This is a genomic window from Pseudovibrio exalbescens (assembly GCF_028737195.1).
Classification (GTDB): domain Bacteria; phylum Pseudomonadota; class Alphaproteobacteria; order Rhizobiales; family Stappiaceae; genus Pseudovibrio; species Pseudovibrio zosterae.
In genome coordinates this window covers 1-56,886 of sequence record NZ_JAQZAJ010000007.1, presented here as the reverse complement: position 1 = coordinate 56,886, position 56,886 = coordinate 1, and the positions used below count along the sequence as shown (strand labels likewise).

Annotated in this window: 54 protein-coding genes and 1 tRNA gene (1 of these 55 only partly in view); 17 read left to right on the top strand and 38 right to left on the bottom strand. The window is 57.2% G+C overall.

The features are described from left to right. The 3 genes from nagE to PUV47_RS17610 all read right to left on the bottom strand — a co-directional run. A protein-coding gene (gene nagE, locus PUV47_RS17620) for an N-acetylglucosamine-specific PTS transporter subunit IIBC (RefSeq protein WP_274219911.1) crosses the window boundary here: on the bottom strand, positions 1 to 440 show its 5' portion. 1,003 nt of this gene lie to the left of the window's left edge; the window shows 440 of its 1,443 coding nt (coding positions 1–440); it begins with the start codon at positions 438 to 440; its stop codon lies beyond the left edge, outside the window. Between the two features lie 67 nt (positions 441 to 507). Beyond that, complete coding sequence (gene ptsP, locus PUV47_RS17615) at positions 508 to 3,063, bottom strand: phosphoenolpyruvate--protein phosphotransferase (protein WP_274219910.1); 2,556 nt, start codon at positions 3,061 to 3,063, stop codon at positions 508 to 510. After that, positions 3,060 to 3,956, bottom strand: a complete 897-nt coding sequence (locus tag PUV47_RS17610) for an N-acetylmuramic acid 6-phosphate etherase (RefSeq protein ID WP_274219909.1) — start codon at positions 3,954 to 3,956, stop codon at positions 3,060 to 3,062. Before PUV47_RS17610 ends, ptsP begins: the two co-directional genes overlap by 4 nt. A 301-nt stretch (positions 3,957 to 4,257) precedes the next feature. On the opposite strand from PUV47_RS17610, the gene PUV47_RS17605 reads away from it, so the two are divergent. Genes PUV47_RS17605 through nagA form a run of 3 tightly spaced genes read left to right on the top strand, consistent with a single transcriptional unit; the run spans position 4,258 to position 7,249 of the window. Further along, the gene (locus PUV47_RS17605; RefSeq protein ID WP_274219908.1) at positions 4,258 to 5,019 is read left to right on the top strand and encodes a GntR family transcriptional regulator; all 762 of its coding nucleotides are present in this window, start codon (positions 4,258 to 4,260) and stop codon (positions 5,017 to 5,019) included. Between the two features lie 23 nt (positions 5,020 to 5,042). After that, positions 5,043 to 6,080 (top strand): SIS domain-containing protein, encoded by a 1,038-nt coding sequence (locus tag PUV47_RS17600; RefSeq protein ID WP_274219907.1) that lies wholly within the window; start codon positions 5,043 to 5,045, stop codon positions 6,078 to 6,080. Beyond that, positions 6,080 to 7,249 carry an N-acetylglucosamine-6-phosphate deacetylase gene (nagA, locus tag PUV47_RS17595; protein WP_274219906.1) on the top strand — a complete coding sequence of 390 codons (1,170 nt, stop codon included), beginning with the start codon at positions 6,080 to 6,082 and terminating at the stop codon, positions 7,247 to 7,249. Before PUV47_RS17600 ends, nagA begins: the two co-directional genes overlap by 1 nt. A gap of 119 nt (positions 7,250 to 7,368) precedes the next feature. Here nagA and PUV47_RS17590 read toward each other — a convergent pair whose 3' ends face one another. The 7 genes from PUV47_RS17590 to hemC all read right to left on the bottom strand — a co-directional run bounded on the left by PUV47_RS17590 (position 7,369) and on the right by hemC (position 14,500). Next, positions 7,369 to 7,602 carry a hypothetical protein gene (locus tag PUV47_RS17590; RefSeq protein WP_274219905.1) on the bottom strand — a complete coding sequence of 78 codons (234 nt, stop codon included), beginning with the start codon at positions 7,600 to 7,602 and terminating at the stop codon, positions 7,369 to 7,371. Between the two features lie 70 nt (positions 7,603 to 7,672). Next, on the bottom strand, positions 7,673 to 8,506 hold the full coding sequence (locus PUV47_RS17585; RefSeq protein ID WP_274219904.1) for a hypothetical protein: 834 nt from the start codon (positions 8,504 to 8,506) through the stop codon (positions 7,673 to 7,675). A 226-nt stretch (positions 8,507 to 8,732) separates the two neighbouring features. After that, positions 8,733 to 8,808, bottom strand: a tRNA-Thr gene (locus tag PUV47_RS17580). Between the two features lie 158 nt (positions 8,809 to 8,966). Beyond that, positions 8,967 to 10,814 carry a heme biosynthesis protein HemY gene (locus PUV47_RS17575; protein ID WP_274219903.1) on the bottom strand — a complete coding sequence of 616 codons (1,848 nt, stop codon included), beginning with the start codon at positions 10,812 to 10,814 and terminating at the stop codon, positions 8,967 to 8,969. Positions 10,815 to 10,832: 18 nt separating this feature from the next. Next, entirely contained in the window at positions 10,833 to 12,716 is a 1,884-nt protein-coding gene (locus PUV47_RS17570; protein ID WP_274219902.1) for a COG4223 family protein, read from the bottom strand. A gap of 123 nt (positions 12,717 to 12,839) precedes the next feature. Next, the gene (locus PUV47_RS17565) at positions 12,840 to 13,562 is read right to left on the bottom strand and encodes a uroporphyrinogen-III synthase (RefSeq protein ID WP_274219901.1); all 723 of its coding nucleotides are present in this window, start codon (positions 13,560 to 13,562) and stop codon (positions 12,840 to 12,842) included. Further along, positions 13,562 to 14,500 (bottom strand): hydroxymethylbilane synthase, encoded by a 939-nt coding sequence (hemC, locus tag PUV47_RS17560; protein WP_274219900.1) that lies wholly within the window; start codon positions 14,498 to 14,500, stop codon positions 13,562 to 13,564. The genes PUV47_RS17565 and hemC overlap by 1 nt, the downstream gene beginning before the upstream one ends. A 104-nt stretch (positions 14,501 to 14,604) precedes the next feature. Here hemC and tsaD point away from each other — a divergent pair, with 104 nt between their 5' ends. From tsaD to PUV47_RS17535, 5 genes are all read left to right on the top strand, one after another. Next, positions 14,605 to 15,708: a tRNA (adenosine(37)-N6)-threonylcarbamoyltransferase complex transferase subunit TsaD gene (tsaD, locus tag PUV47_RS17555; RefSeq protein ID WP_274220115.1), complete on the top strand. Its 1,104-nt coding sequence runs from the start codon at positions 14,605 to 14,607 to the stop codon at positions 15,706 to 15,708. A gap of 39 nt (positions 15,709 to 15,747) precedes the next feature. Next, positions 15,748 to 16,221, top strand: coding sequence for an NUDIX domain-containing protein (locus tag PUV47_RS17550; RefSeq protein ID WP_274219899.1), 474 nt, complete (start codon positions 15,748 to 15,750; stop codon positions 16,219 to 16,221). Positions 16,222 to 16,239: 18 nt separating this feature from the next. Next, a complete protein-coding gene (locus PUV47_RS17545; RefSeq protein WP_274219898.1) occupies positions 16,240 to 17,253 on the top strand; it encodes an NAD(P)H-dependent glycerol-3-phosphate dehydrogenase in 1,014 nt (337 codons plus the stop codon). Positions 17,254 to 17,339: 86 nt separating this feature from the next. Then, positions 17,340 to 17,630: a YciI family protein gene (locus PUV47_RS17540; protein WP_274219897.1), complete on the top strand. Its 291-nt coding sequence runs from the start codon at positions 17,340 to 17,342 to the stop codon at positions 17,628 to 17,630. Position 17,631: 1 nt separating this feature from the next. Beyond that, entirely contained in the window at positions 17,632 to 18,060 is a 429-nt protein-coding gene (locus PUV47_RS17535; protein WP_274219896.1) for an EVE domain-containing protein, read from the top strand. A 67-nt stretch (positions 18,061 to 18,127) separates the two neighbouring features. On the opposite strand, the gene PUV47_RS17530 is transcribed toward PUV47_RS17535, so the two are convergent. After that, a complete protein-coding gene (locus PUV47_RS17530) occupies positions 18,128 to 19,189 on the bottom strand; it encodes a MaoC family dehydratase (RefSeq protein WP_274219895.1) in 1,062 nt (353 codons plus the stop codon). 201 nt (positions 19,190 to 19,390) lie between these two features. Here PUV47_RS17530 and PUV47_RS17525 point away from each other — a divergent pair, with 201 nt between their 5' ends. The 5 genes from PUV47_RS17525 (at position 19,391) to PUV47_RS17505 (ending at position 22,972) form a co-directional block, all read left to right on the top strand. Further along, a complete protein-coding gene (locus PUV47_RS17525; protein WP_274219894.1) occupies positions 19,391 to 19,774 on the top strand; it encodes a RidA family protein in 384 nt (127 codons plus the stop codon). Between the two features lie 137 nt (positions 19,775 to 19,911). Beyond that, positions 19,912 to 20,577, top strand: coding sequence for a carbonic anhydrase (locus tag PUV47_RS17520; protein WP_274219893.1), 666 nt, complete (start codon positions 19,912 to 19,914; stop codon positions 20,575 to 20,577). A 106-nt stretch (positions 20,578 to 20,683) separates the two neighbouring features. Further along, the gene (locus PUV47_RS17515) at positions 20,684 to 21,079 is read left to right on the top strand and encodes a VOC family protein (RefSeq protein ID WP_274219892.1); all 396 of its coding nucleotides are present in this window, start codon (positions 20,684 to 20,686) and stop codon (positions 21,077 to 21,079) included. Positions 21,080 to 21,175: 96 nt separating this feature from the next. After that, the gene (gene leuB / locus PUV47_RS17510; RefSeq protein WP_274219891.1) at positions 21,176 to 22,294 is read left to right on the top strand and encodes a 3-isopropylmalate dehydrogenase; all 1,119 of its coding nucleotides are present in this window, start codon (positions 21,176 to 21,178) and stop codon (positions 22,292 to 22,294) included. Positions 22,295 to 22,432: 138 nt separating this feature from the next. Next, positions 22,433 to 22,972, top strand: coding sequence for a GNAT family N-acetyltransferase (locus PUV47_RS17505; RefSeq protein WP_274219890.1), 540 nt, complete (start codon positions 22,433 to 22,435; stop codon positions 22,970 to 22,972). Between the two features lie 64 nt (positions 22,973 to 23,036). Here PUV47_RS17505 and PUV47_RS17500 read toward each other — a convergent pair whose 3' ends face one another. Next, complete coding sequence (locus PUV47_RS17500; protein WP_274219889.1) at positions 23,037 to 24,164, bottom strand: choloylglycine hydrolase family protein; 1,128 nt, start codon at positions 24,162 to 24,164, stop codon at positions 23,037 to 23,039. 307 nt (positions 24,165 to 24,471) lie between these two features. Here PUV47_RS17500 and PUV47_RS17495 point away from each other — a divergent pair, with 307 nt between their 5' ends. Beyond that, the gene (locus tag PUV47_RS17495) at positions 24,472 to 24,888 is read left to right on the top strand and encodes a hypothetical protein (protein ID WP_274219888.1); all 417 of its coding nucleotides are present in this window, start codon (positions 24,472 to 24,474) and stop codon (positions 24,886 to 24,888) included. 47 nt (positions 24,889 to 24,935) lie between these two features. On the opposite strand, the gene PUV47_RS17490 is transcribed toward PUV47_RS17495, so the two are convergent. After that, positions 24,936 to 25,520: a DUF2726 domain-containing protein gene (locus PUV47_RS17490; protein WP_274219887.1), complete on the bottom strand. Its 585-nt coding sequence runs from the start codon at positions 25,518 to 25,520 to the stop codon at positions 24,936 to 24,938. Between the two features lie 173 nt (positions 25,521 to 25,693). Beyond that, positions 25,694 to 26,197, bottom strand: a complete 504-nt coding sequence (locus tag PUV47_RS17485) for a hypothetical protein (RefSeq protein WP_274219886.1) — start codon at positions 26,195 to 26,197, stop codon at positions 25,694 to 25,696. 1,326 nt (positions 26,198 to 27,523) lie between these two features. Here PUV47_RS17485 and PUV47_RS17480 point away from each other — a divergent pair. Next, positions 27,524 to 28,558 carry an aspartate-semialdehyde dehydrogenase gene (locus tag PUV47_RS17480; RefSeq protein ID WP_274220114.1) on the top strand — a complete coding sequence of 345 codons (1,035 nt, stop codon included), beginning with the start codon at positions 27,524 to 27,526 and terminating at the stop codon, positions 28,556 to 28,558. A 276-nt stretch (positions 28,559 to 28,834) separates the two neighbouring features. Beyond that, positions 28,835 to 29,533, top strand: a complete 699-nt coding sequence (locus PUV47_RS17475; RefSeq protein ID WP_274219885.1) for a TenA family protein — start codon at positions 28,835 to 28,837, stop codon at positions 29,531 to 29,533. A gap of 48 nt (positions 29,534 to 29,581) precedes the next feature. On the opposite strand, the gene PUV47_RS17470 is transcribed toward PUV47_RS17475, so the two are convergent. From PUV47_RS17470 to PUV47_RS17400, 15 genes are all read right to left on the bottom strand, one after another. Then, a complete protein-coding gene (locus tag PUV47_RS17470) occupies positions 29,582 to 30,520 on the bottom strand; it encodes a threonine/serine dehydratase (RefSeq protein WP_274219884.1) in 939 nt (312 codons plus the stop codon). Positions 30,521 to 30,598: 78 nt separating this feature from the next. Continuing rightward, positions 30,599 to 31,774, bottom strand: coding sequence for a M20 aminoacylase family protein (locus PUV47_RS17465; protein WP_274219883.1), 1,176 nt, complete (start codon positions 31,772 to 31,774; stop codon positions 30,599 to 30,601). Between the two features lie 243 nt (positions 31,775 to 32,017). Then, a complete protein-coding gene (locus tag PUV47_RS17460; RefSeq protein ID WP_274219882.1) occupies positions 32,018 to 33,664 on the bottom strand; it encodes a U32 family peptidase in 1,647 nt (548 codons plus the stop codon). A 194-nt stretch (positions 33,665 to 33,858) separates the two neighbouring features. Further along, on the bottom strand, positions 33,859 to 34,821 hold the full coding sequence (locus PUV47_RS17455) for a LysR substrate-binding domain-containing protein (protein ID WP_274219881.1): 963 nt from the start codon (positions 34,819 to 34,821) through the stop codon (positions 33,859 to 33,861). A 427-nt stretch (positions 34,822 to 35,248) separates the two neighbouring features. Beyond that, positions 35,249 to 36,649 carry a TRAP transporter large permease gene (locus PUV47_RS17450; protein ID WP_274219880.1) on the bottom strand — a complete coding sequence of 467 codons (1,401 nt, stop codon included), beginning with the start codon at positions 36,647 to 36,649 and terminating at the stop codon, positions 35,249 to 35,251. Positions 36,650 to 36,654: 5 nt separating this feature from the next. Continuing rightward, complete coding sequence (locus PUV47_RS17445; RefSeq protein WP_274220113.1) at positions 36,655 to 37,278, bottom strand: TRAP transporter small permease; 624 nt, start codon at positions 37,276 to 37,278, stop codon at positions 36,655 to 36,657. Between the two features lie 114 nt (positions 37,279 to 37,392). Continuing rightward, entirely contained in the window at positions 37,393 to 38,397 is a 1,005-nt protein-coding gene (locus PUV47_RS17440; RefSeq protein ID WP_274219879.1) for a DctP family TRAP transporter solute-binding subunit, read from the bottom strand. Positions 38,398 to 38,595: 198 nt separating this feature from the next. After that, a complete protein-coding gene (locus tag PUV47_RS17435) occupies positions 38,596 to 39,939 on the bottom strand; it encodes a sigma-54-dependent transcriptional regulator (RefSeq protein WP_274219878.1) in 1,344 nt (447 codons plus the stop codon). A gap of 3 nt (positions 39,940 to 39,942) precedes the next feature. Then, on the bottom strand, positions 39,943 to 41,742 hold the full coding sequence (locus PUV47_RS17430) for a sensor histidine kinase (protein ID WP_274219877.1): 1,800 nt from the start codon (positions 41,740 to 41,742) through the stop codon (positions 39,943 to 39,945). Between the two features lie 57 nt (positions 41,743 to 41,799). Continuing rightward, entirely contained in the window at positions 41,800 to 42,888 is a 1,089-nt protein-coding gene (modC, locus tag PUV47_RS17425) for a molybdenum ABC transporter ATP-binding protein (RefSeq protein ID WP_274219876.1), read from the bottom strand. Beyond that, complete coding sequence (gene modB / locus PUV47_RS17420; protein ID WP_274219875.1) at positions 42,885 to 43,586, bottom strand: molybdate ABC transporter permease subunit; 702 nt, start codon at positions 43,584 to 43,586, stop codon at positions 42,885 to 42,887. Before modB ends, modC begins: the two co-directional genes overlap by 4 nt. After that, a complete protein-coding gene (gene modA, locus PUV47_RS17415) occupies positions 43,579 to 44,343 on the bottom strand; it encodes a molybdate ABC transporter substrate-binding protein (protein ID WP_274219874.1) in 765 nt (254 codons plus the stop codon). Before modA ends, modB begins: the two co-directional genes overlap by 8 nt. A gap of 159 nt (positions 44,344 to 44,502) precedes the next feature. Then, on the bottom strand, positions 44,503 to 44,970 hold the full coding sequence (locus tag PUV47_RS17410; RefSeq protein ID WP_274219873.1) for a DUF1203 domain-containing protein: 468 nt from the start codon (positions 44,968 to 44,970) through the stop codon (positions 44,503 to 44,505). Between the two features lie 76 nt (positions 44,971 to 45,046). Further along, positions 45,047 to 45,814 carry a tellurite resistance TerB family protein gene (locus PUV47_RS17405; protein ID WP_274219872.1) on the bottom strand — a complete coding sequence of 256 codons (768 nt, stop codon included), beginning with the start codon at positions 45,812 to 45,814 and terminating at the stop codon, positions 45,047 to 45,049. A gap of 72 nt (positions 45,815 to 45,886) precedes the next feature. Then, entirely contained in the window at positions 45,887 to 46,366 is a 480-nt protein-coding gene (locus PUV47_RS17400; RefSeq protein ID WP_274219871.1) for an Lrp/AsnC family transcriptional regulator, read from the bottom strand. 120 nt (positions 46,367 to 46,486) lie between these two features. Between PUV47_RS17400 and hppD the strand changes: the two genes are divergently transcribed. After that, complete coding sequence (gene hppD / locus PUV47_RS17395) at positions 46,487 to 47,599, top strand: 4-hydroxyphenylpyruvate dioxygenase (protein WP_274219870.1); 1,113 nt, start codon at positions 46,487 to 46,489, stop codon at positions 47,597 to 47,599. Positions 47,600 to 47,653: 54 nt separating this feature from the next. Here the strand turns inward: hppD and otsA are convergent, their stop codons facing one another. From otsA to PUV47_RS17350, 9 genes are all read right to left on the bottom strand, one after another. Next, positions 47,654 to 49,051, bottom strand: a complete 1,398-nt coding sequence (gene otsA, locus PUV47_RS17390; protein WP_274219869.1) for an alpha,alpha-trehalose-phosphate synthase (UDP-forming) — start codon at positions 49,049 to 49,051, stop codon at positions 47,654 to 47,656. A gap of 38 nt (positions 49,052 to 49,089) precedes the next feature. After that, positions 49,090 to 50,916, bottom strand: coding sequence for a glycoside hydrolase family 15 protein (locus PUV47_RS17385; RefSeq protein WP_274219868.1), 1,827 nt, complete (start codon positions 50,914 to 50,916; stop codon positions 49,090 to 49,092). Between the two features lie 47 nt (positions 50,917 to 50,963). Next, the gene (gene otsB / locus PUV47_RS17380; RefSeq protein WP_274219867.1) at positions 50,964 to 51,671 is read right to left on the bottom strand and encodes a trehalose-phosphatase; all 708 of its coding nucleotides are present in this window, start codon (positions 51,669 to 51,671) and stop codon (positions 50,964 to 50,966) included. Positions 51,672 to 52,052: 381 nt separating this feature from the next. Then, entirely contained in the window at positions 52,053 to 53,189 is a 1,137-nt protein-coding gene (locus PUV47_RS17375) for a thiolase family protein (protein WP_274219866.1), read from the bottom strand. Between the two features lie 10 nt (positions 53,190 to 53,199). Continuing rightward, positions 53,200 to 54,651: a class I adenylate-forming enzyme family protein gene (locus PUV47_RS17370; RefSeq protein WP_274219865.1), complete on the bottom strand. Its 1,452-nt coding sequence runs from the start codon at positions 54,649 to 54,651 to the stop codon at positions 53,200 to 53,202. Further along, on the bottom strand, positions 54,648 to 55,205 hold the full coding sequence (locus PUV47_RS17365; protein ID WP_274219864.1) for a biotin transporter BioY: 558 nt from the start codon (positions 55,203 to 55,205) through the stop codon (positions 54,648 to 54,650). Before PUV47_RS17365 ends, PUV47_RS17370 begins: the two co-directional genes overlap by 4 nt. A gap of 104 nt (positions 55,206 to 55,309) precedes the next feature. Beyond that, a complete protein-coding gene (locus PUV47_RS17360) occupies positions 55,310 to 55,930 on the bottom strand; it encodes an energy-coupling factor transporter transmembrane component T family protein (protein ID WP_274219863.1) in 621 nt (206 codons plus the stop codon). A gap of 2 nt (positions 55,931 to 55,932) precedes the next feature. Continuing rightward, positions 55,933 to 56,673, bottom strand: a complete 741-nt coding sequence (locus PUV47_RS17355) for an energy-coupling factor ABC transporter ATP-binding protein (RefSeq protein WP_274219862.1) — start codon at positions 56,671 to 56,673, stop codon at positions 55,933 to 55,935. Positions 56,674 to 56,677: 4 nt separating this feature from the next. Then, a partial coding sequence (locus PUV47_RS17350; RefSeq protein WP_274219861.1) for a hypothetical protein occupies positions 56,678 to 56,886 on the bottom strand: 209 nt, incomplete at its 5' end.

Sequence of the window (56,886 nt, the reverse complement as noted above, 5' to 3'; positions counted from 1 at the left end):
ACGATTGGCACGAAACGGCGACCGCCGAAGAAGGCCAGATAGTCAGGCAACTTGATGTTGTTGTACTTGTTGTAAAGAATACCGGCCACGATACCCATGATGATACCAACCGGAATTGCAATACGGCCTTCCATGGTGCTTGCCAGGTCTGGCTCAAGACCTGCCAGATTTACAGCACCCTGCTGTGCAATAAGGAAGCCCACCAGGCCTGCAAGACCGGCCGCGCCGTGGTTTTCCTTCGCAAAGCCAACTGCGATACCAACCGCGAACAGCATGCCGAGGTTGGAGAAGATTGCTCCACCAGCCGCTGCCACGAATGGAATGTTCAACAGATCAGGCTGACCTACACGCAGCAGGATAGCTGCGACAGGCAGCACCGCGATCGGTAGCATCAATGAACGACCAAGATGCTGGACGCCCGCAAATGCGTTGTTTGACATTTAATTGTCCTCCCGCTCAATAAAAATCGAAAACAGTGGTTTCTGACCTTTGGCAACTCGCATCAGATCACGCTCCAGTATCTGCCACGAGTGCCCGCACATCCTTGGATGTTTCGGCCGTTACAGCGGACTGAGCCAAAGCTCGGCAATCCGCCATGTTCAGGGTGCGAATGAGCGCCTTGACATCAGCGATCACCGCAGGCGTGGCCGAAAGCTCGGTCACCCCCAATCCGATGAGGAACGGAACCGCTGCCACGTCTGATGCGGCCCCACCGCATACGGCAACTGTCCGTTCGTTCTTTGCGGCCCCAATGGCTACCTGCTCTATCAGGCGCAGCACACCGGGATGCAGAGCATCAATGCTCGGCGCAAGAGCTGGGTTGCCGCGATCCATGGCCAGCCCGTATTGCGTCAAATCGTTTGTGCCGATCGAGAAGAACGCCGCTTCTTCTGCCAGCTGAGCGGAAGTCAGCGCCGCTGCAGGCACTTCAATCATGGCGCCCACTTCAATCGGCTCGTCCCGTCCAAGCGCAACGCGCTCTTCTTCGATCATCGCCTTCACGGCCCGCAGTTCGGTAACCGATGTCACCATTGGAACCATGATCTTGGCGATGCCGTATGGGCGAACCCGCAGAATTGCGCGCAGTTGGGTGCGAAGCAGTTCCGGCTCTTTCAGTGTTGCGCGAACACCGCGCACACCCAGCGCCGGGTTTTCTTCCTCAGGGATCGGGAAATAGGCCAGAGGCTTGTCCCCGCCCGCATCAAGAGTGCGGATGATCACCGGACGGCCCTGCATGGCATCCGCAATCGCCTGATACTCCTGGAACTGCTCATCCTCAGTCGGCGCAGACGCCCGGCCGAGATAAAGAAACTCTGAGCGCAGCAGACCGCAGCCTTCAGCACCTTCCGCCATGGCAACCGTGGCATCATCCACTTTGCCTAGATTGGCGAAAACCTCTATGCGGACGCCGTCTGCCGTATAGCAAATCTCATGGGCGGTTTTACGGTTCAACTCACGCTGTTTCACGCGCTTTGCCGCTGCATCGCGTGTCTTCTGCTGCGTCTCCTCGGAGGAGAACACACGCATCGCACCCGTTGGGCCATCAATAATGACAGGCGCACCCTCCGGCACCCGCACCACATGAGGCCCGGCCGCAACGATGGTTGGAATGCCCATGGATTCAGCAAGGATCACGGCGTGAGACGTCTTGCCACCGGCTGCCATGCAGATGCCTGCAAGGCGACCGCGAGGAACCGCCGTTAGTTCGGATGGCAACACTTCGTCGGCCACCAGAATTCCGCCCTCTGGGAAATCAGCAAGGGTTGCGCGAGGATCATGACCGGTCAAAATGCCCAGAACCTGAGCTTCAAGATCGCGCAGATCCGCGGCCCGTTCAGACATTCGGCTGTCAGCAAGGCCTTCAAGCACCGCAACCATCTTGCCAACCACGTTGGTCCAGGCCCACTCAGCACTCTTGCCATTTGAGATCAAGTCGAGCGTGCCGCTTGCCAGCTCAGGCTCGCTCAGCAGCGTACGATGGGCCTCAAAAATCTCGGAGGCATGGCCTTCCCCCTTCGCCGCAGCTGCAAGACGGTCATTCATCACCGCCATGGCTTGCTCAAAGCGCTGCTTTTCGCTGCCTGCATCCTCGGCATACTCGGAAAACTGATGAGCTGCATGGAACAAGCGAACTGCCGCACCAACGGCAACGCCCTGTACCGCCGTTGTGCCATCGGCCAGCACTTCTTCTTGGCCCGGCTCGAACGGAGGCAGATCATCGGCAAGCTGAATGGGTGTCGAAGACAGTGTTGCCTTCTTGGCGGCGGCAGCCGGAACAGCCTGCTCATCTTCAAAAACGGGATCGCCAAGACCCGCCGCGATGGCAGCTGTCAGCTTCTCAAGCGTTTCACCTGCGCCAGGTCCGCGCACGGTCACAGCCAGCGTGTCGCCATATGCGGTGCCAAGAGCCATCAGGGACACGACGCTCTTTGCGTCGGCGCTCTTGCCATTGAGCTCAATGGTTACCGACCCAAAGAACTCACGCGCTGCATTTGCAAGGGCTGCGGCTGGTCTGGCATGCAGGCCGCTTGCAATCATCAGCCGCACATCTTTAGTGGCGACTTCATCTGCATCGGAGGAGACAGAAGAGGACGCTTCTACTGCTTCGCCCTCAACAGCCATGATGAAGTCGCCACTTTTGACCTCACAGTTCAAGACACGGTCTTCAATGGGATACCCATCACCATTAGCCACAACCATGATTACCTGAAGACTGCGAGCTGCTGTCGCTACCTTGTCCATATCAAAGGAGATCAGCTTGTCGCCCGCGCGAACAGCCTGACCGTCACTTACAAAAGTCTCAAACCCGTCGCCACCAAGCTCAACCGTATCAACGCCAATATGCATCAGAATTTCAGCACCGTTGGCAGCGCGGATCGTGCAGGCATGCTTCGCACGGTGAATGGTTACAACTGTGCCATCGCAAGGAGCACAAAGGTCCATCTCGAACGGGTCTACCGCCAGACCATCACCAATCAGGCCTTGTGCGAAGGCCTCATCCGGCACGTCTGTGAGAGGTGTCGCCCAGCCAGTGATCGGGGACTGCAAACGAACAGCGGTCATTGGTTTTTATCCTCAGCTTCAAGTGACCGACGCAGAACGCCTCCGGCGGCTTGCAACCGCGCTTCAATGGCGTCCTCAGCAACTCCGGCAAGACCAAGCACGGCGCGTTTCACAGAGCCAAAGCGCGCAATCGCGTCGGCGGCCTCCTCCTCGCTTGTGTTGGCAATCTGCGCCACCATGGCCGCACAGCGTTTGCGAAGTTTTGCGTTGGACGGGCGCACGTTCACCATCAGGTTGTCGTGAATTCCGCCCAGTCGGGTCATCAGCGTTGTAGAAAAGAGATTGAACAGAACCTTCTGCGAGGTTCCCGCACCGAGGCGCGTAGAGCCAGCCACCACTTCTGCACCGGTGAGCGCAACAATCATGTGGTGAGCAACAGCTTCAAGTGGAGATCCGGTGTTGTTTGCAAAACCGATGGTCAGGGCACCGCGTTCCCCTGCACGCTTGAGCGCCTGCACGGTAAATGCGCTGCGACCGCTGGCAGAAACACCCACCACCACATCGTCTGCTGTTACATCCAGATCATCAATGCGGGCGGCACCCACATCGCCTTCATCTTCAACAGAGTCCGCCATGCCGTTCGACAGATCCAGCCCACTGGGGAGGATCACCACCGCACGTTCGTCGGACCAATCGAAGGTGGAACCGAGTTCCAAACTGTCTAACAGGGAAATGACGCCGGAAGAGCCCGCGCCTACATAAATCAATCGACCTGAAGAAGAGCCAAGCCGAACCGCAGCTTCATCCACCGCCGGAGCCATCTTCTCCAGCGCTGGCAGAACCGCTGAGATCGCGCGCATCTGGCCATCCCACAACGCAGAAAGAATCTCCGTGGTGTTCCAGGTGTCTAAGCCGCGAAACCGTTCTGCTGCTTTTTCTGTGCTGTCCGACATGTGTCCTCCCAGCGCACGAAACTCCAATTGGAGCTATATTGGACTGCATATGAACATACCGATGACACAATCCGGACGCAACCAATTTTTAATACCAATTTAATACCAGAGAGCCGATCTTGGATATCACCATGCATACCAATTTTTGTAACTACTTGTTTTTGCTATTTATATATTACACCAATTCGCAGTAATCCTTACCTCAAAATTAACATGTTGAGAGACCAATCAAAAACATCCCTTGCAAATTGGTACGGTATTGGTATGCTTTAGTCGTTCTCATGGAACTTGGGAGTTCACCATGTCTATTAATGCGCCAGAGGCTTCAGGCATCGAGCCAATCGAGCTGTCGCCAAGTCTGCCTTTGCCGTTGTACCTGCAGCTTGCAAAGCATCTGCGGAATCAGATCACCAGCGGAAAGCTGGCTGAGTACAACGCGCTTCCGGGCGAACGTGAATTGGCCGAGACCTTTGGTGTTTCCCGCGTCACAGTGCGCAAGGCTCTGTCTTCGCTGACAGCCGAGGGATTGCTGAACAAACGCCAGGGCTCCGGCTGGTTCATCAATAACAGCCCGCATGTGGAGCAGCGCCTGTCAGCCCTGACCAGTTTCACCGAAGACATGTCCTCACGGGGACTGCAGTCTGGAACGGTTTGGCTTGGCCGGTCGATTTCCCATGCAACCCCTGAAGAAGCTCTTGCCCTCAACTTGCGACCGAGAGAAGAGGTTGTACGCCTCAACCGCCTGCGTTTGGCAGACACCACTCCACTGGCCATAGAGCTCAGCGTGGTGCCAACAAAGTTTCTCCCGGATCCTTTTGCCTTTGACGGATCACTGTACCAGCACCTGCGGAATTTGGGTCACGCACCCCATCGCGCCCTTCAACGCTTGAGCGCCGTTCGGTTGATACCAGACCTTGCTCGCCAACTGGAACTGCCAGAAGGCGCGCCAGCACTTTACATCGAGCGCCGTACTTTCCTTGAAAACGGCACACCGCTCGAGTTCGTCGCCTCTCATTACAGAGGCGATGCCTATGACTTCGTTGTTGAATTAACACTGACGTAGCACCAGTCAGGAAAGGCTTTGTTATGACCTTGACCCAAGCAGAACGGACCGCACTGGGCCGGGAGGCGTTGGAGACGCCTGCACGCGTCCGCGTTCAGTTCGAAAAGAACGCTGAAGTTCTGAATGACCTTGCCGCGCGCCTGCGCACCAAGCCACCGCGTTTCGTTGTCACCTGTGCCCGAGGCAGCTCTGACCACGCCTCCATGTATGGCAAGACGCTGATTGAGAACTTTGCAGGCCGCGCCGTTGCCTCCGTTGGCATGAGCATCGCATCTGTTTACGATCGGAAGCTGGATCTCACCGATTCCCTTTTCATCGCCGTCTCCCAATCCGGCCGCAGCCCAGACCTCCTGCGCCTCACTGAAATGGCGAAGGATCAGGGCGCGACCATTGTTGGCCTCGTCAACGATGAAACCGCGCCGTTGAACGAGCTGGCAGATGTCGCCTTGCCGCTGTGCGCGGGTCCAGAAAAAAGCGTTGCCGCAACAAAGTCTTACCTTCTGTCTTGCTCTGCCTTCTTGAACCTTGTTGCCAAGTGGACAGACGACAAAGACCTCAACGAAGCCGTCGCCCAGCTGCCGGACGCATTTGAAGCCGCAACCAAGCTGGATTGGTGGCCGTACCTGCAGCAATTGCAGGACACCCGCAACATGTTCGTGCTCGGCCGCGGCCTCAGCTTCGGCGCGGCACTTGAAACAGCGCTGAAACTGAAGGAAACTTCTCGCATTCATGCGGAGGCATTCAGCGCAGCAGAAGTCATTCACGGCCCGCTGGGTCTGGCAGGCACCGGTCTACCGGTTCTCGCATTGGGTCAGGAAGACGAAGCGGCCCAGACCATTCGCGATACCATTGCTCGGATCACCGAGCTGGAAGGCACAGTGCTTTCCGCGATCGATGCTCCGAACACAACACGGCTGCCAACGGTTCCGGGTCTTCAGCCTGTCATCCAGCCGCTCACTCAGCTGCTCAGCTTTTATGTTGCCGTCCAGCATCTTGCAGTAAGCCGCGGCATCGACCCTGACAACCCACCGAACCTGCGCAAAGTCACGGAGACACGCTGATGAGACGCTTCCTTACAGAAGCCCGCGTTTTCAATGGCGACCGCTTCTTGAACGACACGGGTATTTTACTGGCAGATGGCAAGGTCGAAGCCTTGCTGCCAGCCACCGCCACACCAGAAGGAGCGGAGATTATCCGCTTCTCACCGGACGCCATCATCGTGCCGGGCTTTCTCGATCTTCAGGTCAATGGCGCGGGCGGCGTTCTCTTTAACGAAACGCCAACCGCAGACGCCGCGCGGCGCATCGCCGAAGCCGTGCGCCCCCATGGTGTCACAGGCGTTCTGCCAACCCTGATCACCGACAGCAAGGAAGCACTGGAAGCCGCATGCTCTGCCACGGGTGAAGCGATCGCGGCAGAAAACAGCGGTGTTCTGGGCGTCCATATTGAAGGCCCGTTCATCAGCGTGGAGCGCAAGGGCGTTCACAATCCTGATTACATCCGCCAGCCAGATCAGGACGATCTCGATTTGATCAGCAATCTGGCCAAGGATCTGGACAAGAATGACGCACGCATCCTTCTGACCGTTGCGCCAGAAAATGTGGCAGACGAGGCATTGGCGCAACTGGCGTCAAACGGCGTCGTGCTTTCTGCGGGCCACACTGCCGCCAGCTATGAACGTACGGTAGAGGCAACCCGCAACGGCGTGACAGGCTTTACCCATTTGGGCAATGCCATGCCGCCGATCCAGAACCGCGCACCGGGCCCCGTTGCAGCGGCGCTGTCCACCCGCGACACCTATTGCGGCCTCATCGCCGATGGCATCCACGTTCATGCCGGACTAATGAAGGTGATGCTTGCAGCCAAACCACAAGGCCGCATCTTCCTTGTGACGGACGCCATGCCGCCCGTTGGCACCGACGCAAAGACCTTCATTCTTTACGGACAGACGATCTACCGCCGCGACGGACGCCTCACAACGGCCGATGGCACCCTTGCCGGGGCGGACATCGATATGGCGAGCGCCCTGCGCAATTGCGTCACCATGCTGGATGTGCCGCTGGACGAAGCCTTGCGCATGGCCTCGCTTTATCCAGCAAGCTTTATTGGTCTGGAAAAGAAGTATGGCCGCATCGCACCTGGTTACGCGGCAGACTTTGCCATCATCAACGACGATGTCGAGCCACTAGAGACCTACGTGGCAGGCAATTCCGTTTGGTCCAAGGACTGAAAAAAGTATTTCAAGCTCCCACCCCGGAACGTCCCCCAGAGCGCTCCGGGTTGCCCGAAAGGGCACAAGAACACATACCTCCCTTGCGACTCAGTTCGCACCTTCACCGGCAGTTCGCATCAAGCGGCTGCCGGTTTTTCTTTCAAACAAACCGCCCGCAAACCGGAACCGTGACTGGCCTCTGCCTTCACGCGCACATGCATATGCAGATGCACCGACACATGCAGATGTAAATGCACATGCACATGAGCTAGCGCTGCGCCCGCACCTGTGGAGCCGCACGCAATCCAACCACAAGGGCAGCACAGCACCTGTCGAAACGTGGTGCCACAGCAGCCCATAACAGCGCTCATCTGCACCGCGCCTTTCACCCTGCCTACTCGTCCCTCAGAGCCTCCCTGTTCTCCCCTGCTTGACGTTACGCTAGAAAGTGAAGCGCAGTCCCGCCAAAGGCCCATGACTTGTCAAATCCACGGCGTCGTTGCCGCTGGACCAATCCTGATAGAGCGCTCGGTAACCGCCAAACACCTCCAGATCGAACCGGTCAAACTGCCACTGCTTTCCGAGCACCGCCAGGCCTTGCGCACTGATGTCCGCGCCGCCCGTGCCGATATCTGCGTAAAGGCGATAGTTCCAGCCATCCACATGCGCGCCGGACAGACGCGCACCCACAATGCCGTCCACCCAGGTCAGTGTTTCGTCGAAATCGCGTTCAAGTGGGCCGATGGAAACATTCAGAGCGGCACGGTAGTACGTGTAGCGCAGCCCCAAATGCCCTTCAAAAACAGTGTGCCAATTGGCACTGGTCCTCTCAAAGAAGTCGTAATTCAGATTTGCGTGAGAAAGCACATAGTCATAGTCCAATCCAGCCGCCAACGACACAGGCCCGGAGCGCAGGTTGAAATCATCGCGGGCAAACTCGAGCCCCAAAATGGTCGTGTCCAGCATCACGCCCCACGGCCCATGGCTCCACTCCCCAGCCAACACGAAGGGTGGAAAGCTCAGTTCCCCGTCGGAAATCAGCTCAAGCACATTAATGCCGTTGAACTCCACGCGCTGGTTGTTGACCGTCATGGACCCATTGAAAAACGGTGCCCAAAAGTACGGAACCACAGCAAATCTCTTCTTTTCAGGGAACGTGTCGAGTTCGTACCCATCGGCCAGATCCGCGGCCTGAACAGGACCAGCGAGGCACAGCAGCACGAGCGCCACAGCGACGCCCTTCAACACCTGAAGCACCTGACCACACCGAACCATTGACTGGAATCCCCCGAAGATTCACTACATGATTACGGAACCGGCCTCCCCCCTCAAACCCCGAGAACACATCCCTGAAAACAACCTCAGCGAAAAGCGCAGGCCCCTCAGCTCAGGGAAAGGCCCCAAGAGAACCGCGCTGCAATTGCGGTGCAAAAGGATGTCGGGGTATACGTCACTTCCTGAAGGGCAATCTTGCGAAGCTTATGCAAGTTTTTGAAGTGACTGGTGCCGCTGATAGGACTCGAACCTACGACCCCATCATTACGAATGACGTGCTCTACCAACTGAGCTACAGCGGCTTTCCATGTCCGGATCAAATCAACGGACGCGGGTAAGTTCGAGCTTGATACCCAAGCCCCCTTAAAGATGCAAGAGGGGATTTTCGCTAAACCCTGCAGTCATCCACCAGCAATAAACAACGCCGCGCGAGGAGACCTCAACGCGGCGTCTTTTTCTGTCATGCGTCGTAGACCTTCACGCCCTTTGGTTTAGGCGCCTCAAGATCTTCTTCGCCGTCTGGGCCCGGGTCATCCGGCAGATGAGAAAGCGGAAACTCCACCAGCTTGCCGTCCTTCATCTGCGGAGCCTTTTGCTTTGCCTCTTCGCCTTCAACTGGGGGCTGATGAGCATCAGGAATGATCACCAGATCGGCCTCAGCGGTTGCAGGCTCATCCGGGATCGGCGCATCTGCCTTCACCGCGGGCTTGGAACTCACATCGGGCTTTGACGTGGCCTGTGCGGCCTTGGCCGCAGTCTCGGGCTCGGCAGGCTTCACCGGTTCGGGCTTGGCTGCCTCAGCCTTTGCTGGCTCCGGCTCACTCACCAGCTCGGCCTCATCCGCCTCGCGGGAAACGGGAGCCGCCTCTACCACAGTCTCAGCCTCGGCAGTCATCGGCTCGGCAGTCATCGGCTCGGCAGCTGTCGCGGCAGCAGCGCCCCCGGCGGCGGCGGCTGGGGCCGCCAGCACTGGCGGCTCAAACAGCGCATCCTCCAAAGGCTCAAGGGTCGGCCGGTCTTCCTCATTGGTTTCAGGCTGCTTCCACTCATAGGCATCCAGACGCCCGGTCTTGGGCGATACCGGTGCCCAATGCGCGGAAATCATGCCATCGGCAATCCAGACCTTGTCTTGAGGCGCACGCACCGCGCGGCCCATCCATTCACGCACCCGGCCTTGATCGCCATATTCCATCTCTTCCAGATCGGCCATCAGCAAGAATGCACGCTGCGTTGGCTCTGAGCGCAGAACCTTCTTCAGCTGGGCACGCGCTTCATCAAAGTCGCGCGCGTCCATCGCCGCAATGGCAACCGCCAGCGCGCCTTCACCAGAGTGCGCACGCAAATTGGCAAGGTGCTTGACCCGGTTCAAGCGGTCGAGAATGGAATCGCCCGGCCGCACATGGGCATATGCATCGGCAAGGTCAGGATGCGGTGCCAGCTTCCAGGTCGCTTCAATGGTCTTGGACGCCTTGCGGATGTCCCCACGACGGGATTGCAGCCGAGACGCCACGAGCGCGGCAGGCACCAGATCAGGTGCCAGACCATGCGCCTCCACGGCCAGTGTACGGGCGCGATCCGGATCCTGGCTTTCCAGCTCAAGCGCGCGCGCCGTGAGCAGAACAGCCTTGTGGCGGCGATAGGTCTTCTTGTCGATCAGCTTGCCGGTGTAGTTCCGGTTCAGGCTGGAAATTGCCGCTTCCCAGTCTCCAGAAACCGCTTGATAGCCCAGCACCGCCTTGCCGGCCCACTTCAGGCCCGGAACCAGAGCAGAGGCCTCCTGCGCAAAGTGGCGGGCGGCCACAGGCTCTTGCTGACGCTCTGCTTCAATGAACAACCCATGCAGGCCAACGGCTTTGGCGCGAGGGTCTTCCAGCATGGCCTCAAACCGCTTGCGGCTGTCCGCATGGTCACCAAACATCTGCGCAGCTTGGGCCAAAAGCAGCTTGGCAGCGGGCTCATCGCCCTTCAACAGCTTGTCTGCCTGCAAGCCGTGCTTGCGCGCCGCCATGGCATCGCCCGCGCCTAACGCCAGCAACCCTTTGGACAAGGCATCAAATCCACGATCCTTGCGCCGCCGCTGCATGAAACGGCCAGTCAGGCTTGGGAACTTCCAGATCAGGCGCATCAGGCCCCAGACGACCACGGTCACCGCCAGCAACACGCCCAGCGCCACCAACGTGGTCAACAGGCTGGCCTGAATGCGGTAGCCTTCCCAGTCCAGTGTCACGATGCCCGGGCGGTCAGCAATCCACGCGCCGCCCAACGCGAGCAGGAAGACAACAGCGAAAAAGAACAGTACGCGGATCATGCCGTTGGATCCTTCCGGTTATTGTTGGCTTGCCGCAGCAAGGGATTTCAGAACTTCGTCGGTAACCTTCGCCACCAGAGCATCGGCCTGCAACCGGGCGCGAACCTGACCGGCCCATGTAGCGCCCGCCGCTTTGACCGGTTCTGGCAGTTGGTCATAAGCGGCCAGTGCCCCTTCCAGGTCACCGGAAGCCACACGAGCTTCCATCGACCCCAACCGATCCCGCGGTGTGGTGCCCTCATTGTCCCCCGGCGTGCGAATGGAAACGAGAGACTGGGCACTGTTCATCAGCCGGTCTACCACGCCTTCACTCTGGCTGGTCACGTCCGCAGCACTCATGGCGCGGGCTGCACCGCCGAAGCGGGCAATCAACTGGCTGCGTGTCGGAATGCCAGAAGACGCATATTCCTTGAGCGGGGCAAGCTGGCTTTTATCGCCGGTCATCACCGCTTCCACCGCGCTTAGCTCTGTCGCATAAGGACGCCCGCCCTCGACGGCCGCCTGCAGTGAAGCAATCGCAATGGCACGGGCGGCCCGCTCCTGCGCACTCGCATCCCCCACGCGCTGCTCCAAACGGTCCAGCTGAGCCGTCACCGTGTCTGAAAGGCTCTGCAGCTGGCTCACCAGCGCATCCATTTGCACTCTTGTTTCAGCCTGTGTCTGAACCTGCGCTTGCAGGTTGGCCGCAGTCTGGGCAATGCGCGTTTCCAAAGAGGTCACCAGTTGCTGCTGAGAGCGCACTGTCTCCGGCAACTGGGCCAATGACCCGGCTTCTTCCTGAAGCTGCGCAGCCTGTTCCTGCAAGGTCGCAACCTGTGCCTTCACGGCCTCCAACGCTTCTTCAGAGGCCCCCTGCCCAGCCTCGCTCAACGCGGCGATCTGCGCCTGAACCTCTTCCAGTGTGGCCCGCAAGCTGGAAACTGCAGCACCATCTCCGGCTGCACCCTCATTCACAAAGCCACGCAGTTCCTCAACACCCTTGGCCAGTTCCTGAACCTGCGTGTCATAGGTCGCCCCCAAGATGTCGCGCATCTGGTCAAAGCTGGCGCTGGCACTTTCCTCCGCGCTGGCAACACGTTCGCGCAACTCGTCAAACAGATCTTGCGCAGGCGCTGCCGTCACCGATGCTCTCAGGTCGGAAATCTGCTGTTCAAGCGTTTCAACACGGTCCTGCGAGGCAGCAACGAGCTGCTGAAGCGCTGTCTGCTGCTCTTCCTGCTGCTGCGAGGCCAACGAGAGCACGCCCATCTGCTGCAGGCCATATCCGCCGCCCAGCACCACAAGACCGCCAATCACACCGGCCGCGATAAGCGAGCCCAATCCGGCTCCGCTCTGCTTTTGGCTGGCGCTTGCGTTTGCCACAGCACCCGCCGGGGCGGCCTGCTTTGGCTTGTCTGCGGTCTTGCTGTCCTCTGGCTTCTTGTCGTTCGCCTTTGGCGCAGCAGCTTCTTTTGGCTTGTCCGCGCCCGTTTTGGCACCAGCAGTGGAGGCGCTGGCATCGGGCTTGGTCGGTTCCGCCGCTTTCTCGGCTGCCCCCTTCAAGGGGCCATCACCGCTCTTCTTCTCCGGCTCTGCCGCCTTGGCAGCGGCGGCAGGCTTGGTAGCTTCCTCAGGCTTTTTTGTAGGGTCCGCCTTTGCGGCTTCCGGCTTCGGCGCTTCTGGCTTTGCCTCAGCAGCCTTGTCCTTGGCAGGGTTTGCGGCTTCCTTCGCTGCCTCAGCGGCCTTGGCAGCTTCCGCCTTTGCCTCCTGCTCTTCTGCAAGAGAGGCCTTCACCTCTTTAGCTTCCAGATCAATGGTCACATTCTTCCGCGCTGGCCGCCGCCCTGATGGACGTGCGCCCGCAGATCGATTTGTGGAGCTGCCGCTACCGGTGTCTCCGGTCTTTGGTTTGTCAGCTGCCATCAAACATCCTCCATCTGTAAGCCTTGGGGGCAGTGTCGCAATTTGCTCTGGCAATTACCAGTGAACACCACCGTTCATGTTACGCCACATATTTCAGCGCAGCGCAATCAAGAGAAATCCGATCTAATCCGCCAGCGGTTTCTGTCCTATTAAATCGAGCAGAGCCGCTTCGGTCGGTTCGCGGGCGATTTCCACCTCCGCAAATCCGTCCAGCGCTGCCGCGATTTTCTCAGAAACACATAGAGCTTTCATAGAGTTAACGAACACTGAGATTTTTTCAAGGCGCATCAACTGCGTAAACGTGTGCGCTGTACGCTGCGAATAGAACAACACCCGTTCAAACTCCCCTGCCGCAAGCCGGTGTGCCGTATCGGCAGAAAAGCGCGCCTTCGGCTCCATGGCATAGACCACAACACCGCGACACTTTATCCCATGAATACTAAGAGCTTTTGGCAGATCTCCGCTCAGGTCCTGCCCACAGGGGTAAAAAACCGTTCCCCGGGCACCCACCCGCGCCATCAACGCCGTTAAATCTTCTAGCGTGCCTGACGCGCTGTAAACGCGCTCGAATCCAACCGCACGCGCTTCTTCAGCGCTGCGATCTCCGACTGTAAAGATTGGAAAACTCAACAGCTGCTGCAGAACACCCAGCTCTTCAAGCGACCTCAAGGCACGGGCGCTTGTCAGCGCCACCGCCCCCACGTCGTCCAGCGTCAGGGCGCCCGGCTTGGGGCGCACCACCTGAAACTGCAGCAATGGCTCAATGCTTACCTCGTGCCCCATAGCCTGCAGTTGCGCCGCTGTCCGCGATGCTTCGGGCTCTGGTCGGGTCACAAGAATACGCATCAACTCTCCAAAAAGTCTGGCCCCGCCTTGGCGTAGAGCTCCTTACCGGCCGCCTCGCCAATGCTCCTTGCTTCGCTGATCGGGCCTTCCCGCTCCACCCGGTGGGTTTGGCTGCCATCGGGCTTGATCACTTCACCCCTGAAGAGTATCCGCTCTCCCTCTACAACAGCAAGTCCCCCAATCGGCGTGCGGCACGAACCGTCCATTTCCGCCAGAAACGCCCGCTCCACCGTCACGCGCGTTTCGGTCTCCGCATCGTGGATGGGTGCCAGCATCTTGGCAATCTCGGCGTCGTTTTCGCGCACCTCAATGCAGATTGCCCCTTGCCCCACCGCTGGCAAGAACTGCTCGGTATCAGCGCGCGAGGTAATCAGATGCTCAAGACCGAGGCGATGCAAACCCGCACACGCCAGAAAGGTGCCATCCACCACGCCTTCTTCCAGTTTGCGCAGCCGCGTTTGCAGGTTGCCACGGTACATGACTACCTCAATGTCCGGACGCAGACGCTTGATCTGAGCCTGACGGCGCAAGGAAGAAGAACCCACAACCGCGCCCTGTGGCAAATCTTCCACCCGCGCCGCTTTTGGGGATAAAAATGCATCACGCACATCTTCCCGCGGCAGATAGGTGGTCAGCGCCAGCCCTTCCGGCAATACCGTTGGCATGTCCTTGGTAGAATGCACCGCAAGATCAATGGTGCCATCCAGCAGCGCCTCTTCGATTTCCTTTGTAAACAGGCCTTTTCCGCCCGCTTCGGAAAGAGGGCGATCCTGAATCTTGTCGCCGGTCGTCTTGATGACGACAACCTCAAATGCTTCCTCTGGCAGCCCGTGGGCATCCATCATTCGCTGCCGGGTTTCATGCGCCTGTGCAAGCGCGAGGGCACTTCCACGCGTGCCGATCTTGATCAGTTTTTTTTGCAAGGAACTCATTTCCAACGCTAGGGCCTCGTGCTAATGGAGCGGGTTAAAGCGTTCGACCTATAAAATCAATCGGCCATTCGGGCATTAACAAAGAACAGGTCATAAGGAGACACCGGGTGCTGACCGTCCTCGGCATAGAAACCAGTTGTGACGAAACCGCCGCAGCCGTGGTGCGCGTAAATGAGAACGGAGAGCACGAAATCCTCTCCAACGCCATCTATTCGCAAATCCATGAGCATGAGACCTACGGCGGCGTTGTGCCGGAGATCGCGGCCCGCTCTCACATTCAGGTTCTGGATGGAATCGCCCAAAAAGCCATGGATGAGGCGGGCACCAGCTGGGATGATCTCAGCGCCGTTGCCGCCACTGCTGGCCCAGGCCTGATCGGCGGCGTCATTGTCGGCCTCATGACAGCCAAAGCCATCGCCATGGCAGCCAACAAGCCCCTGCTGGCAATCAACCATCTGGAAGGCCATGCGCTGACCGCGCGCCTCACAGACAAGGTGGCGTTTCCCTATCTTCTTCTGCTCGTGTCAGGTGGGCACACCCAGTTTCTTCTGGTGAAAGGCATCGGTGAGTACGAACGCCTCGGCACCACCATTGACGACGCCATTGGCGAAGCCTTCGACAAGACCGCCAAGCTGCTTGGCCTGCCCTATCCCGGCGGCCCTGCAGTGGAACAGGCAGCCGCCAAAGGCGATCCGAAGGCCTACAAGTTGCCGCGCCCGTTGTTGGACCGTCCCGGCCTCGACATGTCTTTTGCGGGCCTCAAGACGGCCGTGCGCACCGCAGCGCTCAAGGAAGAGCCGGTCAGCGACGAAACAATCAACAACCTTTGCGCCGCGTTTCAGGAAGCGGTGGCAGATGTCATCGGCCATCGTTCCCAGCGGGCCTTCGAGCTGTTCAAAGAACGCTTCCCGGAAATTGCTCCGGTCATGGTCATTGCAGGCGGTGTAGCTGCCAACAACGCCATCCGCACCCGGCTGACCGAGGTTGCCAGCCAGAATGAAGCCAGCCTGATTGCGCCGCCGCACAAACTGTGCACCGACAACGCTGCCATGATTGCATGGGCGGGCATTGAACGCCTGCGCACCAAGGGGCTGGATCAGGCTGCCACAAACGGGGATGGCGACGACATGGAAGAAGTGCCGCGCCCACGCTGGCCCTTGGACCAACTCTCTGAAAGTGTGTTTGGCTCCGGCCGAAAAGGCGCTAAGGTCTGAGCGCGTCTCCTCCAGAGCATTCTTTCACGCAGGAAATCCATGCACACTTCTCCTAGAGAGCTGGCCTTCAAGGCCTACATCTACCTGACCTGTGGCCCGGAGCTGTTGGTCATGCATGAACCGGAAGTGCCGGAAGATGAGGGCTTTCAGGTTGCAGGCGGCACCGTTGACCCCGGCGAGAGCTTCCTTCAGGCTGCACTGCGAGAGTTTGAGGAAGAAACTGGCTTGAGGCTGTCTTGCGCGCTCGACCTTCTCGACGAGGAAACCTACCTCAAACAGGAGGTTCGCAATCCCGGCTGGCAGCGCCGTGTGTTTTATCACGCTCGCTTGCGGGAGAAGCCCGCAGAAACCTGGGATCACTACGAGATGCATCCAAGCGACGGCAGCGATCCGATCCTGTTGCGCTATCAGTGGCTGGACCTGCGAGAGACCGCCAATCTGGATCCAGGTCTTTACTACGCGGGTTTTGATCGCCCGCTCGCAGCACTTCGCAAACGCCTCGGTTTGGTTTGAGTTAAGAAAGGCCTGTTCATGTCCGACCCAACAACCTATCAGACCATCGCTGTGCTGGGTGGCGGCTCTTGGGGCACCGCGCTGGCGCTGGCCGCGTGCCGCGCCGGACGAACCGTGCGCCAATGGGCCCGTGATGCAGAAACCGTTGCGGCCATCAACGAGCACAACACCAACCCGAAGTATCTTCCCGGCATTACGTGGGCTGAGCACATCACCGCCACGACAGATCTGGAAGAGGCGGTTAACGGCGCTGATGCGATCCTGCTTGTCACCCCGGCGCAAACCACCGCTGTTGTCCTTGAACAAATCAAGCCATGGGTTACCAAAGGCACGCCCCTTGTGCTCTGCGCCAAGGGAATTGAGGCCAGCACCGGCCGACTTCTCTCAGAAGTTGTGGATGAATCCTTGCCGGATGCCATCGCCTGCGCGCTCTCTGGACCCAGTTTTGCCGTTGATGTGGCCAAGGGCCTGCCCACCGCCGTGACCATCGCCAGCGAAAACGCCTTGGTTGCCGACCATCTTTCAGAAGCACTCGCCTCCGCGAGCTTTCGGCCCTACGCCACGGACGATCTCATCGGCGTGGAAGTCGGCGGCGCGCTTAAGAACGTGCTCGCCATCGCCTGCGGCGCGGCAGTGGGCTACGGCCTCGGCGCCAGCGCGCAAGCCGCCCTTACGGCACGCGGATTCGCAGAACTCTCCCGCTTAGGGGCCGCTCTGGGTGCCCGTAAGGAAACTCTTACCGGCTTGTCTGGCCTTGGCGACCTTGTGCTGACATGCTCCTCGGAGCAATCCCGCAACTTCGCTTTCGGCCTTTCCATTGGGCGCGGCACGGACCCACAGAGCCTTGTAGCCCCCGGTCAAAAGCTTGCCGAAGGTGCGCACTCAGCGCGCATTGCCGTCTCTCTGGCCGCAAAACACGGTGTCGACATGCCCATAGCAGCAGCCGTGGCAGAGGTCGTAACCGGCAAACTGAGCATCGAAAAAGCGCTCAGCGACCTAATGACGCGTCCGCTAAAGCGCGAAGCGCACTGATCGCCGTTTCCCTTTAAAGTTTACGTGTTGGATAGTAATGAGATACGCGTAATCTGCGATTCTGCATGAACTCGGGAGGCGAACCCATGCTGTATGCGATCATTTGCACTGATAAGGCCCATGCCACCAACCTGCGGCAGGAAACCCGCACGGCTCACTTGGAATTCATCAAGAACCTGGGACCACGCGTCAAGGCGGCAGGCCCCTTTCTGGCCGACGACATGACAACTTCAACCGGCACCTTGCTCATTGTTGAATGTGCAAATCGCGATGAAGCACTGGCAATCTCTCAAGAAGACCCATATTCAAGCGCTGGCCTCTTTGAATCCGTAGAAATCCGTCCATGGAACTGGCTCATCAACAATCCGGAGACCTGATTTGAACTACTGGCTTTTCAAGTCTGAACCGAACAAGTGGTCATGGGACCAGCAGAAAGCTAAAGGCGATCAAGGTGAAGAGTGGGATGGCGTGCGCAATTATCAGGCACGCAATTTCATGCGCACCATGCAGATCGGCGACCGGGGCTTTTTCTACCATTCCAACATCGGCAAAGAGATTGTTGGCATCGTGGAAGTATGTGCTCTGGCCCACCCTGACAGCACCACCGACGATCCACGCTGGGAATGCGTGGACATCAAGGCGGTCTGCGATGTGCCCAAGCCGATCACCCTTGCAGATGTGAAAGCCGACGAGCGTCTTTCAGACATGTCTCTGGTCACGTCCATGCGACTTTCCGTTCAACCGGTAAAGCCAGAGGAATGGGATCTGATCTGCCGCTTGGGCGGTCTGGATCCCGACAAGATCTGAAACCAGCACAAATGATGGTTAGGAAGGCCTGATCCAATTGCGGTTCAGGCCTTTTTCATTGACCCGCTTAATGGGGCAGCACCACCCAATAATCCAGGTCGAGCAGCACACCCGCCTCATAGTCTCCGGCGTCGGACTTCCAGGGAAAATCATGGCAGGGCCGGTCCTTCGTTGCCACCGTCCGAAGGCGCAAGGCACCAACATCGTCCCGCTCCAACAGCTCCCGCTTGTCCAGCACCTCAGACCATGCGTAGACCGTGTCCCCGGCAAACAGCGGCGCCACATGACGCCCGCCGTTGATGGCCGCCACATGAAACGCGTTGCTCAGGCCGTTGAATGACAGGGATCGGGCGAGCGACATCACATGCCCGCCATAGATCAGCCGGCGGCCGTGCGGCGTGTTTTGCGCCAAATGCTGATTGAAGTGAACCTTGGCGGTGTTCTGGAAGAGCCGCGTTGCCAGCTGGTGCTCCGCTTCTTCCACCGTCATGCCGTCCACGTGGTCAATCTTCTCGCCAATTTCATAGTGGTCGTAGCGAAATCTGGAGCCCGACTGCGCCTCATCCCAGCCCGACTGATGAATGTGCGGCACCGCATCGCCCAGCTCTTCGACCGCCACCACCGTATCCAGCGGCGGCACATGGTCGGGCCCACATGTGGCTTGGGGATCGCGCTTCGGCACCATCACCCAGCGCACATATTCCAGCGCCTTCTCACCATCCTGCCGATACCCCACCGTGCGCACATAAACGATGCCGGTCTTGCCGTTGGAGTTCTGCTTGACGCCAATCACTTCAGAGACCGCCACCACCGTATCCCCGGGGTACAGCGGCAGGAGGAACCGGCCCTCGGCATAGCCAAGGTTCGCCACGGCATTGAGGGAAACATCCGGAACCGTCTTCCCGAACACCATGTGAAAGACCAGCAGATCATCAATTGGCGCTTGCGGATAGCCCACCGCGTTGGCGAAGGAATCCGCAGACTGCACCGCAAAACGAGAACCATAAAGCGCCGTGTAAAGAGCCGTGTCTCCATCCGTGATGGTGCGCGGCGTGCCGTGGCGCAGCACCTGTCCCACATAAAAATCTTCGAAGAAGTGGCCCTTACTGGTCTTTCCCGAGATGCTCATCGATGGTCCTCAGCTTGCCTTCCCGAACACGCGCTTAAGTGGCACCATTCAACAGGATGGCCCACGCTCAGGCAACCCGAACCTTTGTCCCTCCGCCAGATTAACGTAGAGGCTTCAGCGGCAAACTCTGTTAGAATGAACGATCCGAGCCCAGCGCTCAGACCACCGTTCAAACTCGAAAGACAACAGGAGGGTTGTATCATGGCAGACCGTAAGCTCATCTCATCGGGGTCACCCTTCGAAAAAGTTGCAGGCTATTCCCGCGCCGTTGTTGAAGGGGATTTTGTCTATGTGTCCGGCACCACCGGCTATGACTACAGCACCATGACCATGCCAGATGACGCTGCAGCTCAAACCGCCAACGCCTTGGAGACCATCAAGGACGCCCTTTCAACAGCCGGAGCCACCCTGAATGACGTGGTTCGGGCGCGGTATTACGTCACTGACCGTGCTTATGTGGATGCGGTCTTCGCCGTTCTGGGCGAGTACTTCGCCGACATCAGGCCCGCTGCAACCATGGTAATCTGTGACCTCATCAAAGAGGAAATGAAGGTTGAAATTGAAGTAACGGCGAAGCTAAAGTAACAATTGCCGTTTGGTTCGGCGCCACTTCACTTCGAGACTACTTCAGAGATGCAAGTATTTTCACCTATGGAGACCGGCGCCGCCCAACCCAAAAGAGTTTCAAAGGCGGCAAGAGAACCAGGGACCAACAGGACAGAATGAAAGATTTTCCGAAGGAACTGCTTGCTGGCTACAGCCGCTACAGAGAGAACACCTACCCGTCCCTTCGCGAGCAGTACAGCGCGCTGGCCATTTATGGTCAGGACCCCAAGGTGATGGTCATCTCCTGCTGTGACAGCCGGGTCACCCCGGAGGGGATTTTCAACGCTGGGCCGGGCGAACTGTTCGTCGTGCGCAACGTTGCAAATCTCGTCCCCCCGTTTGAGGATGACAACGGCACCCACGGCACCAGTGCTGCCATCGAATATGCCGTGACCGGTCTGGAGGTGGAGCACATCGTGGTGCTTGGCCACTGCAAGTGTGGCGGCGTTCAGGCATTCCGGGCCCGTGGCATCAACCCGCAGTCTCCCGGCCAATTCCTTGGCCCATGGATCAAGCAGTTGGAGCCTGCGGCCATCGAGCTGGCCTGTAACCCGGTAGAGCCCAATGAAGACCCCCAGCTCGGCATGGAGTATGCGGGCATTCGCCAGAGCTTGAAGAACCTGCGCACCTTCCCGTTCATCACCAAACGGGTGGAAAGCAAGTCGCTCCAGCTTCACGGCGCGTGGTTTGACATTGGCGCGGGCGAGCTGCGGGTCATGGACAAGCAAACATCCAAGTTCATTCCGGCCGTTGATCTGCTTTCCGTCCTCGGCCTGGCCTGATCAAGTTGTTGGGCTGGGCCCTTGAAGAGCCTGCCACGCGGGCACACCTTTTGGGTGGCTCACCCAGCCTTTCTTTTTAGTTTTATCCCATTCAGTGAGGCCTCCCATGGCTAAAGCCATTCACATGATGATCCGCGTGCTGGAAGAGGCGCGCTCAGTTGAGTTTTACTCAAAAGCCTTCGGGCTGGAGATCGCCGAGCGGTTTGACTTCGAAAGCTTCACCCTCGTTTACCTGCGCAACGAGGAGGCAGATTTCGAATTAGAGCTGACCGTCAACAAGGGCCGCACAGAAGCCTACGACCTTGGCAACGGCTACGGCCACATGGCCTTCTGCGTTGATAAACTTGACGAAGAACACGCCCGTCTTCAGAACGAAGGCCTCAATCCGGAAGACATCAAGGAGTTCTTCCGCGACGGCGTTCTTATCGCTCGTTTCTTCTTTGTCGTCGACCCGGACGGCTACCGCATTGAGATACTTGAGCGTCACGGCAGATATCGTTGAGGACATCTATCGGGTCCGCGCCTTGCAAAAGGCGCGGAAATCCGGCCATATCTCACCGTTCCAAATTCAAGCGTAAAAAGGGGGCGAGTGAGACCCATGGCAAGCAATAGACTGCTTCTTCTTCCCGGTGATGGCATTGGTCCAGAAATCATGGAGGAAGTGAAGAAGGTCATTGGCTGGTTCAACGAGCGTACGGCTGACACCTTCGACTACGATGAAGGCCTCGTCGGCGGCGCTGCGTATGACGCCCATGGTGCCTCCATCTCCGAAGAAGACATGGCCAAGGCTCAGGCAGCAGACGCCGTCATCTTTGGCGCTGTTGGCGGCCCTAAGTGGGATGACGTCCCTTATGACGTGCGCCCGGAAGCGGGCCTCTTGCGCCTGCGCAAAGACCTCGGCCTGTTCGCCAACCTGCGCCCGGCCATTTGCTACCCGGCACTGGCCGATGCCTCTTCGCTGAAAAAAGACGTCATCGAAGGCCTCGACATCCTGATCGTGCGCGAGCTGACAGGCGGTGTTTACTTCGGCGAGCCGAAGACCATCACCGAGCTGGAGAACGGCCAGCAGCGCGCCGTGGACACACAGGTTTACGACACCTACGAAATCGAGCGCATCGCCGGAGTTGCGTTTGACCTTGCCCGCGCCCGCCGCAACAAGGTCACCTCCATGGAAAAACGCAATGTGATGAAATCTGGCGTTTTGTGGAACCAGGTCGTCACCGCCACCCATGACAAGTCCTACAAGGACGTGGAACTGGAGCACATGCTGGCAGATGCAGGCGGCATGCAGCTGGTGCGTTGGCCAAAACAGTTTGACGTCATCGTCTGTGACAACCTGTTCGGCGACATGCTGTCCGATGTTGCAGCCATGCTGACCGGTTCTCTCGGCATGCTGCCTTCCGCCTCTCTTGGGGCCCCGGACGCTGCCACAGGCAAGCGCAAGGCACTTTATGAGCCAGTACACGGCTCCGCGCCAGATATCGCGGGCACAGGGGCAGCAAACCCGATTGCCATGATCGCGTCCTTCGCCATGGCGCTGCGCTATTCCTTCAACATGATCACCGAAGCGGACATGCTGGAAAAGGCGATCTCCAACGCCCTCGACAAGGGACTGCGGACCAAGGACATCGCGCAAGGCGATCAGGCCACCATCTCCACCAAGGAAATGGGCAACGCCATCGTCGGCGAACTGGAAGCGTTGGCAACCAGCCTCTAGCACCCCATACCCAATCTGTTTGACAGGCCAAGGCTCGCTTCCCTCATGGATGCGGGCCTTGTTTTTGTTTGCCAGCCCGTTCCCTCTCCAGTATTAGGTGAAGCGAGCATCACCAATCTATCCATAAGACAGGCCGCAATGCAGTTTACCAGTTTCACTCCAGCTCAAGCCGATGAAGTCACCGCGCTCTTTCGCCGAACATTCAGCGCCTCCGAGGGAGAAAACGAAGGCGAGCTGATCGGCACCCTTGCGGCCAACCTGCTGGCGTCCACACCAGAAGACGAGTTGCTGACCTTCCTTGCCCTTGAAGACAACCGCATTCAAGGCGCCATCGTGTTCACGCGCTTCCATTTTGAGCACAGCCCAGCGCTGGCTTACCTGCTCTCGCCCGTCGCTGTTGCGCCAGAAGCTCAAGGAAACGGCGTCGGGCAAGCGCTCATCAAGTTTGGTTTGCAGGAACTGGCTCAACGCGGCGCGGAAATCGCCCTCACCTACGGCGACCCAAACTTCTATGGCAAGGTCGGCTTCAAGCCCATCGCGCAGGAGGTGATCGCACCGCCGCTGAAGCTCACCTACCCCGAAGGCTGGATTGCACAATCCCTGACCAACGCTGAGATTGCGCCCATATCCGGCGCCACACGCTGCGCCGCAGCCCTCAATCACTCAGAATACTGGTAGCGGCGACGCTGGGAGCCGCCTGAGCGGCCCCCGTTCCCTCCAAGACCTTTCATTCCATGGCCTCTCAAGGCCTGCTGCCCTCGGCTTTCACCAGCGGCTCGAAAGGATCTGTTGTCGGCGGCACGAGGCTGCGTATGTCACTGCCATCCAAGTCGAAGTCATCAAAGCTTACAGAGTTGAAACTCAGGGCGTCCTGATCGCGCACAAAATAGGTGGCGTCCGCAAGGTTCGCCATCACGGACCATTGGGTGTAGTCCGGTAGCTCCGGTGCCCCGGCCTTCTCTGCGTTGGGACGGATAAAGCCTTTCGGAATGTCGAAATTGTTCAGCATGTGCGTGGCGACATGCAGGTTTTCCTCTGCTGTCTCTCTCATTTCGACGGTAGAGACAAACGCGGAAGCCCGAACGAAGCGAGAGGGCGGCGTTGAATCGCCGGGCAATCCCAACATGCCCGAGCCTTGGCCCAGAGACACAACCTCACCGTCCAGAACCTGCTTCTCCCCCGCGTTCACGGGCGAGAGATTTACGTAGTTGCGCAGGTTAATCAGATGCCAATCAAACCCCGGAGAGTTCGTCATAACCCCCAGAGGATTGTCATAGACCTTGAGTTCGCCATTTACCGGCTCAATCACAATCGACTTGCCGGACCGATCATGCAGGGTGAAGTGAAGAGGCGGAACTTCTTTGAGTTCCGTGTTTTCAATCGCCACGATCTGAACGGAGGCAAGGGCGTCCCGCACTTCATCAACTGTCGCAAAACTGGTCAAAACCCAAGCCAGAAAATTCAACGGCCCGAGAGAACTGGAGGCCTTGTCCTGCGTCGGCTCCGGATAGCTGGCAAATCCGGGAAAATACAGCGCGCCGCCCGCCAGGCCTTCTTCATTGATGCCATCCACGATCATGGTGTCATCCTTAATCGCATTCATGCCAATGACAGCGTATTTGGCTTGCCACACCATGGGGTCAGAAAGGCCTGTTGTTGCGGTAAACTCAAAGCCTCGCGGCACCATGGAAACTGTCGACTCTGTTTCAAATCCGAACTCCATGGTGCGCCCATACACCCGGCCATCGTCCTTTGCCTTGATCACAAAGCTGGTACAGGCCGAAGCCCCTGTACTGGCAGAAATCAATAGGGCCGCCGAGCATGTGGCGGCCAGTAAGCGGCGGTGAACTTTGCAGAATACGTTATTCATTGTGCGCTCCATGTTTTGGTATGCGCCCTTGTTATCTTCGGCAAGGCTCCAATAAGCCGTTTAACCTTCCTCTAAGAATTGAGCCAGTTCTGAACCACCTGACCTTGGCCTGCCCAAACTGGAATGCCAAATCAGAAAGCAGCCACCGGCGACCGTCCGGCACGGAGCCTTCACACAAAGCGCAGCCATGGCCGCGCCTCTCCACCACAATCCACCGCCCCGCCACTGTTCCCTTGAAACCCACGGGCCGGTCCTGCATATAGCCTCCACAACAACTCATGAAATTCAGCAATAGGAGCGCACGGTTATGGACGATCGCCTCAAGCCGTTTCTCGGCACGTGGATCCTTGATCCGGACCAGTCTAATTATGAGCAGGGCGCCCTTCCGCTGGGCGGCAGCCTGACCATCGCCGAAAAGGAAGGTGAGATCGGCTTCTTCATGAAGACGGTGGAAGCTGACGGCGAAACCTATGAGGCCAATTTCTCCGGCATTCCAGACGGTGAAGATCGGCCAATGCCGGAAAACCCATTTGCCGACACCCTCGCCCTGATGTTTGAAAGCAACCGGGTTCTGACCTCCGAGGCCAAACGCGGCGGCCTGACGATCATGTCAGCGAAGCGGGAACTGAACAGCGCGGAGAACCGCCTCACGGTTTATCAGACGGTGCATCTGTTGGATTCCGGCAGTTTCACCAATGAAGCTGTGTATCTGCGCGCCAACTAAGTCGTGCGCTGAACCATGCTTGAGGCGCAGGCAAGACCGCGCGTTTTTCAAGGGTCTAGCGCCTCGGAAAGCCGGATCTTCTGGCTCAAATGCGCTTCGAGCTGCTCGTAAACGCCCGTCGGGTTCATCAGGTCCGCCGGGTAGACTTCCACATACCCAACTCCAACTTTCTTCAGGGCCAGCGCTTTCACCTTGTCCTGCGCGCCCTCAACGCCGCGCGGCGGGATGTTAGTGAGATAATCAACCGCAACAACCGGCTGGCCTTTCGGGTCTACCACCAACGCGCTTACAGCCTTTCCCCTGAGCGCGTTCAGGGCGCTGTCCACGATGGCTCTATCTGGGTTGCCTTCCTGATCTTCCATCACAACCCGCTGAAGCGCCACCTGCGGAAACACGTTGTAACGCCCCAAGCCTTCACTGCAAAGAAAGTGATTGATCAGCTTGTAGACCTGCTGCTCTTCCCGGGTCATCACAACTCGCAACCGCAGGGCTGCGATGTCCACGAAACGCAGCTGGTTTAGTGGGTCATCAACGTCTCTCCGGGCACGTTTACGCGCCTTGAGTTGCCATTGAACCCTCCACAAAATCAAGCAGGCCACAAATCCGACGGCACCGGCAAAAACACTGGTCATGAGAATACGCCACTCCCTTACGGCAGCGAATATCACAACTCTAGATAGAATCAAGGGTGTGCATTACTCAAATTTCGGAGGAGAAATTGCAGTGCGACGGATTTAATCCGTCGGACTAAAGAGGCCGAAACGGCGTCGCAACGCATGTTAGCCTAAAAGAACCGCATAAAGCATCAGGGCCACTTCATCCCGTAGAGCGCACCGCAAACCATCACGCCGCCCCACGCCACCAAGGCCACGAGGCCAGCCCAGCGAAACCGGCGAATGGTGCCCCGGGAATCCACCCGTGCCAGATAGCGCCACGCTGGCACGAACCGCAGCAACAAGGCATTCAGCAGCGCAATCACGAAGAACCCAGCCTTCCACCACATCATCTCGTTTTGCACGTACACACGCGCATTGAGAGACAGAAGGAGCACGCCAGACACAATCGCCACAAGGCCGCCCACAAGGCTTGAGCGCACCAGCACGCGGGCCATGTCATGCAGCGGAACGGTTGGCCACACGCCCAGCATTCTAAGGTTCATGGGAACCAGACAGCCAAACAAAAGCGCAGCACCCAACAAATGAGCCAGTTGCGTTGTCGGCAACACCCATGCGCCATAAGCAAACACGGCGCGAATGCCAGAACGCTCCAACTCGCCTGCAAGGTCTATTGCAATCTTCAGAAAGTCCATCAATCTCGCCCGCAATTGCCCGGTGCAAACTTGCGGCGTTCATGGACGCGAAGCAAGGCTTCCGACGCAGTTTTCGCCGTATGCCCACCGATTTCCGCAGGGCTGTCTTGTGGGGGCTCAATCGCATGCCGGATTGCGCCAGAGGGTCCAGCTGCGGGTGGCGGCATCTCTGGCTTGCTGTCTTCCCAATCCCCCTAACTGCTCAAGGGCTCTCCTATCCGGGTGCGCCTCCTGTCCAGAGGGCGCTCCCGCCTAGGTGCCTTAACTGCTCAGCGCCTCCCCTGTCCGAGCATCTCTTCAGTCCGAGCGTGTCTCCCGCCCCTGCCCCTCACCGAACCCAGACCCCGGTACCTTGCAAAACCCAGCGCCCTAGCTGCCCAATCAACTCACCGCCCTCGTTTTGCCTGCCCCACCGTCTGACCTGCCCTGTATCACCTGCCCCGCGCCTTACCTGCCAAGCGCCTCACCAGCTCCACACCTCACCGGCCCTCGTCTCCGCTGCCCCGCGTCTCACCATCTCCGCACGTCACCGCCCTCGTTTTGCCTGCCCCGCGCCCCTTGCAATTTATGCATGCTGCATTCATTTTATCTTACAAAGGTCTCGTTCTAGCGGTCCTTGGCCCCACCCAAAGATCGGAGCAGAGGTTGCTGACCGAACCGGCACCCTACTGGCAACACCAGATCGGATCAGCGTCCTCACCTTCATGCCAGGCAGGCATCTGCTGCGAACGCAAGCGACCTGATCCAGAAAATGACCCCGCTTCAAATCAGGTGGAGAACGCTCAACGCCCCTCTAGGGCGGCAGCACCTCAACCCGGCACCATTCGAACGCACCAAATGAAAGATTCTTTCAAACCAACGCATCCATCAACGCAAAAACTTCTTGAGTTTCTTTCAGTGTTTCACAGCATTCAACTGAACTCCCAATAGGGGAACAGCAGGGAATAACTGGGGTTTTGTGCCGTTCAGACCCCACAACGCCGGCCGGCAGTTATGCCCATCGCGCTCGTTCCAGCAAAGCCTGTTGACAACCGACGAAAGTCGGGGCAGAAAAATTGCCGAAACATTCACGAGAACGGGCCTCGCCACAACAATGGCTGATCTGATGATCAAAATCGCGACGAAAACAGCAACCGCAACAACAGCGGGCTGCGCGATGACGGCTGCCCGAATGACTACACACACAACAACGACGACCAAAACCACCGTCTGACGGTGCCTCTCTTTCCCGCGCTCTCCCCCGGGACGGAGGGCGCCAGAGGGCTCACCGGGCGGCTTGGCTTGCCCCCGGGCGCTCGACGGGGGAGACAAAGAGGAATGAAACCAATGGGTTACAAGGTCGCAATCGCAGGCGCCACCGGCAATGTGGGCCGCGAAATGCTCGATATCCTGGCAGAACGAGGCTTCCCCGCAGACGTTGTGGTGCCGCTGGCATCCCGCCGCTCTCAGGGCCGTGACATTTCGTTCGGCGACAAGACGCTGAAGGTTCAGGCCATGGAGAACTTTGACTTCTCCGACGTCGATATCTGCCTCATGTCAGCAGGCGGCACCATCTCCAAGGAGTGGTCGCCAAAGATCGGCGCCAAAGGCTGCGTTGTCATCGACAACTCTTCAGCATGGCGTTATGACGCCGACGTGCCGCTCATCGTGCCGGAAGTAAATGCCGACGATATTGTTGGTTTTAAAAAGAAAAACATCATTGCAAACCCGAACTGCTCCACCGCTCAGCTGGTTGTGGCGTTGAAGCCGTTGCATGACGCTGCAAAGATCAAGCGCGTTGTCGTCTCCACCTACCAGTCCGTATCCGGTGGTGGTAAGGACGCCATGGACGAGCTGTTCAACCAGACCCGCGCCGTGTTCGTGAACGACCCGATCGAGCCTCAGCAGTTCACCAAGCGGATTGCATTCAACATCATTCCTCACATCGATGTTTTCATGGAAGACGGCTACACCAAGGAAGAATGGAAGGTGCTGGCTGAAACCAAGAAAATGCTTGATCCGGCGATCAAAGTCACCTGCACCGCAGTGCGCGTTCCTGTCTTCGTGGGCCATGCTGAGAGCGTGAATCTCGAATTCGAAAACCCGATCACGCCAGAAGAAGCTCAGAACATCCTGCGCGAAGCCCCAGGCTGTCTGGTTGTCGACAAGCACGAAGACGGTGGCTACGTCACGCCTTACGAGTCCGCAGGTGAAGACGCGACCTTCATCTCCCGCATCCGCGAAGATGCCACCGTTGAGAATGGCCTCAACATGTGGGTTGTCTCAGACAACCTGCGCAAAGGCGCAGCCCTCAACACCGTTCAGATTGCCGAAGTGCTCGTGAACCGAGGCTTGATCCAGCCAAAAAGCGCTGCGGCCTAAAACGAACCTCGTGGCGGCGACTGGTCGTCACGTGGTGCAACACCTTCCCAAAACAAACAAAATCGCGCGATTGTCTCGGCAGTCGCGCGAAATAATATGTAGGGCTAGCAACCAGCCGCCCCTTGCCCTGCCGCTGTTGCTCCCCGCGGCCTGCCTCGCCACCTCCACCTCCACCACCCAGCGGTTGCATTAGTGGATTTTGCGAACTGGCGCGAATGAGATATTCCCCCCATCCTGTCCGCGCCGGGAGAAAAGGCACTGGGAGAACAACAACACATGCTGCAACAAACAACCTTCGCGCTGTTTACCACCGAGAACAAAGAGGCCACTTTCTGCGATTGGCTGCAGGCAAAGTCCGCTGAGAACTGGAAACAAGCCACCCAACATCCGTTCACGATTGCGGTTGGAAATGGCACAGTTTCCGATTATGCCTATCGGCGCTATCTTATTGAAGACTATGCCTTTGTTGTCGATCTGGCATCCGCACTGGGCTATCTGGTCGCCAAAGCGCCGACAATGGAAGCCAAGGGCGTCCTTTCCGCCTTCCTCGCACAGCTCACCTCTGCAGAGAACGACTATTTTCTTCGCTCTTTTGAAGCACTTGGCCTCTCCAAAGAGACCTATGAAAACGCCGTTGCGAACGATACCACCCGTTCCATTGCCGCCACGCTGCTCTCTGCTGCCGGGAAAGGCAAATACGAAGACGGCCTTGCGTGCCTGCTCTGCGCCGAGTGGGTCTATATGGACTGGTGCACACGAGAGGGCACAAAACCGCGCCCTGATCAGTTCTGGTTGGCGGAATGGATCGACCTTCACGACAACCCCGCGTTCCTGCGGTTTGTCGGTTGGCTAAAGGCGGAAATGAACCGCGTCGGCCCCGCTTTGCCAGCTTGGCGCCAGCGGGAAGTTCAAGAGCGGTTTAGCCGCATGTGCGAACTCGAAGCAGCTTTTTTCGACGCAGTAAGCACAGACTGATCAAAGGCTTGAAAGAGGCTGGCGTTGATGCCAGCCTCATGGACAAACTCAGCCCAGCGCTTGTTCCAACTGTCCAAGATCTGCATTGCCGCCGCAGACCAAAACGCCCACACGCTCACCTTGCTTGGGCTGGTAGGCACCGGAGATCAACGCCGCCAGTGCAGTCGCAGCACCTGGCTCCACCGCAAGCTGCATCTGCGTCCAGAGCCTGGCTTGGGCATCCAAAATGTCCGCATCATTCACCAGAACTGACTGAGATACATACTCTTTTGCCAAGGCGAAGGTATGCGTGCCACACCGCTTCGCGCCAAGGCTGTTGGCCGCAACACTGTTCACCTCAACGTCCACAGGCTCATTTGCAGCCAGTGCAGCGTGCAATGAACACGCGCCACCGGGCTCCACAGCGATCACGTCTATGCCATTTTGATAGTAGCAACTCATCCCACCAATCAGTCCTCCGCCGCCCACAGCCACCAACACCGTATCAAGGTCCGGCGCCTGCGCTGCCCACTCCAGCGCAACCGTTCCTTGCCCATTGATTGTGCCCGGCGCATCGTAAGCGTGAATATCTATCGCACCAGTTTCCTCCTGGTGACGGGCGCACAATGCGGCAGCATCCGCATAGGCAGCGCCCTCAACATGCACTTCAGCCCCATAGTGACGGATCTTTTTAATCTTCGCGGGATTGGAGATTTCCGGCACAAATATCTTGGCCTTATGCCCCAAGGCAGACGCTGCGCACGCCACCGCCGCGCCGTGGTTGCCCCCAGAAGCAGCCGCAACGCCTCCTTCCGGCACCTTCATTTGCAGAAGGGAATTAAACGCCCCGCGCGCTTTGAATGACCCGGAGTGCTGCACCTGCTCCAACTTCATATTGATTGAAAAAGGCAGGCCAAACGTGCCAGCTCCACTCTCCACCACTGGCGTCCGCCGAATGAACGGCGCAATGCGTTGATAAGCCTTGGTAATTTCTTCTTTATTGATCATCTATCCCGCCAAAGCTTCAGATAAAAACAAGTATGCTCCCGACGAATATCGGGAGCATACACTGCACCACGGTTTGGGTTAGCCAGAGGTAGGCATCGCCGTTTCAACCAGTTTGATAAAGTAGGAGCAACCGTAAGGGATAAGCTCATCATTAAAGTCATAGGCAGGGTTGTGCACCTTTGCCGTGTCACCGTTGCCCGCAAAAATAAATGCCCCCGGGCGCTCTTCCAACATGAAGGAGAAATCTTCACCGCCCATGGTCGGGTTAACTTCGCTATTCACCTTATCCGCACTACCGGTAACTTCCCGCGCTACCTGAACGGCAAAATCAGTTTGATCCGCGTGATTGTTGGTAACCGGGTAGCCCTTGTCGTAGAGGATATCTGCGGTTGCCCCATGTGCTGCGCAAACGCTCTCCACCATCGCTTTCATCCGGGTTTCGATCATCTCACGCACATCGTTGCTCAGGGTCCGCACCGTACCGCGCAGCTTTGCAGTCTCCGGCACAATGTTGAACGCTGAGCCAGCCTCAAACACAGTCACGGAAATCACGGCTGCCTCGAGCGCGTTGGTGTTGCGGCTGACGATGGATTGCAGCGCCGTTACCAGCTGCGCGCCCACAACGATCGGATCAATGGTCTCATAGGGACGCGCCGCATGGCCACCCAAACCCTTGATTGTAATCTGGAATTCATCCGTTGCGGCCATGAGCGGCCCCGGCCGAATGGCAAACTCACCAACCGGCAAACCTGGCATGTTGTGCAGGCCATACACCTCGTCAATGTTCCAACGCGTCATCAAGCCATCGTTGATCATCGCCTTGGCGCCCGCCCCGCCCTCTTCCGCAGGCTGGAATATGAGAACAACCGTTCCGTCGAAATTTCTGGTTTCAGCGAGGTATTTCGCAGTGCCAAGCAACATGGCTGTGTGGCCGTCATGACCACACGCATGCATTTTTCCGGGGTGCTTGGAGGCCCATGGCTTGCCGGATGTCTCGGTCAGCGGCAGCGCGTCCATGTCGGCGCGAAGCCCGATGGTCTTGCCTGCACCACCATTCTTGCCCTTGATTACACCCACTACGCCGGTCTGCCCAATTCCGGTTGTAATGTCATCGACGCCAAAGCTTTCCAGCAACTCGGCAACGCGCGCCGCGGTGCGGTGCGTCTCATACAGGATCTCCGGATTCTCGTGAAAATCCCGACGCCAAGCGGTGATTTCATCGTGTAACTCGGCAAGTCGATTAACAATCGGCATGGGTGCAGCTCCCCGGGAATTAGTGTTTGAATTATCTCAATCTGGAAGAATCCTAATGTGCAACTATTTGGCGCATACTCACAAGCCCAATTGCGATATTGGAATGCTGCAATTTTCTCATGAACTCATGCCAAACACTGCAATACCAATAGCGATCTGGCCGCAATAGTTGCAGCAAGCACAACAAAAAAGGCAGATGCATGTTGCACCTGCCCTCCATGAAAACCCAATTGTAATGGGTATTTAGCTCACCTCATGCTTCAGCGCATTCCGCTCCAGCATAACGCCCTGTTTCTTGGTCTTCAAAATCTCCCGCGCTTTCTCAAACTTCGGGTCTTCCCAAAAGATCATGCAGCCGTTGCAGCCTCTGCCACAGCACCCATCAATCCCAAGACGAGGAGACTTTGGCGTCCGGTCCTGATTGCCATCGGCAATAGCATCAATCAGCTGGTCCCTAAGGCTCTCATACTTTCCCTGCTGGGCTTCAGTCGCCTCACCGCGCGCCTCAATGCGCTCAGCCGTACGGTCCAGCTTCAAGCGGCTCCACTGTTCTGGTGTCAGTGGCTTTTCCTTGCGCACCACAGTGTTGACCGGGAAACGCTCCTTGAAGGTCGAAACCTCTTCCTTGTCAAACAGGGAGAAAGGAATGCGGATGACAGGCTGCTTGCCTGCGTGAACTTCGCTGGTTACTGCGCCATCCTTGGAGTTTTCAAACTCGTAGATACGCAGCAGAATGCTGTCCTCAGACATTGGCTCAAGGAACTCAAGCACTTCGCCTGCAGTGATCTTGTTTTTCACCTTCATGTAGAAGGCATCATCCGTGACATCTTCAATCAGGCCTGCGAATTCCCACTCACCGATTGAATGGGTATCTTCATAATTGTGGGCGTAGTTGTTGAGGCGCCCATCATGGAACGCAGTGGTGTATCCCCGGTTGGCAACGGAATACATCTCGTCCATGTACTTTTGCGGGCGCCAGTTCTCCGGATCCGCATAGTAGTCATCAATCGCTTGCCGATAAGCACGCGTGACCACGGCCACGTAATACATGGACTTGTTGCGGCCCTCCACTTTCAGGGAGTCAACGCCGATCCGCAGAAAGTCATTGAGCTTCGGCATCAGGCAAAGATCCTTGGAATTCAGGATGTAAGACCCGCGCCCGTCTTCCATGATGGGCATCAACTCGCCCGGCCGACACCCTTCTTCCAGCAGAAATTCGAACATGCCGATGTTGTCTTCATTCAGCTCCAGCTCGTCGATGGTGCCATCCTTCATGCGCATGCGCACCTTGTAGTTCCAGCGGCACGAGTTGGCACAGTTCCCCTGGTTCGCGCCGCGCTCCGCCATGAAGTTGGAGAGCAGGCAACGCCCAGAATAGGTCATGCACATGGCCCCATGCACAAAAGCTTCCAAGCGAATATCCGGGCACTTTTCGCGGATTTCCTCCAGCTCGGGGAACGACACCTCACGCGCCAGCACCACCAGATCCGCGCCCTGTTCCTTCCAAAAATCAACGGAAAGCCAGGAACATACATTCGCCTGGGTGGAAATGTGCAGCGGGACATTGGGCAATTTCTTGCGCATGTACTGGAACACGCCCGGATCAGCGATGATCAAACCATCAGGATTGATGTCGCGAATGGTTTCGGCGTACTCGTCAAGCTTGGGAATGTCCTTGTTGTGCGAAAACAGGTTGAGCGTCAGGTACACCCGCTTGCCATGCTGGTGCGCAAACTCAATTCCCTCGACCACCTGTTCCAAGGTGAATTCGGCCTTGGTGCGCAACGACATGTCGGGCGTACCCAGATACACGGCATCGGCACCATAGAGGATGGCAATTTTCAGCTTCTGCAGATTGCCCGCAGGCATCAGGAGTTCAGATGTTCTCATTTGTCTGACCGGAGTTCGCTGTCGCCCAACAAGGCGGATCAAAATGCGGCCTTCAACCCAGATCGGGGCGGCCGCGACAGTAAAGGCTGGAGTGCTTTTAAGGTATTTTCGAGGGCATGAATACCCCCAAAACAAAGCCGCGGCTCAGCATCCTGAACCGCGGCCCATATTAACGAAGTCATTGCGTATAAATACTAATTCGCCATTTCCTCGGCGTCAGCAGATTGGCGCGCACCATCCTTGTAACGCGTCACTGCCTCTCCACCGTCGCCACGGCCGCTGAGCTGCTCTTCAAGCCAACCTACGAAGCGGCGGATCTTGGGCTCGCCGCCACGTTTCTCACGCCAGATCAGGCGATAACTCGAGAAGACGCTTTGATACTCAGGAAACAGTGGAACTAGTTTTCCGGCAGCTTCCGCATCGGCGCTGAGCAAGCTGGATTCCAGCGTGATCCCCAAGCCTTCGATGGCTGCATCAAGACTGAGCGCAGAGCTCTCAAAGCTCATCACCTCATTGGGCACAGGGTCTTCCACCCCTGCCGCCTCATACCAATCCTGCCATTTGATTGGGCAGTACCGACTTGAAATCGTTGGCACCTTCAACAAATCGGCCGGTTTTTTCGGATAGCCAATGGTATCCAGCAGCTCAGGTGAAATCAGCGGACGATACTTTTCTTTTCCGAGGGAAATGCCCTCAAAACCGTTGGGCACGTCAACGCCGCGAATAAACTCAAGATCAAATCTGCCGTCGTTTGAAACACCAGACACTTCCGTGCTGGTCAAGGTGACGGAGATCTCAGGGGTCTGGGTCGCGAACGACTTCAGACGCCCTAGCAGCCAGCGGCTTGTAAAACCCGATGGCCCGTGAATGGAGAGAAGGTCCTTGTTGCCCACGCTTTCAATTGTGCGTGTGGCGGCACTGATGCGGTCAAATGCTTCGGATATCTCTGCAAAATAGCGATAGGCCGCTGCAGTTGGAAAGACTGCCCGCGAACGACGAACGAAAAGCTCTAGACCAAGATGATCTTCAAGAGCTTTAAGACGATGACTGACTGCACTCGCTGTAATTGAAAGCTTTTGCGCAGCAGATACGAGGCTGCCCGTTTCCATTACAGCACGGAAGGCAACCAGAGCGTTTAGTGGAGGTAACCGACCCATGAAAAGCCTTGTTGTAGATAGTTACGAGAATACCGTTTTTTCTTTATTCAGCGAGAACTACCACAGTTGAAATATATTTTAAACACCCACTAAGGCTGCAAATACCACTCAGCAAGAATTTAGACATGACACAAACAAGTTTAAAGCACACGCTTAGATTATCGATAATGCAATATTCGATAAAAGTATTCCATAAATATTATTGATAGTACAATTGAGACAAAGCTACCAGATAGGATAAAATATCTTACTCTAGGTTATTTTAAATATACAATAACTGGGTAGACTACATTGACGCTATGGTCACCAAGCAAAAAGGGCCGCAACGGCCCTTTCTTTTGGTTGCAATAAGCAACTATATCTGTTGTCGACCTCAACAATTGCAGATTGCACACGCATACTGCGCAATTGATGAATCAAAGTGAGGTTAACGAATTATTACCTCCGGCCCCATCAATGCTGTGGGTAAAGCCGTGGATAGCCAAGGCACGTACGTCACAAGGATAAGGAACACAAGAAGAACAAGCACAAATGGCGCTGCGGCTTTAACCACTTGCAGCAGACTCATGCCCGTAATTCCCGAGGTGACAAACAGATTTAGCCCTATCGGAGGCGTGATCATTCCGATCTCCATATTCACGACCATGATGATGCCTAGATGAATTGGATCAACGCCAAGCTCGATTCCGATAGGAAATACAACTGGTGCAACGATTAACAAAAGGCCGGATGGTTCCATGAACTGACCGCCGATCAAAAGCATGATGTTGACCGCGATCAGGAATGTGAACCAGTTGAAGCCAGCATCAATCATCCAATCAGTAATAAGCTGAGGGATTCGCTCTGCCGTCAGCGTGTGCGCAAACAAGAGCGCGTTGACGATGATGAACATGAGCATCACGGTTGTTTTGGCCGAGTCGGTAAGCACCTTTTTGGTATCCCGATGGAACAGCGCTGGCACAAAGCGGCTGCCGATCATCCAGAGATTGCGAAGCACACTGCCCCCCAAACTCTCCCCGGGACGACGCCATGGCACCTCCGTCAACGGCCCCATGTCCCGATAGACAAACAGCGCGATAAAGGCTGCATAGACCGCCGCAACTGCCGCGGCCTCGGTGGGCGTGAAGATGCCGCCATAAATCCCGCCGAGAATAATCACGATCAGGAACATGCCAAAAGCAGCCTCGGAGAAGGTGGACCACAGGACGCGCAGGCTTGGAAAAGGCTGAGCTGGCAAGTTGCGCCTGCGGGCGATGAAGTAAATCGCGCCCATCAGCATCAGACCCGCTACAAGGCCCGGCACGACGCCGGCCAGAAACATGCGCCCAACAGAAACGTTGGTAGCTGCTGCATACACCACCATAACAATCGAGGGTGGAATGAGAATGCCGAGCGTACCGGCATTGGCGATCACCCCGGCAGCGAACTCCTTGCTGTAGCCCGCCTTGCGCATTGCGGCGATGGCGATGGTGCCGATGGCAACCACCGTTGCGGGCGACGAACCAGAGAGCGCCGCAAAAATCATGCAGGCAAAGACACCGGCAATGGCAAGCCCCCCTCTGAAGGAGCCAACGGTTGCAACGGCGAAGTTCACGATACGGCGTGCCACCCCGCCCGTCGACATGAAGCTGGAGGCGAGAATGAAGAACGGGATCGCCAGCAGCGTGAAGTTCTGCGAGGCGGTAAACAGCTGAACGGCAACGGAACTCATGGAGTCATGCGAGAACAGCGCGATGTAAAGCACTGCGGATAGTCCCAGTGCGATGGCAATCGGTGCACCAATCAGGAGCAGGCCGAAAACCATGAGAAAAAGAACTGCGGTTTCCATGGGCCTTAATCCTTCAGCACGTCTTTGTTTTCTTCCACCAACTCTTCGGCCTCATGCGCCGCGATCATGGCTTCTCTCTTGCCAATCAGGATGAGCCAAAACATCTGCAAGGCGCGAAAACCAAGCAGCGCAAGCCCGAAGGGAAGAATGGTGTAAGGCATCCAGCGCGGCACACGCTCACGCACGTCAAAGGTTTCTTGCACCCACAAAGGCCACTTCAGATCTTCCATGCCGATGGGAAGCTGATAAAAGCGCGCCACATAAGGCAGTGCGCCACCGCTGGCGCCGCGGTTCTCAAGGCCCAACAACACCCCGAACCATGTGGCATCGATTAAAAGCGCAGCATAAAGAACCGTAGCCGCAGCCCCCAAGAGCGCGAACACGCGGAAAATCGGCTTGGGAAACAGTCGGATGAAGGCATCTACCCCCAAGTGGGCACCGATCTTGATGCCATAACTCATTCCAAACAGGATCAGCCAGGCAAACAAAACACGGGTGAACTCCAGTGCCGCACCCCAACCGGAGTTAAAGCCATAACGGGCGACCACCTGAGAGAAGGTAACAAGGGTCATGGTCGCCAGAATGAGAGCAATGATGTTCTCTTCCAGCGAGTTGACGAAGTTTTTCATACGAGACAAGGCGCAGCCCCCCAAAGGCATGCAAAATGACATCAGGAAAACGGATGTTTCCCGGTCCAACCTGTCTGCCCAACGCCACCAGCGCAGGGCAGACAGTCAGCATGATTAGTTGGAAGCGTTTGAGGCGACCGCCGCATCGATTACATCCTGACCGATGTCATCCGCGAACTTGGCCCAAACCGGTGTCATGACATCAACCCACGCCTGACGTTGCTCCGGTGTCAGCTGACGCACTTCCGTGCCAGCACTAATGATGTTCTGCTTGTTCTCTTCGTTGATCTGGGTCGCACGGCTGTTGTACTCATCCGTCACCTCGGTGAAGATCGCGAGGAACTGATCGCGCACATCAGGGTCAAGGCTGTCCAGCCACTCCTGAGAGGTCAGCGCAAGATAGGTCAGAAGCTGGTGGTTAGTCTCCGTGATGCCGTCCTGAACCTCGAAGAACTTCTGGGTATAGATATTGGACCAGGTGTTCTCCTGACCGTCTACGACACCGGTTTGAAGCGCGCCGTAAACCTCTTTGAACGCCAGTTTTTGAGCATTGGCATTCATCGCTTCAATCATGGCGACCGCCACATCAGAAGTCTGAACACGGAACTTCAGCCCATCAGCGTCTGATGGCTCCAGCAGCGGTCTGTTGGCAGAAAAGTGCTTCAGACCGTTGAAAATATAGCCAAGCCCCACGAAGCCCACGTCAGACATGGCACCCAGCAGCTCCTGCCCCTTTTCGCCCTTAGTGAAACGGGTCACGGCATCCATGTCGGAGAACAAGAACGGCAGGTCGAAAACACGGTACTTGAGTGTGTAGGCTTCAAACTTGGAAAGCGACGGGGCAGCAATCTGCACATCCCCCAAAAGCAGCGCTTCCATCACCTTGTCATCATCAAACAGCTGAGAGGATGGGAACACCTGCATACAGGCCTTGCCATCCATTTCAGTGTTGATGCGGTCCGCCAGAGCGGCAGCCATCTCTCCCTTTGGGTGCCCCTGCGCTGCCACAACGTGGCTGAACTTGATCACGACTTCGCCGTCATCACACCCTGCAGACGCAAAGGCTGGCGCGGACAGGAACAGTGAGGCAGCGGCGGCGGCCAAATACAATTTCTTCATGATATCCTCCCTAATGAATGGCTTCCCGGCCATCATAAGCGTTACTACGCAAGCACTGTGCCAGACTACGCAGTTTCACAAATCCGCAGGATTTCATTGGAATTGGAGAAGATACAAATTACTTTTGGGTCGAGTTCGTAACATGCTTGGGTTCCATGTAACGTTTTCGACACATCACAAGCGGCGCGCTGCCGCTGCTCAGTCCGGTCCGCCGCTCAGGTCGTACTTTTTCATCTTTTCATAAAGCGCCTTGCGCGACACCTTGAGCGCTTCATAGGTAGGCTTTATCCGTCCCTCGTTACGGCGCAATTCCTGCTCAATCTGATCACGCTCAAACGCCGCAACGCGGTCAGACAGGCTTTCCTCACCTGCTGGTGCCGCAGAACCCGCATCGCCAGTCGTCGCCATCAGGCCCAACACGAAACGGTCTGCCACGTTTCGCAATTCCCGCACATTGCCCGGCCACTCATGGCGCATCAGCTCGGCCAAGAACGGCTGCGTGATTTCAGGAACTTCCTGGCGATAGCGCGCCCGCGCGCCGCGAGCCAGATAGTGAAACAGGATCGGAATGTCGTCTAGGCGCTCACGCAATGGAGGAATGGCAATGGTAATCACGTTGAGGCGATAAAACAGGTCTTTACGGAAGCGCCCTTCATTGCTGGCCGCTTCCAGATCCTCCTTCGTGGCCGCCACAAACCGCAGGTCCAACGGTATGGCCTTGTTCGAACCCACACGTTCGATGCTCCGGGTTTCAAACACACGCAGCAGCTTCACTTGAAGGTCCAGCGGCATGGACTCGATTTCATCCAGAAAGACCGTTCCGCCATTGGCATGTTCCAGCTTGCCAATGCGCTGTCCACTCGCGCCCGTAAAGGCCCCGCGCTCATGGCCAAACAACTCGGATTCAATGATCTCGGCAGGCAAGGCCCCGCAATTAAGCGCCACAAACGGCCCCTCCTTTCGGCGGCCTTCCTCATGCAGGGCGCGGGCAACCACTTCCTTCCCGGACCCCGTCTCACCGTGAATGAGAACATCGGCATCCGTGCCTGCAAGCGCCCGCACCGTATTGCGCAGCCGCTCAATTGCTGCCGACTTGCCGACTATGCGTTGCTCCAGCCCGGAAAGATCGCCCAGTTCCGCACGCAGAACACGGTTTTCGAGCGTTAGCCGCCGCTTTTCGACGGCTCGTTCCAGCACCGCTGTCAAGCCAGAGATCGGAAACGGCTTCTCCATGAAGTCATAGGCACCAGCGCGCATGGCTTCCACTGCGAGCGGCACATCCCCATGCCCGGTAATCAGCACCACAGGCAGCGCGCTGTCGATCTCGAATGCCGCGCGCATCAGGTCAAAGCCAGTCATGCCGGGCATGCGAATATCGCTCACAAGAACACCGTGAAACTCGTGATTGATGTGCTCTAGTGCCTCCCGCCCCTCGGAAAACTGCAGCACCGAGTAGTCGGCGAGTTCCAGCCCTTGCGCGACCGCTTCACGCATATCCGCATCGTCATCAACCAGAAGAATTGTCGGGTTCGTTTTGGCCATTCCTCAGGCTTCCATCGTTGCGTCGGCGAGCTGCAAACTCATGATAAAACATGCGCCCCCCAAAGACGAAGGCTCATAGCTCAACGTACCGCCAACATCTCTCATGATCTTGTAGGCAATGGAAAGGCCAAGCCCCAGCCCCTGCCCGACATCCTTGGTGGTGAAAAATGGATCAAAAATCTGCTTGGCAACCTCTGGGTCGATGCCCGGACCATTGTCTTCCACCCGTATCTGTACCAGCCCCTCTTGCTCCAAAACCTGCAGGCGCAGCCGTGGCTGTGGCGCGTCCTTCATGGCATCCAGTGCATTGCCGATGAGGTTCATCAGCACTTGAGCAAGGCGAACCTGTCCGCCCTGAACCAACAGGCCTGCAGGGCCTTTGTCCACTTCCAGCGCCACGCCCATCAGCTTGCAGCGATGCCCGGAGAGCATCAGCACTTCATCAAGGATCGGCGCAACCGCGACCCGTTCGATGGTTGTTCCAGCTTTTCGCGTAAACCCCTTCAGGGTCTGGCTGATCGCAGCCATGCGTTTGACCATGGCAACGATCTTGTCGAGATTGCCCAGCGCCTTGTCAGCCTTGTCAGAGCTGATCAAGGTTCGGGCGTTGTCTGCATGCATTTGGATGGCACCAAGAGGCTGATTGAATTCATGAGAGAGCGCGGCCGACATCTCTCCCAGTGTGGCCAACTTGGCCGACTGAACCAGACCGGCCTGTGCCTGTTGCAACTCACGTTCCGCCGCTTCGCGCTCGACGATCTCAGCAGCAAGTCGCGCATTGGCCTCCGAGAGTTCGCGGGTCCGCTCGCGGACACGCACCTCCAACTGCTCGGCATTTGCGCGCTGTTCTTCGTGGCGGGCAAGCAACCGGCGGCGGCGGTCAAGGGCAATCCAGATCATTCCCGCAGCAACGACACACAAAAGCACAGCCACAATGGTGGCTCTCATCGCTTGCTCACGCACACTGGACATGTCGTAGAACACAGCAACGCGCCATCCCAGCACAGGCAGGTCCTGTTTGATCATCAAGAACGGTTCGGTCGAAAACGGTGTTGGCAAGCGCACAAGCGAGTTTCCGTCAATGGTCTCTTCGCGCTGAAGAACGCGAATGGGATCCCCCTCATCCTCATACCAATCCCGTGCGGCGCGCAGCGGCAAGTTGCGCCAATCAGGTACATTGCTGGCAACCACACGGCCCTGGGCATCAACCGCCAGCAGCCCTGCGGTGCTGAGCGCCCACGACTGTTCCACTTCCGCCAGCTCAACCCGCACGCCGATAAAGCCCACAAGATGATGATCATAACGCGCTGCAGAAACAAACAGATAGCTGGCCGACAACCCATCCCCGGATGTCAAGAGAGCACGGCCCAAGCGCCCATCACGCGCCATGGCGATGGCAGAGCGCACCTCTGCCCGGTTCACCGTTTGCTGCGCCACAGGAAGTGCCAAGTTGGAAGCAATCAGATTTCCCCCATGATCGAGCAACCACGCTTCTCGCGCGCCGGACATACCAGCAACGGCCTTCATTTCAGAGGCACCGTCTTCAGCGTTTCGCGTAGCAATCATTTCGATCATGTCCGCCCGCCGCGCCAACAGAGCGGGAAGCAAGCGGTATTTATCCAGGTGCCGCTCAAGCGTAGCCGATTGCACCGCAAGTGTGGCCTCGGCGCGGGTCTTGACCTCCTCGAAGTAGAGACGCTCACTCACCCGCATAGTGCCCCACGCAGCGCCGATCACAAACAGGATCAGCACCACAGCCACAAGGCCAACGATGCCATCATTTTCGGTTCTGCTTGGGGTCAAGGGCCAAAGGCCCCACATGCCGCTAATGGTCGTCCTCCTTGCCAAATCGCAGAAGTGTCAGTCTGCGACAGCAGGAAGCGGCTGATCAAGTGCCACACTCTTAACCAATAGGTAGAGGGGCATCCCTTCTTTGAGTTGAAGATCGGCAGCGGCCAGCCGAGTAATCCGGGCGCGGATGAACTGCGCCCCCACACGGCACAACACTTCCACAAAAGGACCGGATGGAGCACTCAACCGCTCAACCGTTGCACCAACAACATTGCGAAGCGAAATTCCAACTGGGCGCTGCCTTGCGAGGATCACGTCCTTGGCCCGAATGTGCAATCGCACCTGAGATTGAACGACAGCCCGACTGAGCGGCACCAGCAGCTCCTGACCTTCCACGGCCACATGCGTGACACCCCACTCCGCGTCATGCTTCACGACCAGCCCGAGCACAAGAGAACCTGCATCCGGTCCCTCAGACAGACCTGGCACATCAAGACGGTTCACAAGTTCGGCTACTGGGCCGGCAGCCGTTACCTTTCCGGCGTTCAGTATCACCATGTCATCGGCGATCTGCTCGATCTCTCCAAGCGCGTGAGAAACATAGAGCATGGGAATGCCGATGCGCTCTTTCAGCGCCAACAGAAACGGCAGGATCTCTGCTTTGCGAGCCGCGTCCAATGAAGCCAGCGGCTCGTCCATGATAAGCAGCTTTGGCCCAGCCAGCAGGGCCCGCCCAATGGCAACACGCTGCTTCTCGCCCCCTGAAAGGTTTGCGGTGCGCCGCTTGAGCAAAGGCGCCAGCCCCAACAACTCCACGACGTGAGCAAAGGACAAAGAGCCTTTGCGCCCCCCGGCCCACACCCCATAGCGCAGGTTGCTGGCGACGTTCATGTGCGGGAACAACCGCGCCTCCTGAAACACGACGCCAAGGTCGCGCTTGTGAGCGGGCAAATTGACACCGGCTACACTGTCAAACAGCACTGTGTTGCCTATGGCAATGCGCCCGTTCTCAGGGGCGTGCAGCCCGCATATCATGCGGATCAACGTTGTCTTGCCGCAGCCTGACGGACCGAAAACAGCGGTCACCGGGCCACCGCTATCAAACGCGATTTCCGTTTGAAACGTGTCGGCCTGCCCTTTGACATTCACGTGGATCATGCCCGCCCCCTGACCCGCGCTTCGATGGAGCGCGCCAAGAGTTCGGAAAGGCCCAGCGCAACGAAAGAGATCAGCAGCGAGATCGCAGCGAGGCGCAACACGGCCGCGTCGCCGTCCACACTTTGCAGCTCGGTATAAAGCGCCAGGGACAAGGTGCGCGTCTCGCCCGGAATGTTGGACACAAAAGTAATCGTTGCTCCGAACTCTCCCATGGCCTTGGCAAAGCCGAGAATGGTCCCGCCCAAAATGCCGGGAAGTGCCAGCGGCAGCGTGACGATGGCAAAGGTCTTCAGCCGAGATGTACCCAAAGAGCGCGCCGCTTCTTCCAACAGGGGATCTGCGGCGTCGAACGCCAACTTGATGGGGCGCAGCAACAGGGGAAAGGCCATCACGCCGGCAGCAAGGGCAGCGCCGGTCCATTGAAAGGCAAAACCAACCCCGAGCGACTCAGAAAAGAACTGACCAAGCGGGCCGGTGCGCCCGAACCCAAGCAGCAGCACATAGCCGGTCACAACCGGCGGCAGCACCAATGGCAGATAGATCAGAACATTAAGGATGAGCTTTCCGGGAAAGTTCCAGCGGGACAGAGCGTAGGCCAGAAAAACCGCAAGTGGCACCCCAAAGGCCATGGCAGTGCCCGCCACCTGTAAAGAAAGCACAAGTGCGCTCCACTCAGCATTGCTGAGAACGTCAGTCACGACCGCTTACCTTAAAGCCATGGCGTGCAAACACCGCCCGCCCTTCAGGGCTTTGCAGAAAGCTGAAGAACGCCCGCGCCGGATCACTGGCGTCCTGCGTGAGCGCACCGGAGATTGCAACCGGCGCATGCGAGTCCTTGGGAATCTTTGAGACCACCGCAACGCGCTCTTCAATCTTGGCATCGGTTGCATAAACAAGTCCGAGAGGAACTTCGCCGCGCGCAACCGCAGCAAGGGTGACACGCACATGCTCCATAGGTGCCAAGTGTTCCTGAACAACCTCCCACAGCCCGAGGCTTTCGAGAGCCTGCTTCCCATAGCGCCCAGCCGGTACGTTTTCAGGTTCAGCAATCGCAAGACGGCCGTCCATCAAACGTGCCCGCAAGGCCTCATCTGTCAGAGGTAGCGGCTCCGCAGCGTAGGATGGGGCAACAATAACCAGAGAGTTGGAGGCCAAAGTCACGGTGCTTTGAACATCAATGGCTTTGTGTGATGCAAGGTAAGCCATCCAATCAATGTCGGCCAGCACCACGATATCCGCAGGAGCCCCCTGCTCCACCTGCCTTGCAACACTGGCCGAGCCCGCAAACGAAAACACCAGCTCAGTGTCAGACGCGTCTGTAAATGCCTCGCCAGCGTCTTCCAGCACATTCTTCAAACTGGCTGCCGCCATAACCAGCACAGCCTTTGCCTGAACAGCCCCGGCAAAAACAAACAGCACAAACACAACCATCACTGCGCGCAGCACGCTCAGCATCGCTCACCTCTTCCACGGCACGGGATTTGTTTACAAGCTCCGATGCTTACTACCATATGTCCTAAATGGTTCGTCTTCCAATGGGTCAAAAGACAAAAAAGCCTGCCCAATGGACGCTCCAAGGGCAGGCTTTGAAATCGACAAATTCATTAAGGCGCGTCAGGCGCGATGGGCAGCCGCCGCAAAACAGCCACGCCGTGCGTAGTGAAGCTGAACATAGTTAACTTCGGGGTTGGCGAAGAACCGCTCAAGCATTGGTTTCACTTCTTCCCCCTCAGCGATGTCCGCTTCGATCATCATGTGTGCCTTGTCGAAGCCGCGCAGGGACAACAGACGAGACGAAAGAGACAGGGGGATGGTGCCTATGTACGGCGGCGCCTCAGGCGCATTCTCCCGCACGAAAATCGCGTGAGAAGCTCGATAGGGTGTTTCGTGCGGCTGATAGGTATAGTTCAGCAAGAACACCCGTTCACCCACTTCCGCATCAGCCAAGGAGACCCGACAAGGAAAGCCGGGTTTGGCATCGGCCTCGTAAACCACCACGTTGCGGGCAGCAAGTGCCTCTGCACCCAACCCGTTCAACTCGGAAAACTCTTCGGAATTCAATCCGGTAATAACAAAAGACATAGGTCCCTCCTCGTGTAGGGGGCAACCTATGTCCAAAGATCCGCCTCAACCACCCGATATGCGAGTGGAACGAGGATTAACTCTGCGCTTCCACCACGGCTTTCTCAAGCTCTGCGGTTAATGCTGGCTCAAGACCCAAACGTGCTGCCAGCATTTGCAGGTAGGCCTGCTCTGCCGGATGGTCTGGTTCGATGGTCAAGCGCGAAGCCGTGTAAAGCTCCATGGCGAGTTCAGGCGTTGTTGCCGCATTCACCACCTTGTCGATGTCGAGCGGCGCACGCAGTTCATCCATGATGAAGGCTTTTTCTTCCATACCCAGACCGAGGCGATCGATCTGTTCGAAGATGTGTGCTTGCTCTTGCGCATCCACATGACCGTCTGCCTTGGCGGCCTGGATCATCGCAATCAGAACGTTGAGCGCCATCTGGTTTTCGCCGCCCGGTGCGGCTGCTGGCTCAAAAGACGTGCCAGAAAGGTCTGGCAGCGCGGCTGCATTGCCAGCAGAGCTCGGGCCCGCGCTTGGCGGTGTTGGGGCTGGGCCGCCTTGCGATGTGCCCTGATTGCTCTGCCAGTTGGTGTAGGCCTTGTAAGCAAGCCCGCCCACCAGCGCGAGACCGCCATAGGTAACAGCCTTCTTGCCCAGCTTGCGGCCCTTCTTTGAGCCAAGCAACAAACCTGCAAGACCGCCTGCAAGCGCTCCACCGGCAAGGCCACCTGCATTATTTTTCAAATAGTTTTGGCCCTGCTGCATGGCACCGCCAGCACCGCCACTTTGTGCGTTCTGTCCGCCACCGAGTGCGCCTGAACCCAGAAACTGATCAACAAGCTGCTTTGGATCAAACATCTGCTCACCTGACCTCTTTAGAAACTCTCATGATACAGAAATGGGAACCAGATCCGCAGAAACAAGGCATTGTTACACTTTGCCAAGAGGCAACTGGTTCTCATCCTTGATGGTTTCCATTGCAATCGAGCTGCGCACATTCTCGACGGCCTGATGCGGAAGCAAGTCATTGTTGATGAACTTTGAGAGGCCTTTCAGATCGGGCACGCACACCTTCAACAGGTAGTCCATGTCCCCCGTCATGGTGTAGGCCTCCTGCACACAATCTAGCGACCGGGTGAGCTCGTGAAACCTGACAGAGTTCTCGTTGTTGTGCGTGTCCAACGTAACGCCCACAAACGCAATCACCCCAAATCCCAGATGATCCGGTGATAGATCCGCTCGGTAGCGACGGATTACACCGGCAGTCTCCAACCTTTGCCGTCGGCGCGAGACCTGCGAGGCACTGAGGTGGATCAGGGTACCGATTTCCTGATTGGTGCGTGACGCGTCCTCTTGAAGACTTGCAAGAATTTTCAAGTCGAACGGGTCCAGATCGACGGTAGATGCCATTGCTTCCCTCCCAAGCGCACATTTCGTGCATTCATTGGCGCTTACATACGCAAAAACGCAAGGACGTCGCAACAGATATTTCACATACTCATACGTAATAGAACAGACAAGGAGACTTCCATGGGACCATTTCCGCACGACGCTCCCCCAGCCCGGATTTCCGAGGAAAACCCTGCAGGAACCGACGGCTTTGAGTTTGTAGAGTTCTCACATCCGGAGCCGGAGAAACTGGATGTGCTGTTCCGCAAGATGGGCTACACGCCCGTTGCAAAACACCGGACCAAGGACATCACCGTCTACCGTCAGGGCGACATCAACTACATCCTGAACGCAGAACCAAACAGCTTTGCCAGCCGGTTTGTGGAGGCTCACGGCCCATGCGCGCCGTCCATGGCGTGGCGCGTCGTTGATGCAAAGCACGCTTTTGACCATGCCGTCGCCAAAGGTGCAGAACCTTATGAAGGGTCAGACAAGACCCTCGACGCACCCGCTATTGTCGGGATTGGCGGTTCGCTGCTCTACTTCATCGACAAGTATGGCGACAACGGCTCAGCTTATGCGGCGGAGTTCGATTGGATTGACGAGGTCGACCCAAAACCGCAGGGCGTTGGCTTTTACTACCTCGATCACCTGACACACAACGTGTATCGCGGCAACATGGACAAGTGGTGGGATTTCTACCGTGACCTGTTCAGCTTCAAGCAAATCCACTTCTTCGACATCGACGGTCGCATCACGGGCCTTGTCAGCCGCGCGATCACCTCTCCTTGCGGCAAGATCCGGATTCCACTGAACGAGTCCAAGGACGACACCAGCCAGATTGAAGAGTACTTGAAGAAGTACAAGGGCGAAGGCATTCAGCACATCGCCGTTGGCAGTGACGAAATCTACGGCTCCACCGATAAGCTGGCCGACAATGGCTTGCGGTTCATGCCGGGCCCGCCAGACACCTATTACGAACGCAGCCATGAGCGCGTAAAGGGTCACGACGAGCCAATTGAACGGATGAAAAAGCACGGCATCCTGATTGATGGCGAAGGCGTTATTGACGGCGGCATGACCAAGATCTTGTTGCAGATCTTCTCCAAGACAGTCATCGGGCCAATCTTTTTTGAGTTCATTCAACGCAAAGGCGATGAAGGCTTCGGAGAGGGTAACTTCCGTGCATTGTTTGAGAGCATTGAAGAAGACCAGATCCGGCGCGGCGTCTTGAACACTGACGCCGCTCAATAGGAGATTGTTGTGTCCCAACAAAAGACGGCGGGTGCGAAACCCGCCGTTTTTTAGTTAACTTGCCTTCTTCGCGTAGGAGGCAAACTCCCGCTGCAAATCCTTCAAAATGGTATCAGCCCAGGTATGTGCATCTTCTTTGCAGATGCGCTCATACATGGCCTCCCACCGTTCCCGTCGCTCTTCCATCGGCATGGTAAGCGCTGTTTGCAGCGCTGCCGCCACCTCTTCCGCAGAGTGCGGGTTCACGATCAGTGCTTCCTTCATGCGCTCAGCGGCCCCTGCAAAGCGGGAGAGCACCAAGACACCCGGATCTTCCGGACGCTGCGCAGCCACATATTCTTTGGCCACGAGATTCATGCCATCCCGAAGCGGTGTCACCAGCCCCACCATGCTGCCACGATAAATACCAGCCAAGGCCTTCCGGTTGAATGACCGCGTCAGAAAGCGGATTGGCGTCCAATCCAGGTCAGCAAACCGGCCATTGATGTGGCCGGTCAAATGCTCCAGCTCCATGCGAATATCGACGTAGCTGTTCACCTCTGAACGAGACGGAGGGGCCACCTGCATCATGCTGACTTGCCCGCGGTTCTCCGGGTAATCCTCAAGCAATCGCTCGAAGGCTTTCAGGCGCTCCGGCAACCCCTTGGAATAGTCGATGCGGTCTACGCCGATAATCTGCTGCCGCCCGATCAGCAGTTTTTCCAGACGCGCCATATGACGGCGCGCATCCTGCGAATGCACATACTGTGAGAACCCCTCCGCATCGATACCAATTGGGTAGGCACGCGCAATAACCTCGCGGCCCACGGCACACACACGATCCTCCCCAAGGTCTTCACCCTGTAGCTCTTCCACCACGAAGCGTCGAAAGTTGGCTGCATCGCGCTCCGTCTGAAACCCAATGAGATCATAGGCCAGCATGCGGCGCACCAGGGATTCGGCATTCGGCAACGCCGCCAGAATTTCCGGCGACGGGAATGGGATGTGCAAGAAAAATGCAATGGAGTTCTCGACATCCATGGCGCGCAACTGTGCTGCAAGGCCGAAGAAATGATAGTCGTGAACCCAGACAACATCACCCGGCTGGATGCTGGGGCGCAGACGGGCGGCGAAGCGTTCGTTCACCCGCCGGTAGCCTTCTTCATAGCGGCGGTCAAACTCCGCCAGATCAAGACGATAGTGAAGAACCGGCCACAGCGTTCGGTTCGCGTAGCCGATGTAGAACTCGTCATAGTCCTGCTGGGTCATGTCGATTTGCTGCATGAGCACCTTGCGGTGCTTTTCTTCACGCATCAAACCGAAGGTCCCCTCTTCAGAGACTTGCCCTGTCCAACCAAACCAGATGCCACCGGTTTTGCGCAGGGTATCAACGAGAGCTACAGCTAAGCCGCCCGCCTTGCCGCTATCCTTTAGGGGACCAACTCTGTTGGATACGACAACCAGACGGCTCATGCTACTTCCTCCAATATCTACATTTGAAACAATGCCCTCTAGGTTACCTTATCCCACGGCGCTGACAACCGTACTGCACCATTGATGATACCAACCATCGAATATGTCTGCGGGAAATTGCCCCAAAGCTCGCCAGTCTTGGGCGATGTGTCCTCTGACAAAAGGCCAACGTGATTGCGGCAGGAGAGCAGCTCCTCATAAATCTCGCGCGCTTCGTCCCCCCGGCCAATGCGAGCAAGCGCATCAATGTACCAGAACGTACAGATGTTGAAGGCATTCTCCGGCTCACCGAAATCATCGGCCTGATGATAGCGGAACAGGTGATTACCCCGGCGCAGCTGCTCGCCAATCTTGTCCACGGTGGCGATGAAGCGCGGATCGTTCGCAGGCAGGAAGCCCACTTCCGCCATCAGAAGAAGGCTCGCATCCATATCCTTTCCGCCAAAGCTTTCGGTGAAAGCGCCGACCTCTTCGTTCCAGCCCTTTTCACAAATGGTCGCGTGAATGACGTCCGCCCGGTCCTGCCAGAACCCAGCGCGGTCATCGAGCCCAAAGTGATCGGCAATCTTGGCGAGGCGGTCGCAAGCTGCCCAACACATCAGCGAGGACGATGTGTGAACCCGCGCACGGGTGCGCAACTCCCAGATGCCTGCATCTGGCTCATTGTAGAGTGTGAAGGCGCGCTCACCGGCTTTCTCAAGACGCTGAAAGTCATCCAGGCCCGGCTGGCGCAGCAGACGCTTGTCAAAAAACGCCTGAGACGCACCCAGAACAATGTTGCCGTAGACATCATGCTGGAAGTGTTCGTAGGCCTGATTGCCAACACGCACAGGCTCGTTTCCACGATAGCCCGGCAAATCGACAAAGCTCTCAACCAGATGCGCTTCCTGCCCAATGCCATAGAGCGGCTGAACATGCCCGCCGTCTGCCATACTCATGATGTTGTTGAGATACCGCAGATAATTCTCCATGGTCTCCATTTCGGAGAGGGAGTTCAGCGCCCGCACCACGAAGAACGCGTCCCGCAGCCAGCAATAGCGATAGTCCCAGTTCCGCACCGTGTTGTGCGCTTCCGGAATTGAGGTGGTCGCCGCCGCGATGATTGCGCCGGTCTCCTCATAGGTGCAAATCTTGAGCGTGATCGCAGCGCGGATCACTGCTTCCTGATACTCAAGAGGCAGACCCAGTCGGCGTGACCAGATACGCCAATACTTCTCGGTTTCCTCTTCAAAGTCGCGGCAGATCTTCCCCGGGCTCTCAGTCAGGCTTTCATCTGGCCCGAAGTAGAATGCCAGAGGTCCATCCAGCAGGAACGGGGTTTCTTCCCGAACGTAGGTAATCGATGCATCTGTCGTCAGGCGCAGGGCCAGCCCATTGCCGATAAAGCGCACGTGATTGGACCCGAACGTAATTTCCGGATCACGCTGCCCCCAGTCAAACCGCGGGCGCAGTTTCACCGCAATACGCGGGTGGCCCAGAATTGGCCGCACCCGGCGCGCAATCGCGTTCGGTCGGAACATGCGTCCCTTGCGGTTGAAGCGCGGCGCAAAGTCGGTGATCTCGATGCCATTGCCGTCATCATCGTAGAGGCGCGTTTTCACAATCGCTGTGTTGTCGACATACTCTTGTTCCGAGCGCACAGCCCCGACCAGCTCAATGGTGAATGCACCATCGCCTTCTTCGCCGCGGGTACCCAGCAACGAATGAAACACAGGATCGCCATCAAACCGCGGGAGACAGCACCAAACCACGCGCCCCATGGTGTCGATCAGACCGGCATATGAGCAGTTGCCGATCATCGCCATATTCAGGCTTGGTTCGGAAAGCGGAACGACAGGAAATGACCTTGGCTGCTTGTCGCTCATGAAAAGTCCTCTCACTCAAGGGGCATCGGATCTCGGTGCCCTGGCGTTTAAGTAATCTCGATTGGTGTTGTCTCTGACAGCCAGGCATGAACCGACGCCACATCTGGCAGTCGAAAAAAGGCCTGGCTCTCTTGCGTGCCAACCTTGATGCCGTAGCCCCCAACAGACTGAACCGCTGCAATACCGTCTTCATCGGTGGTGTCATCGCCGATAAAGACCGGCAAGCGGCCCTTGAAGTCCGCCTGATCCAAAAAGCGGCGCACCGCCGTTCCCTTGTCTTCTGCTGTTGGCTTTGCCTCAACCACCATGTTGCCTTTCACGGTGTGCAGGCTGGGGAACCGGGCCGTCATTTCATCAACACGCGCGCGTACATCCGTTTCACGGTGCGGCGCAGCACGGTAGTGCACGCATAGCGCACTGCCCTTGTCTTCAAGCGTCACCCCCTCGGTCAGGATGCCGGAGAGCTGAATGTCTTGGCGAAGTTCTGCAATGCCGGGCCATACTTTCACGGCATCAAGCTCAGCCCCTAGGCTCATTCGGCGCTGCAATCCATGGAGCCCCGCAGCGGGCAGCACAAGGGGATGCAAAAAGCGGTCAATATCGCGAACATCACGACCGGTCACAACGGCCAGAGCGCCGTTCAACAGCGCCTGCACATTGGCAATAGTCTCAACAAGTGTATGGGCGACAGAAATGGAGCCGGGTGTCGAGGCGATCTCAACGAGAGTGCCGTCGAAGTCAAGAAACAGGGCCATTTCTCTGGATAGATGTGGCGGCTTTGTCATGGGAAAACTATGAGCGCTTTTCTTGGCATGTTCTAGAGTAAATACCTAGTCCAATTAATAAACTGGCACGACGATATAAAGGATCTGCAACGGATCTCTTTTTCGAGCACGCAAAATTGTGCATCTTTTAAAAGGGGAATCTAACCCCTTTTTGCCTCCCCATAGGTCCTGATCATCACCCCCTCTCCCAAAACAGGCGATGACTACACTCAATACAGTAGGCCTGATGATGAAACGATCAATGGCGAGGGGAAATGGCAGGCAAACGGTTTTCAACCGATTTATACTTTTTTCGGCTACGCAGTTTTGCAGAGATTCTCGATGGATGGAATTTCGTTGGCTATGACAGCGTTAAACCGTCCGCTCCACCAACGCTGCCGTACCCAGACCACCGGCAGCCGCAATCATTGCCAGCCCGCGGGCGCCCTGTGGGGCTGTCTTCAGTTCGTGGAACAACCTCACCATCAAAATTGCGCCCGAAGCCCCGATGGGATGTCCCCGTGCGAGGCTGCCACCGCCTCTGTTGAGAGCCACCGGCGGGAAACCAAAGGGCTGAAGACAAGCAATGGCCTGCGCTGCATAAGCTTCCATCACCTCGACGGCATGCAACGCTTCAGGCATTTGCCCAACGCGGCTCAACACCGCCTGTGCCGCCGCAACAGGAGCAATTCCGGGGTTCTCTGAGGCTCCGCCCTTGCGCGCCCCCGCAACGAGCCGCAAACCGCCCGTTCCATACAGCTCAGAGTTGGCCACAACGAGTGCTGCCGCGCCATCAGCTTCAACAGACGTGGTTGCCGATGTAATCACGCCGCTCCCCTCATGCGCCAGAACGGGTGCCCGCTCCGCCACGCGCAGCTTCAATGCGCGGCTAAATCCATCCCGCAGCGGATCAGCTTCACATACGGGCACAAGCTCATGACGAAACCGACCAGAGGTGAGTGCATCCAGCGCCTTTTGGTGGCTTTCAACTGCATAAGCGCTCTGCTGCGCTGGAGAAATACCGGCGGCATCTGCAAGACGTGCATTCGCCATCGCCATGTCAGGATCTCGCTCTGGCCATGGGCTGAAAGGGGGGCGCTCGTAAAAGGTGATTTCGCCGCCATCCTCACGTGCTTGGTGCGCCCGAAGGGGGCGCTGGCTATAGCTCTCCGCCCCGCCGCACACGACAACATTGGCCTGCCCACTTTCAATCAGGGCTATAGCCTGAAGCACGCTTTCAAGGCCGGAGCAGCACTGGCTGTCCAGCGTGGTCGCGGCAACATCCTCGGGGATCCCGGCCGCCAGAGCACAGAGCCGCGCCGGATTGCCACCACCATAAATGCCATTGCCCAGAAGAACCGCATCTACTTCATGGGGGGAAATGCCCGCGTCATACAGCGCCGCACGGCCCACGGGGGCCCAAAGCTCCCAAAGTTTGAGCGCTTTATAGGCACCTCCCCGCGGCTGCACAGAGGATCGACGCGCTGAAAGAACAACTGCCGTTCCCATTGGCCCTGCCTCAGGTCTGTTCATCTATAAAGCGATCAATTGCTTTATAGTCCATCTTGCCGCTTGGCGTAAGCGGCAGAGGCTCTTTGTGGATCAGCAACTGACGCGGTGCCTTGACGGGCCCCAGCTCCTTCCTACAGCTCTTCAGGATGAAGTCGGAGATGTCATCCTCTGCATGGTCACAAAGATGAGCAACCAGAACCGGCACCCAGCCACGCTTTGCGTCCACCTTCGCGCCAACTGCACAATCAAGAACTTCAGGTATCCGCAGCACCACCTGCTCAATCTCTGCAGGATACACATTCACGCCTGAAGTAATGATCATCCGGTTCTCACGGCCCGTCACATACAGATAGCCGCTAGCGTCAAAGTACCCCAGATCGCCGACGCAAATGAACTCGCCCTCACGCAGCAACTGATCCTTCGCTGCACCAACGTAGTCTTGGAAGTTCTGCGGCCCTGCCACCCAAAGGCGGCCAACCTCACCCGCTGCCAGATGGGTTCCATCCGCGGCGCGCACATCCACGATAACGCCAGGCACCGGCTTGCCCACGCTTCCTGTCGGCAGCACCTCGCCCGGACGCCGCATGCTGATGAAGCTCGTCTCAGAAGCACCATAGAATGTCAGGATATGAGCATTCGGAAACATCGGCTTCACTGTAGCAGCCATGTCCTCCGTCCACTCGGCCCCACCCACAAGGATGGTCCGAACGCACGGATACCTCTCTTGACCGGCCAGCTTCTTGAGAGTGAGAAGCTGCGTTGGTGTCGCATAGGCGAACGTGCAGCGCCCCTGCCTGAGCATCTCCAGACTACGGCGCGGGTGAAAGGCAGACTGAGCGTAGACCGACGCACCGGCGTGCAAAGCGTGCACCGCCCCGAACAGATGCAGGGAATGAGCCAATGGACCCGGTATCAGCACCCGGTCCGTTTCGTTAAACCCAAGCAGCTCTTCAATGATTTGAAAGCTATGCAGCCATGATCCGTGGCTGCGCATGTAGCCTTTGGCAACACCGGTGGTGCCAGAGGTAAAGCCGATGTAAAAGCTATCCTCCAGGCTCGGTCGATCTGCCGAACGGTCCCTCGAGCTGCTGAAAACCGCCAGTGGGCCCCGTTCCCCGTGCGATGCCTCACGGCAGATGAAATCATCATCGAGAAGCAGGGCACTGGCAGCGGCAAGCGTGTTGGCTGTCTTCGCATCGAGGTTGGATCGTGGATCAAGCACCGCAGCCGTGCGCCTAATTCCCGCTACAGCGAAAAAGCCCGCCAACAGAGCGTCTGCACGGTGACAGTCCAGAGCAATGCGGTCACCGGCCACGCTACGCTTCCTCAGCTCAACCTTCAGCTGGCAGACCCAATCTGTGAAATCGCGGTTGGACCACACTCGGTCGTCACAGTGCAGAGCCAGCGCATCAGGGCGCTGGCGGGATCTTTCTTTCAAGAAGGAGCCAATGTAACTCATGAGCGTGAATGCAACGCGGAAGGCATACCACGGGCAACTGTTTGTGCCACAACAGCGGCAATTGCGGCTTTCACCAGATCACCCGGCAAGTAAACCGCACTTCCCAACGCCGCTTTGTCCAACGGCAAACCGGCCATGACGCTCAGCCCTGGAATGCCAAGCGCATAGACAACACCAATCCCACCGACAATTGACGCAATCGCAGCGCTTACAAGCACACTCTGGTTCTTCATCAGCTGCATTATGTAGCCAGTGGTGATCGCACCAAAGAACCAGCCGATCAGGAAACCGGCGGACGGCCCCATGAACACACCAAGACCGCCACGCCCACCGGCCAAAAGCGGAAGACCCAGTGCCGTGAGGAACAGCACTAGGAGCACAGCAAGCCCGCCACGGAGCGGGCCGAGCATCACGCCAGCGAGCATCACGCCGAGTGTTTGCGCAGTAATGGGAACACCGCTGACGAATGGAATCGCCACGGCCGGCAACAATCCGAGTGCAGCAATCAAAGCTGCGTAAAATGCAATTTGGACAAGCGCCTTATCCTGACCCATTCTCTACCCCCATTTGTTCAAGAAGCCGAAGCAAAACAGACTTCATTTTCACCAACCATGGCCAAGACCCTCAATCCACAGAGGCACCTCGGCCAAAGTTTCAATTATCGCGACGCCGTGTTTTCATAGCCGTCGGCACCGCCTCGAGCCGTAAGGGCCTCGGCAACCTCGTCTGCAAGTTTCAATGCGTGAATGACAAACGGTGCCAGCAACCTCATGCTGCTCCCCTTCCCGGTGCGCGCACGATAGGCCTCCTGCAAACTCATGAAGACGGCCATCAGCATAGGGACAAATCGGATTACCAAGGCGACGGCAAGGGCGATCTTCTTTGATGTGACGCCGAAGACAGATAGCGGCCTGAACAGAGGCTCAATCGCATCCATCAGATCGTCCATTTTAGTCGTGATGCTCAGAAAATTCGCGAGCAGCACCAAAGTAACCAGACGCAAGCTGATGACGATCCCGTCTTCCCAGCTCGTAAAAGCCAAATGGATCAAAAAGATAAACGATAGCATCCATAGGAGGTTCTTGAGAACCTTCAGCGCCTTCAGACCCTTCTTGCCAAGAGAACCATAAAACCCCAGCACGGCAGCAAGTCCAATCGCTTGCTGCCACCATTGATCAAGGGGAAACAGTAGAAGCGTTATCAGGCACAAGAACACCAACTTCACTGCGGCAGGTAACCGATGCGCCCAACTGGGACCGGAGATGTAGAGTGACACCATGATCAGAGTGCCTCCGCCAGCAGGCTTCGGCGCGCGGCTTCTTCAAGTTCCCCTTCCAGGTAACCTGCAATAATATCTGCCGGTTTGCCCTGGTCCTTCAGCTGACCACCTTCGATCAGGAGTACTTCATCAAAGGTTGAGAGCGCGTCCAACTCATGGCTGACGAATATTATCTGCTGCTCAAGCGCGTCAATTTTATTCAGCAAGATCCGGCGCGTAACATGATCGAGGCTAGAAAACGGCTCATCAAGCAACAGTACCTTTGGTTCCATTATGAGGATCGCCAATATGCATACCAGCTGCTTCTGTCCCTCGGACAGCTGATGAACGGGCTCTTCAGCAAAACGGCCACACCCATGATCATTCAAATAGGCAAGCGCTTGAGCTGAAGCTGACCTCTTGTCGGCTCCAAGCTGTCTCAGGCCAAACCCAAGCTCTTCGGCAGCCGTCGGAAAAATAAGCTGATGATCGGGGTTTTGAAAAACAAACCCTGCTGTTCGGCTCAACTCCTTTGGCCTAGCGTGGGATATGCCATGAACACTCAAAGAACCTGCGGCCAGAGGCAACAAGCCATTCAGAGCGCGAAGCAGGGAACTCTTGCCTGACCCATTGCGGCCAATGATCCCAACACGCTTCGAGTTGAGCGTAGCCGTGACATCCCTCACAACCAGCTGATCACCGCGCTCTATTGAAACGCCTGTCAAATGAATGCCTTGGAGATCCAAAAGCGGGCCCTGCTTCATTAATTTACGTTGGGGATTGCCTAATGCGGCGAGGCTGCAAAGTCAAATGAGCATTGCTCATGTGTTCGATACATGGCAGCGCCACGGCGCGTTTTTGCCTTTGTGCGTTTGTTCTGGGCGCGGCATGCATGGTTGGTTGGGTGTTTTGGAATGCAAAAAGCCCCCGCGCATTATGCGTCGAGGGCTTTTGGTATTGATTGTTCTGTTTGATGC

Excerpts from the sequence above, each read along its gene's own strand:
- PUV47_RS17445 (WP_274220113.1), bottom strand. The coding sequence starts at position 37,278 with ATGAAAAACTTCGTCAACTCGCTGGAAGAGAACATCATTGCTCTCATT.
- PUV47_RS17495 (WP_274219888.1), top strand. The coding sequence starts at position 24,472 with ATGGACGATCGCCTCAAGCCGTTTCTCGGCACGTGGATCCTTGATCCG.
- hppD (WP_274219870.1), top strand. The coding sequence starts at position 46,487 with ATGGGACCATTTCCGCACGACGCTCCCCCAGCCCGGATTTCCGAGGAA.
- PUV47_RS17375 (WP_274219866.1), bottom strand. The coding sequence starts at position 53,189 with ATGGGAACGGCAGTTGTTCTTTCAGCGCGTCGATCCTCTGTGCAGCCG.
- otsB (WP_274219867.1), bottom strand. The coding sequence starts at position 51,671 with ATGGCCCTGTTTCTTGACTTCGACGGCACTCTCGTTGAGATCGCCTCG.
- PUV47_RS17480 (WP_274220114.1), top strand. The coding sequence starts at position 27,524 with ATGGGTTACAAGGTCGCAATCGCAGGCGCCACCGGCAATGTGGGCCGC.
- PUV47_RS17520 (WP_274219893.1), top strand. The coding sequence starts at position 19,912 with ATGAAAGATTTTCCGAAGGAACTGCTTGCTGGCTACAGCCGCTACAGA.
- PUV47_RS17525 (WP_274219894.1), top strand. The coding sequence starts at position 19,391 with ATGGCAGACCGTAAGCTCATCTCATCGGGGTCACCCTTCGAAAAAGTT.
- PUV47_RS17490 (WP_274219887.1), bottom strand. The coding sequence starts at position 25,520 with ATGACCAGTGTTTTTGCCGGTGCCGTCGGATTTGTGGCCTGCTTGATT.
- modC (WP_274219876.1), bottom strand. The coding sequence starts at position 42,888 with ATGATCCACGTGAATGTCAAAGGGCAGGCCGACACGTTTCAAACGGAA.
- PUV47_RS17355 (WP_274219862.1), bottom strand. The coding sequence starts at position 56,673 with ATGAAGCAGGGCCCGCTTTTGGATCTCCAAGGCATTCATTTGACAGGC.
- nagA (WP_274219906.1), top strand. The coding sequence starts at position 6,080 with ATGAGACGCTTCCTTACAGAAGCCCGCGTTTTCAATGGCGACCGCTTC.
- PUV47_RS17605 (WP_274219908.1), top strand. The coding sequence starts at position 4,258 with ATGTCTATTAATGCGCCAGAGGCTTCAGGCATCGAGCCAATCGAGCTG.
- PUV47_RS17530 (WP_274219895.1), bottom strand. The coding sequence starts at position 19,189 with ATGAGCATCTCGGGAAAGACCAGTAAGGGCCACTTCTTCGAAGATTTT.
- PUV47_RS17440 (WP_274219879.1), bottom strand. The coding sequence starts at position 38,397 with ATGAAGAAATTGTATTTGGCCGCCGCCGCTGCCTCACTGTTCCTGTCC.
- PUV47_RS17545 (WP_274219898.1), top strand. The coding sequence starts at position 16,240 with ATGTCCGACCCAACAACCTATCAGACCATCGCTGTGCTGGGTGGCGGC.
- otsA (WP_274219869.1), bottom strand. The coding sequence starts at position 49,051 with ATGAGCCGTCTGGTTGTCGTATCCAACAGAGTTGGTCCCCTAAAGGAT.
- PUV47_RS17475 (WP_274219885.1), top strand. The coding sequence starts at position 28,835 with ATGCTGCAACAAACAACCTTCGCGCTGTTTACCACCGAGAACAAAGAG.
- leuB (WP_274219891.1), top strand. The coding sequence starts at position 21,176 with ATGGCAAGCAATAGACTGCTTCTTCTTCCCGGTGATGGCATTGGTCCA.
- PUV47_RS17570 (WP_274219902.1), bottom strand. The coding sequence starts at position 12,716 with ATGGCAGCTGACAAACCAAAGACCGGAGACACCGGTAGCGGCAGCTCC.
- PUV47_RS17540 (WP_274219897.1), top strand. The coding sequence starts at position 17,340 with ATGCTGTATGCGATCATTTGCACTGATAAGGCCCATGCCACCAACCTG.
- PUV47_RS17460 (WP_274219882.1), bottom strand. The coding sequence starts at position 33,664 with ATGAGAACATCTGAACTCCTGATGCCTGCGGGCAATCTGCAGAAGCTG.
- PUV47_RS17575 (WP_274219903.1), bottom strand. The coding sequence starts at position 10,814 with ATGATCCGCGTACTGTTCTTTTTCGCTGTTGTCTTCCTGCTCGCGTTG.
- PUV47_RS17470 (WP_274219884.1), bottom strand. The coding sequence starts at position 30,520 with ATGATCAATAAAGAAGAAATTACCAAGGCTTATCAACGCATTGCGCCG.
- ptsP (WP_274219910.1), bottom strand. The coding sequence starts at position 3,063 with ATGACCGCTGTTCGTTTGCAGTCCCCGATCACTGGCTGGGCGACACCT.
- PUV47_RS17600 (WP_274219907.1), top strand. The coding sequence starts at position 5,043 with ATGACCTTGACCCAAGCAGAACGGACCGCACTGGGCCGGGAGGCGTTG.
- PUV47_RS17360 (WP_274219863.1), bottom strand. The coding sequence starts at position 55,930 with ATGGTGTCACTCTACATCTCCGGTCCCAGTTGGGCGCATCGGTTACCT.
- PUV47_RS17435 (WP_274219878.1), bottom strand. The coding sequence starts at position 39,939 with ATGGCCAAAACGAACCCGACAATTCTTCTGGTTGATGACGATGCGGAT.
- modA (WP_274219874.1), bottom strand. The coding sequence starts at position 44,343 with ATGCTGAGCGTGCTGCGCGCAGTGATGGTTGTGTTTGTGCTGTTTGTT.
- PUV47_RS17550 (WP_274219899.1), top strand. The coding sequence starts at position 15,748 with ATGCACACTTCTCCTAGAGAGCTGGCCTTCAAGGCCTACATCTACCTG.
- PUV47_RS17565 (WP_274219901.1), bottom strand. The coding sequence starts at position 13,562 with ATGCGTATTCTTGTGACCCGACCAGAGCCCGAAGCATCGCGGACAGCG.
- PUV47_RS17590 (WP_274219905.1), bottom strand. The coding sequence starts at position 7,602 with ATGAGCGCTGTTATGGGCTGCTGTGGCACCACGTTTCGACAGGTGCTG.
- PUV47_RS17365 (WP_274219864.1), bottom strand. The coding sequence starts at position 55,205 with ATGGGTCAGGATAAGGCGCTTGTCCAAATTGCATTTTACGCAGCTTTG.
- PUV47_RS17410 (WP_274219873.1), bottom strand. The coding sequence starts at position 44,970 with ATGTCTTTTGTTATTACCGGATTGAATTCCGAAGAGTTTTCCGAGTTG.
- PUV47_RS17370 (WP_274219865.1), bottom strand. The coding sequence starts at position 54,651 with ATGAGTTACATTGGCTCCTTCTTGAAAGAAAGATCCCGCCAGCGCCCT.
- PUV47_RS17505 (WP_274219890.1), top strand. The coding sequence starts at position 22,433 with ATGCAGTTTACCAGTTTCACTCCAGCTCAAGCCGATGAAGTCACCGCG.
- PUV47_RS17485 (WP_274219886.1), bottom strand. The coding sequence starts at position 26,197 with ATGGACTTTCTGAAGATTGCAATAGACCTTGCAGGCGAGTTGGAGCGT.
- PUV47_RS17450 (WP_274219880.1), bottom strand. The coding sequence starts at position 36,649 with ATGGAAACCGCAGTTCTTTTTCTCATGGTTTTCGGCCTGCTCCTGATT.
- PUV47_RS17610 (WP_274219909.1), bottom strand. The coding sequence starts at position 3,956 with ATGTCGGACAGCACAGAAAAAGCAGCAGAACGGTTTCGCGGCTTAGAC.
- PUV47_RS17500 (WP_274219889.1), bottom strand. The coding sequence starts at position 24,164 with ATGAATAACGTATTCTGCAAAGTTCACCGCCGCTTACTGGCCGCCACA.
- PUV47_RS17465 (WP_274219883.1), bottom strand. The coding sequence starts at position 31,774 with ATGCCGATTGTTAATCGACTTGCCGAGTTACACGATGAAATCACCGCT.
- PUV47_RS17385 (WP_274219868.1), bottom strand. The coding sequence starts at position 50,916 with ATGAGCGACAAGCAGCCAAGGTCATTTCCTGTCGTTCCGCTTTCCGAA.
- PUV47_RS17400 (WP_274219871.1), bottom strand. The coding sequence starts at position 46,366 with ATGGCATCTACCGTCGATCTGGACCCGTTCGACTTGAAAATTCTTGCA.
- PUV47_RS17405 (WP_274219872.1), bottom strand. The coding sequence starts at position 45,814 with ATGTTTGATCCAAAGCAGCTTGTTGATCAGTTTCTGGGTTCAGGCGCA.
- PUV47_RS17455 (WP_274219881.1), bottom strand. The coding sequence starts at position 34,821 with ATGGGTCGGTTACCTCCACTAAACGCTCTGGTTGCCTTCCGTGCTGTA.
- PUV47_RS17585 (WP_274219904.1), bottom strand. The coding sequence starts at position 8,506 with ATGGTTCGGTGTGGTCAGGTGCTTCAGGTGTTGAAGGGCGTCGCTGTG.
- PUV47_RS17515 (WP_274219892.1), top strand. The coding sequence starts at position 20,684 with ATGGCTAAAGCCATTCACATGATGATCCGCGTGCTGGAAGAGGCGCGC.